A 56,680-nucleotide genomic window follows, 5' to 3' on the forward strand; every position below is an offset into this window, starting at 1 on the left:
TGTCGCGTGGGTGCAAAATGAGCTCAACGAAACACCCCGACAAATCCTCGGCGGCGCAACCCCACGTGAAATACTTAACGAACTATTCAAGCGTGGCGCATCCACCGCTTGATTCCGCCCCACACTGGGAAACCAAAGTGTTATTGAATGTACAGGGAACATCCAGAAACACGCGGTAGCCGTGTTCGTATCGGCTCGAGCCGGTGTCCCCAGTGAATCTAGTAAAACTCTTGTCCTTTTGCACGTCAAAGACCGGAATTTCATCCATTAAATTAACGTGTGTCCCTAAATGGTGGTGAATTTCCTGCAGTCAAGAATGTGACTTCCTTGGCGTGAAATGGGAATATGCCCTGGAGGCTGGGAAAAATCTGGGTATGTGTGAGAAAGGTTACGTAACAATTTACTTTTGCCACTCCAGTCCCAAAAGGGCGTTTTCCACTACTTCTGGTAGCGCGGGGTGAATCCAATATTGGTTGCGGGTGAACTCCCGCATGTCCAACGAGTAGGCCATCGCGGTAATCAATTGCTGGATGAGGGTAGAAGCCTGCGGTCCCATCAAGTGAGCTCCGAGAAGCTGCCCGGTAGCGCGGTCTGCCACTAGCTTGCATATACCGGTTTTATCTTCCATGGCCCAGCCGTAGGCAACATCGCCAAAGTTCTGCACCTTGACGGTGACATCGAAGCCTTCCTCGCGAGCCTGCTTTTCGGTCCGGCCCACCGTTGCGATCTGCGGGTGGGTAAAGACGGCGGCAGGGACATTGTCATGGGGGAGCGGGCGGAGGTCTTCTGGGTGCAGCAGGTTGTGCTGTACGGAGCGCATCTCGGCATTGGCTACGTGCTTGAGCATGTACGGCGAAGAGACGTCGCCAAGCGCCCATACGCCCTCGGCAGTGGTGCGGCCGAACTCATCGGTTTTTACGCGGCCGTCGGCAAGCAGCTCAATGCCTGCCTTATCCACATCCATCTGATCGCCATTGGGGGTGCGCCCAGTGGCAACCAGAATGGCCTCTGACTCAATAGAGGTGCCATCATCTAGCTCCAACCGCACTCCCTTGTCGGTCTTCTCGAGCTGGGTGCCATTGGCAATGCGAACGTCGAAGCGGTCGCGAACAATCTGATTGAAGCGACTAGAAAGATCATCATCAAGGTGGCGCAGCAAAGTCTCGGAGCGATTGACCACGGTGACCTCCGTGCCGAGCCCGTCAAAGACATGGGCAAACTCCATGGCGATATAGCCACCGCCCACCACAATGAGGCTTTGTGGCTGATGGTCCATGCGCATGATGTCTTCATTGGTGTAGTACTTCACGCCAGACTCGGCATAGACCTCTGGAATGACCGGGCGGGAGCCGGCCGCGATGACGATTTGCTCGCCAGTGATGACATGTTCGCCGGTCTGAATAGTCTTCGGGCCAATAAAGCGGGCGTGCTCGTCAAATACGGTGATATTTGGGGTTTCCTCCCCGCGGCGGTACTGCTCGCCGCCCTTGGCAATCTGGTCGATGCGGTTGGTGAAGACGCGGTCCACGATGGAATCCCAATCCACGCTATTGACCTGAGCATCTAGGCCTAGACGGCCGGCCTCGCGCGCGGCCAAGGCGATATCGGCGGCATAGACATACATTTTAGTGGGAATGCAGCCCACGTTGAGGCAGGTACCGCCAAAAGTACCCTTTTCAATGATGGCGATCTTTTGGTCATCCAACTCCGGGCTAGGGATGGAGTTTCCGGAGCCGGTGCCGATGATGATGAGGTCAAAATGTTCCTCGGCCGCGGGCGTATGGTTCTGGTGTGAAGAAGTCACGTTTATTCCTTATATAGGGACTAAATTAATGGACGGGTTTAGCGGAATCTAAGACGGTGGGCAACCACTCATCGCAGGCGTTGAAGGCCTCTTGCAGCGGATCCGGAAGGGATAGAAAAACATCGTGCCTAGCGCCCTTGATGGGGTGCAAGGTGTAGTGGGCGCTTAGTTCCTTTGCCCAGCGGCGCGTTTGGGCAACGTCGATGATGACATCCGCGTGGTTCGCGCTATCGGAATAAGGCCGGCCCAGTTGAGTGCGAGTGGACTGCAGCGTCAAAATTGGTACGCCGGCATCGATACGACCGCTATGGATGGCATCAAAGCCATGGAATACTGCGGCTAGCCAGCCAACATACTTCTTATGGCCAGCCAGTGGCTTAAAGCGGAGGTCAAAATCCCACTCGCCGTAGAAATCTTGGTGGACAGACTCGCCGTAGGCGGTGAAGTTGCCACCGGGCAGGGGAGTCCTGGGGGCGATGCGGCCAAGTGCGTGCAACAGCGGTTTGAGCGGGGTAAGAACCTGGCCGGGCACGCCCATCATGTCGAGCCACGGGCTATTGAGGATGAGCCCCTTCAAGCGCTGGTGGCGTTCGAAGTCGGTTCGGCGCAGATGATCCATCCATAGCGGGGCGATGAGGCCACCGGTGGAGTGAGCGATGAAGATAACCTCATCATTAGGGATGGCATCGAGTGCAGCGGTGAGGTCAGCAAAGTAGAACGCCAAGTCCGATACATAGTGCCATGACTGGCCGGAGCGGCGCGAGCGACCACACTTGCGCAGATCGACAGCATAAAAGTCATAACCTTGGGCGGCAAAGTGCTCGGCTACGTGGGTGTGGAAGAAGTAGTCGGTCATACCGTGTAGCCACACCAAAGCCGGGCGCGATGAGGTGGCGGATGGTTCGCGTGCCGCATCGTCCGCCTGCTGCGGCGCGTAGTGCACCAGCGTGGTGGCCACGTTGCCCTCGCCGTCGGGGTCGACGCCTAAGTCAATGGTGGCAGCTTCATAGTCGGGGCCGAGTTTGTCCGGGCCCCATACCGGGGAGTGTGTAACCATGCCTCGATTCTAGGTGTAATAAAGGATTTATGGTGCTGGTGTTGGGGTGTAGATAGTGGGGGCGGAAATTCCCACATTTTTGCCACTGGTCTGGGGGAGAAACCCCAAATTGGATAAGAAAAGCGTAGAGTAAGGCCTTAATGCGTGACGCACTGCCAGGTTGTCTTAGTGCAACGATGGTGGCGCGGGGCGCTAAGCGCTATAAGTCAAGGCGTAGACCGCGCCGATGGATATCTATTTTCAATTTGAAGAGGTAATAACAGAGTGTCCTCCGCTAAGAAGACAGCACAGGTTGTAGACGAGGTCGACGTAGCACTTATTGGTGCCGGCATCATGAGCGCCACCTTGGGCGCAATGATCCGCGAGCTGGAGCCTAGCTGGACCCAGATGGTCTTTGAGCGTCTCGACGGCCCCGCATTGGAGTCCTCCTCCCCGTGGAATAACGCCGGTACCGGCCACTCCGCACTGTGCGAGCTGAACTACACCCCGGAGAAGAATGGTCGCATTGATATCTCCAAGGCTCTGGGGATTAATGAGAAGTTCCAGAAGTCTCGCCAGTTCTGGTCTCACCAGCTCAACAACGGTATTCTGACCGACCCGAGCGAATTTATTAACCCGGTTCCGCACGTGTCCTTCGCACAGGGCGAAATCCAGGTTGACTACCTTAAGCGTCGCTATGACGTTTTGAGCGAGAAGCACATGTTCCCAGGCATGCAGTTCTCCGCTGATGATTCTGTCTTTGCGGAGAAGCTGCCCCTGATGGCGCAGGGCCGTGATTTCTCCAATAAGGTAGCCATCTCCTGGACCGATGCCGGCACTGACGTTAACTTCGGCGCGCTGACCAAGCAGTTCCTGACCGCGGCTAAGGCCTCCGGCACCGAGATCCGCTACGGACATGAGGTCATCGACATCAAGCGCGATGGCTCTTCCTGGAAGGTCTATTCCAAGAACAAGCACACCGGTGACATCACGGTAGTCAAGGCTAAGTTCGTCTTCGTGGGTGCTGGCGGTTATGCCTTGGATCTGCTGCGCAAGGCCAAGGTGAAGGAAGTTGCCGGTTACGCAGGCTTCCCAGTATCCGGTCTGTGGCTGCGTTCCAAGAACCCGGAGCTTATCGAGCAGCACCAGGCGAAGGTCTACGGTAAGGCTGCTGTGGGCGCCCCGCCAATGTCCGTGCCTCACCTGGATACCCGCGTTATCGACGGCGAGAAGGGCCTGCTATTCGGCCCCTACGGCGGCTGGAGCCCGAAGTTCCTGAAGAAGGGCAGCTACCTGGACCTATTTAAGTCCATTCGCCCGGATAACATCACTTCTTACCTTGGCGTTGCCGTCCAAGAGTTCGGCCTGACCAAGTACTTGGTAGACGAGGTACGCAAGAACTTCTCCGACCGCGTGGAGACCCTGCGCGAGTACGTCCCGGAGGCAAAGGAAGGCGACTGGGAGACCGTCATCGCCGGCCAGCGCGTGCAGGTGATCAAGCCTGCAGGCGCCCCGCAGTTCGGCTCCCTCGAGTTCGGTACCACCCTGGTCAATAACCAGGAGGGCAATATCGCCGGCCTGCTCGGTGCATCCCCGGGCGCATCCATTACCCCTGCCGTCATGTTGGAGCTGCTGGAGCGTTGCTTCGGCGAGCACATGATCGATTGGGCAGATAAGATCCGCGAGATGGTTCCGTCTTATGGCATCAAGCTGCGCAACGATGAAAAGCTCTATGACGAGATGTGGGAGTACACCCAGAAGACCTTGAAGCTAGACCGCTAGAATCAGCTTCTGCCTAGGCAACCCCCTGTACCGCAATGAGACGGTACAGGGGGTTATTCGGTCTGGGCCCGGTGGACAGGAGCTAGGTGCCGCAGTAGGTGAGGTATCCCTCCAGACCATTAGGGTCCGGCGATTCGAATGAGGGGTTGGGCTCCCACGGGTGGGTTACCGCGTGGAGGAGTTCTTGATAGGGGCTCATGTCCCCGCGTTCTGCAGCGTTAAGGGCAGCTTCCACCGCGAGGTTGCGCGGGATAACCCGCGGCATCGCGCTATTAACGCGGGATGGATCGGGCGAGGACGCTAGGTACTCATCCAAAAAGTCTCCCTCGGGCAAAAGCTCACGGGCGGGGGTGGGGTGGCCCGCGGCGGCGTCGGCAAGAGCGCGGTGGGCCAGCGTAATATCTGGGCCGTTGAGCTGCATGGCAGCCGCATAAGAAGAAGCGACTTCTCGAGAGGTATCCAAAGCCTTTGCTAAATCTGCCCTGTGCTGGTCCGCAAAGCGGTCGGTAAAGCCGTTGATGGATTCTTGGGCTAAGTCCATGGCCTTTTTCATGTCCATATCAAATAGCGGCAGGAGGGATTCCGCCAAGCGGGCCAGGTTCCATCCCAGGATGGAAGGTTGATTGCCAAAGGCATAACGGCCTTGCCTATCGATGCTGGAAAACACCGTGTCAGGGGAGTATGCCTCCATAAAGGCACAAGGACCGTAGTCAATGGTTTCGCCGGAGATGGTGGTGTTATCCGTATTCATCACGCCGTGGATAAAGCCCAAGCGCATCCATTGGGACACGGTGCGGATCTGTGTATCCATCACTTGGGTGAAAAATTCCTGGTAGTCCGCGCCAGGGTAGTGGCGAGCTATGGCATAATCGGCCAGCTGGCGGGTGTAATCCGTCTGGGCGGCTAGATGAAAGGTGCCCACGCGAATATGGCTAGCGGCAACGCGCACCACGATGCCGGCCGGTTGCACATGCCCGCGTTGGATGGGCCGGCCGGTGGAGATGACCGCCAGCGCCCGGGTGGTGGGCACACCTAAAGCGTGCATGGCCTCAGAGACGAGGTACTCGCGCAGCATGGAAGACAGCGTTCCGCGGCCATCGGACCCGAGGCGGGAATAAGGAGTTAGTCCGGTTCCCTTGGCGTGCAAGTCCCAGAGCCGGCCGTCCTTTTCTAACTCCCCTAAGAGCATGGCGCGGCCGTCTCCCATCTGCGGATTAAACGCACCGAATTGGAAGCCAGAATACGCCATGGCGTGGCCGCCCGCGCGGCCGGTGAGGAACTCGATGCCTTCGGATGAGCGCAGCCAGTTAGGATCGAGTCCCAAATCCATGGCGAGTTCCTCGTTGAGGATGACTATCTCTGGGTGTGGCTGCTCCTCGCCCTCGGTGGGGCGGACTAGGTGGGGAAGCTTCTGGGCAAAATCGTGGTGGAGCTGCATCTAAACCTCCAGTGTTCCGCGCACGCGAATCTGGGCGCGACCGCCCACCCAGATATCCGTGCCGTCATCGTTGATAATTACTTCGCCTGCGCGGCCTACCTGGCTGCCTTGCGCTGCGATATAACGCGCCGGCACCAAGTTGCGAGAGCGCATAAACTGGGCAGCACCGCCGTTGAAGGAACCCGTAACAGGATCCTCGAATTGGGTGGTAAATGCCCGAACTTCATAAGCAGGTTCTCCTTCCGCGGCTGCGGCATTGAGCCCTACAATGCCGACCTTGGGGCTCTTGGCCCGCGGCTTAACTGCGCGCACCGCGGCGGTATCGCGCAATTGGAGCAAGCGCCAGCCTGGGCCATTGTCCACCCAGCCATGGTCCACAATGTCGGCGCTTTCTAGCCCCAACCCCTCGCAGGCCTCCTCTAGCTCCGCTGGGGTCAGCGGTTCTTCGCGGCGCAGCGGCGGGGTAGCAAAGGAAAAGACTTCCTGTTCTTCGCGTACGGTAACTAGGCCCACACCACATTCTTGGACGATACTTCCCTCCGACTGCGGGTGATTGCCTAGGGCGCGCCATGCAGCGGCGCTGCCCAAGGTGGGATGGCCAGCGAAGTCAAACTCTTCGTACGGGGTGAAAATGCGCACGCGGTAGTCCGCGCGGGCGTCGTTAGGTTCGAGCAAAAAGGTAGTCTCAGAAAAGTTGGTCCAGTTCGCGATTGCTTGCATCTGCTGGGCGCTAAGCCCATCCGCGCCGGCTATCACCGCAAGGGCGTTGCCGTTAAAGGCACCGGTGGCAAAAACATCAACCTCAAAGAACTCGTGCTGCATGCCCGCCAGTCTAGTCAGCCCCAGGGATGAGGACCATGGCACAGCGGCTGCGCTAGCCTAGAAAGCCATGAAGAAGCTATGGCCGGATGCGGTTCGTTCCTGGGTAGGTCCGCCGTGGAGAATTATCATTCCGTTGTTTTTCTGGGTTTCTTCCGTGCGGGTGGCAGAAGGTGTCATTGATAGAACCTCGCTTTTCCAGGAGCTGGTTCTCGTAATTTATGCAGTCGGTATTCCACTAGCACTGTGGCTGCATCCTAAGCTCAAGGAATACGCCATTGGGTTTATTGCGATCACATTAACGGTGTGCATCTTTACCCCGCTGGCTGCCATGGGTAATGCTCACTTCTTCCCAGCGGCATACTGCGTATTTCTTATAGGTGCACATTCGCCCAAGCGGTTACAACGGATCTGGATAGGGTGGATTGCCTTAGGTACCTTGGCGGCCACTGCAGCGTCGCTCTACGGGCGGAGGGTTTTCGGCGGCATCGACTTTGGCCTTGAGGATTCTAATAGCATCGGCCCGCTGCCTGCTTTTGGGTCCGTCATCGTCATGGCGTGGCCGGTCATGGGCTTTTTCTACTTGCTTGGCACCAATGATCGTAAAAAGCGCGAGGACCAGCAGCTGCTGATTGAACGTGCGGAAATGGCTGGCGCGGTAGAGCGCAACCGCATTGCCCGCGAGATGCATGACATTGTGGCGCATAATTTGGCGGGGGTTATTGCCCTTGCCGACGGCGCCCGGTTCGCCGCTGCCAAAAATCCCGCAGCGGCCACAGAAGCTTTGGAGACCATAGCCTCTACCTCCCGTGATTCCCTCAAACAGATGCGCGGTTTGCTCTCCGTCCTGCGTGATGGCGATTCCCGCGCCGATACCAAGGCGCCCGGCGCGAGCGATATTGCCGGTCTCATCTCGGAAGCGCGCCGGACCGGTTTCGATATCACCGTGCACGGGCTGGAGGACCTGCCGACCGAAAGCGACGAACTCTACCAATTCACCGTCTACCGCGTGGTGCAAGAACTTTTGACCAATATGATCAAGCATTCGCGTGATAAAAGGGGAGTACTGCGCTTCCGCTCTACTGGAAACGGCCTAGTATTGAGTGCCGAAAATCCGGCCGCACGCATGCCGGATAATCACAAGCCCGGCTACGGACTTATTGGAATGAGCGAGCGTGTCAAGGCCTATGGCGGCAGCGTTGCTACCCGCACCGAGGATGGACACTTCTTTATTACCGTGGAGGTACCCAATGACTAACCCTGAGCAGCCAACAGGTGCGCCCGCTGGCCCCATCCGTATCGGCCTAGTCGATGATCAGCCCCTCGTGCGCGCCGGGTTCGCCATGCTCCTTGGCTCCCAAGAGGATTTGGACGTTGCCTGGCAGGCCTCCGATGGCGATGAAGTCCTCGACCTCGCCCGCGCGCAACCTGCCGATATTGTGCTTATGGATGTCCAGATGGCCCGCGTCAATGGCATCGCCGCCACAGAAAGGCTGCTGCCGGAATTCCCGGACACCCAGGTCATTATGTTAACCACCTTCGATGACCAGAATTTTGTCCACGGAGCAATTTCCGCTGGGGCCTCTGGATTCCTGCTCAAAGACGTCGAACCGGAGGAACTCCTCGCCGCTATTCGTACCGTACATTCCGGCGAGGCCGTCCTTTCACCGCGCATTACCGCCCAGGTGCTGCAGCAACTGCGCAGCGAACAGTCTGCAGCACAGCCCGATTTACATGCCACCCCTGTTGCGGCAGCAGCTACCGCCCCTCCGGCCGAAGATCTCACGCCACGCGAGCTGGACGTCCTCAAGCTGATGGCACTGGGGTATTCGAATACCGAAATCGCGGAGTGCGAGTTCGTGTCCATGGCCACGGTCAAGACCCACGTGCGCCATATTCTTACTAAGACCAGCTCGCGCGACCGTGTGCATGCCGTGCTGTATGCCCTAACTCATGGCGTGGTCTCGGTGGAGGAGCTGCTGTCTCATCCCTAGGTATGACCCGCTAAATCACTCCCGAGGATGGTTACTTCGTGCTGGTCAGGCGGCACGATGGAAACCATGCTCAAAGTTTCACACCTTTCCAAGAATTTCCGTTCCTTTAAAGCAGTAGATGACCTCTCCTTTGAGGTCCCAGACGGTCAAGTCACCGGCTTCCTCGGACCGAATGGTTCTGGCAAATCCACCACCATGCGCATGTGCGTGGGGTTGGAGAATCCGACTTCCGGCACCGCGACTTTTGATGGCACGCCCTTCCGCGGGCTGTCCAATCCCGCTACCACGGTGGGCACCTTGTTGGACGCCAACTGGTTCCACCCAGGCCGCAGCGCCCGTGCTCACCTGGGCTACATGGCCGCGTTGCAGGGCGTGTCCATGAACCACGTGGATGACACCCTGGACCGCGTCGGCCTTACCCAGGTAGCCACCAAGCGCGTGGGCGGCTATTCGCTAGGCATGAAGCAGCGCCTGGGCCTTGCTTGTGCGCTCATCGGCGAGCCGAAGCACTTGCTTCTTGACGAACCCGTCAACGGCCTCGACCCCGAAGGCGTGCACTGGATGCGTGCCCGCATCCGCGAATTCGCCGAGGCCGGCTGCTCCGTGCTTGTCTCTTCCCACCTTCTTTCGGAAATGCAGCTAACCGCAGATCGGCTCGTGGTCATTGGCAAAGGCAAGCTGCTCGGCGAGGGCACTATGGACGAATTCGTTAACGGAACTGGAGGCGCAAGCCTTGAAGTCATCGTTGACCAGCCCGATGAGCTCCTCCGCTTGCTGCACGGCACCGATGCGGAGACCTCCTTTGACGGTGAGGTCCTGCGGGTGCGCGGCCTAGAAGGCTCTGACATTGGCCGAATCTGCCTGGATAACCGCATCCTCATCTCCAGCTTGGAACGCAAGCAGCCCTCCTTGGAAGAGGCCTACCTCGGCGCGACCGCCGACCACGTGGCCTACCGCTCTGCATAGTTTTTCACCTGCACAATACGCTCCATCTGCAAAGGATAGATTCACATGAACGCTCTGATTTCTGAATCCCGGAAACTATTTTCGCTCCGCTCTACTTGGATATACCTCGCCGTAGTTTCAGCTGGCATGGCTGCCGGCGCTGTCTTGTTGGCTTGGGCGAATGACTTCAATGGTACGGTCGACGGCAAGTTCGAGGCTGTCGATGTGTCCATTTCCGGTTCACTCGCCATTGTCGTGATGGTGTTTGCTGCCGCCATGATGGTAGGCGGCGACCAAAGTAAAGGAACAGTTTCATGGTCATACCTCTCATCAAATCGCCGCGTAGGTATAGTGCTGAGCCAATTTTTCATCATCACCTTTTCGCTACTGCTCGCGGCCACACTGGGCATGGTGGTAGCCACGCTGTTGATTACTGCCTTCGGAGGTGATTTCAATTTTGACAGCTTTATGCATTGGCCGGATAACAATGGGTTCATCCTTGCCTACGTTGAGTGGACTGTCTTTATCCTGTTAGCTACCAGCTTGGCCTACCTTTTGCGCAGTGGTGCATTCGCAGCGATGATTCTCGTGGCAGAGTATTTCGTCATTGAAACCGCCCTCGATGCCGTTAGCGCTCCTTGGGCTAAGGCTATCCTCCGCGTGCTACCTGATGCCAACGCTTGGGGGCTAGTAATGGGCGCCAACCGCAGTGGTGATGAGCAATCTCGAGCTGTCGCCGCTGTCGTTCTAATCGTGATGATCGTGCTCACCGTTGGTGGGTCCTGTGCGGTGGCGCGTCGTCGCTCTGTTGCGAAATAGGTACTAGGCGTTACTACCCTAGTGGGCATGAGTGATGCACTTTTTGCCCGCATTGAGCCCATCCAAACCATGCGGGATGGCACGGTCAAGCAGGTCAACCCGTTCTCCGGGACCGAGGTATGGACCGTGCCAGGCCGCGGCAACCGCCCGCTGTCTGTACCAGTAGCTAACCCGCAGCCACTGCAAGAGGAAGACTTTAGCCATCGCTGCGCCTTTTGCTCTGGGCGCTTGACCGATACCCCGCCGGAAAAGGCACGCATTCTGCCTTCCGGCGGGATTGTGCGTGGATTGCCCTTGCAGGAATACGATCACACAGTGCCGGCCTTTCGGCGCATCCCCAATCTGTTTGAAATCGTCTCTTATGACTATTGGCATGCCAATTACGGCTTTGAGATGGATGCCGAAACCCGCCAGCGCATGGACAACTACCTTAGCGATCCCGCCGGCCGGGAACATGTGCTCAAGATAGTGCGCACGAAGCGCAAAGCAGCGCACTTGCCTGAGACAAGCGAAGAAGAACTGGTGGACCAGGCTGCTGGATTCTTCGCCGGCGGTCACGACGTCATCGTGGCTGGCGGCCATTTTGAGCGCGGCGCACAGGATGATTCGCAGTTGGCATCTTCGGGCACGCTAAGCGCTGAAGAACACCTGCTCTTTATGCAGCTGACTATCGACGCCATGCGGGATCTCTACGAGCGCAACCGCTACGCCCCGTACGTGGTGGCTTTCCAAAACTGGTTGCAGCCAGCCGGTGCTTCCTTCGAGCACCTGCACAAGCAGCTCGTTGCTATTGATGATCGCGGTATGGCTTCTCACCGAGAGGTCCAGATGCTGCGCAGCAATATGAACATGTACAACGAGTGGGCGGTGGATTATGCCGCTAGCCGCAATCTCGTCATAGCGGAAAACGACCATGCTGTCCTCTTCGCCGGCTTCGGACACCGTTATCCCACATTGGAGGTGTACTCCAAGTCCGCAACCTGCGAGCCGTGGCTGCAGTCGGAAGAAGAAATTCGTGCCATGAGCGATCTAGTCCACGCTGCCCACGCCGCAGTAGGCCGCGAGGTGCCCTGCAATGAGGAATGGCACCACAAGCCCGCCGACGTCGATGTTGCCCAACCATGGCGCATTCTTATCAAGTTACGTATTTCTACGCTCGCTGGATTCGAAGGCGGTACCAAGATCTACCTCAACACCATTTCGCCCTGGCACCTGCGCGATAGGGTAGTAGGCCAGCTTTACCCCCTGCGCGAATCCGGACATGTTTCCGGCTCAATACGCGTGGCGACGGAGTGCTCGGTGCAACGCAATAGCCTGCTATATAACCCGCAGTTGCGCTAAACAGACCGCGCTGGGCAAACGGTGGTCGGCTCAGCGCCTGACCAGGAGCGTGAGCTCGCACGAACCCGGCCGCGGTTCTTCAACGGTCATACCTGCGGCGCGCGCGATAGCAGCAACGTCGGCGGCGCTATAGGCATCGGCAGGAGAGAGCGCTAGCTCGCGGGCGAGGAGGCCCTTGTAGTGCTTATTAAAGTGGCTGACTACCTTGCGCGAGCCATCTTCTTGCACGCTTTCTACCCGCACCGTTACCGCGTCTTTCACCCGGCCCAATTGTTGGTACGTACCCGAGCGCAGATCAACAATAAGCTCGTCTACCCCCTCGAGAGCCTGCGTAATCTGCTTGCCCCAGTGCGATTTCATGGTGCGGCCGTTAAGTTTTGTCCCGCCCGAAAGCCGGTAATGGGGGATGGGATCGCTGGCGCGGAGGATGCCAAAAAGGGCGTCGCCAATGGCAAGGCGATCCCATGTGGGGAGGGTGGGAGCGTCTAGGGCATCAAAAAGCACGCCGGTATAACGCAACACGGCCGGCATGGTGGGGGTGGTAAAAAGACCCTGGTTGGACTCGGCTTCACCGCGCAGCTTTTCTGAGAGTTTCAGCACCTTCATTGCCTCATCTACCGAAAGAGACTGCAGCTCAGCTGCAATTTCGCGCCGGGTTTCGTTTAGTCCCGGAAAGGAAAGCTGCGCGAAATCAAGCGCGTGTCCTGTGCCGCCGTGGTCCTTAGTTTCTGAAGGAGGGAGGATAATGAGCATATATACACAGTAGCGGGGTATATTTTTGACCATGATTACCCGCCTTTCTGAACTATTTCTCCGTACCCTTCGTGAGGACCCGGCTGATGCTGAGGTCCCCAGCCACAAGCTGCTCGTGCGCGCCGGCTATGTCCGCCGCGTTGCGCCGGGCGTTTATACCTGGCTGCCGTTGGGCCTGCGCACGCTGCGCAAGATTGAAGACGTAGTCCGTCAGGAAATGGATGCTATTGGCGGTCAGGAAATGCTTTTTCCTGCTTTGTTGCCGCGCGAGCCTTATGAAAAGACCAACCGTTGGGTTGAATACGGCGATAATCTCTTCCGCCTGAAGGACCGCAAGAACGCAGACATGCTACTCGGCCCTACCCACGAGGAGATGTTTGCCAGCGCCGTAAAGGACATGTACTCCTCTTATAAGGATTTTCCGGTTACGCTGTATCAGATTCAGACCAAATATCGCGATGAGGAACGCCCCCGCGCCGGTGTGCTGCGCGGCCGCGAGTTCACCATGAAGGACTCATACTCCTTCGACATGACCGATGAAGGATTGGATGAGTCCTATGGCCGCCACCGGAAGGCGTATCAAAATATTTTCAACCGTCTAGAGATTGATTACGCCATTTGTAAGGCCACCTCTGGCGCGATGGGTGGTTCTGCCTCGGAGGAGTTCCTCGCCGTCTCTGAAGTCGGTGAAGATACCTTCGTGCGCTCTACTGAAGGCGATTATGCTGCCAACGTGGAAGCCGTAGTTACCCCAGCACCTGCGGAGAAGGACATCGAGGGCCAGCCAGAGGCGCAGGAATACGACACCCCGAATGCAGAGAGCATTGATTCACTCGTTTCCTGGGCAAAGCAAGCAGGCATTACTATCGACGGCCGCGAGGCAACGGCCGCAGATACCCTCAAATGCATGATGGTAAAGCTCTTCCACCCAGCTGCTGAGAGCGAAAAGCGCGAGTCCGAGTTGGCCGCCGTGCTCATCCCGGGCGATCGTGATCTGGATGAAAAGCGCCTCGAGGCTGCACTCGAGCCGGTGGAGTTTGAATTGGCCGGGGACAAGGACTTTGCTGACAATGACTTCCTAGTCAAGGGCTATGTTGGACCGCGCGTATTGAACGCCAATGACATTAAAGTCTTGGCCGATCCGCGCGTGGTCAAGGGCACAGCGTGGATTACCGGCGCTGACGCAAGCGAGCGCCACGTGGTTGGTTGCGTGGCTGGCCGCGATTTCACCGTGGATGAGTTCATTGAGGCCGCAGAGGTCAAGGAAGGCGATCTTGCCCCGGATAACCAGGGCACGTTGACCTTGGAGCGCGGCATTGAGCTGGGCCACATTTTCCAGCTGGGCCGCAAATACACCGAGGTCTTCGACGTCCAGATTTTGGATGAAAACGGCAAGCGTGCGGTTCCCACCATGGGATCTTATGGCATCGGCATCACTCGTATGCTGGCTGTGCTAGCCGAGCAGCGCCATGATGACAAGGGCCTTAACTGGCCGGTAGCTGTCGCGCCGTACCAGGTCCATGTGGCAGTGGCTAATAAGGACGCCGCAGCCATGGAGGCCGGCGACACATTGGTGGAAGAGCTGTCCGCCAAGGGGATCGAGGTGCTTTTTGATGACCGCCCGAAGGTCTCCCCAGGCGTGAAGTTCAAGGATGCAGAACTGCTAGGCATGCCATTTGTGGCAGTCCTGGGCCGTGCCTTCAAGGAAGGCAAGATAGAGCTGCGCATCCGCGGCGGAGAGACCCTAGAGGTCCCGGCGGAGGAAATCGTGGACAAGATTCTTGAGCTGGTTCGCGGTTAGAAAAGCGCGCAATGATTCGCGTCGGGGTACCGTGGAAGGCATGAATTTCCAAAAGAATGGACTTTCCACGGTGCTTTCCGCCATGGGCGTATTGCACTTTGTGAAGGCGCAAACTTTCGAATCCATCGTTCCGCCGCAGCTGCCCGGCCCCGCACGGTTTTATAACTTTGCTTCTGGTCTCTGGGAGATAGTCACTGGCGCGTTGCTGCGGCGCCGCGCTACCCGTGGGTTCGGCGGTGCTTCTGCGCTTGCGCTCTTTGCCGCTGTATGGCCAGCCAATATGTACCACGCCTGGATTGAGCGCAAGGCAGGATGGCCGAAAAAGATCTACCACATCATCCGTCAGCCGCTGCAGGTGCTGCTTATGATGTATGCCTGGAATATCGCCAAGCACGAGGCTTAAAAGGAATTGGCATTGCTGTGCGTTAGCCAGGAAGACGCAGCAGAAAAGCCGGCCCCGTCCTCAACCCCGCGGAAACGCCGCAGGGTGGGGAGGGGCCGGTTTTCGCTTTCGTGCCGGAGCCTAGGACTTAGCCGGCAACTGGGCCGCTGCAGTTAGGCCATGCGCCAGCGCCCTGGGTGGCCAGAACGTTTTCGGCCACGGCAATCTGCTGCTCTCGCGTTGCCTGGTCAGCGGTTGCAGCGTACTGGGTGCCGCCATTGGCAGCCCAGGTTTGCGCGTTGAACTGCAGGCCACCCTGGTAACCGTTTCCGGTATTGATATGCCAGTCACCGCCGGACTCGCAGGCAGCAACCTGATCCCAAGCGCTAGCCGGTGCGGCAGTAGCGGCAGGGGCGGCAAGGCCAGCAAGGCCCAGTGCGGCGGCGGATACAGTCAAAATGGTCTTCTTAGAACGCATTGAGAGGAAACTCCTTCTCTTTGTGTCTTTTAGGCTCGCGGTATCTCCTGCAAGCTCATGGTGCACCAACCTACGCACGCTTGTAGAGCAGAAGCAATGCATAGCGTCGTAGAGCTCGCTACATTTTCACTGTCCGGCGTTCAGGGGATTGACAGACAGGCGTCGCGTCTTAGCGCATGCCGTGGGATTCGGCCGCGATGCCGATAAGCCAGGTGATCCAGTCTTGATCTGGTGATTCTTCTTGCGCCGCCTGCGCAGCGGCGGCGGACCATTTCCGGCCGTCCTGTTCGGCGAGGCCGCCTAAAAAGTTCAGCGCAGATGCGGAATCATGGGGGAGTTCTTGGTCGCCGGAAGAATAAGCCGGCTCGGGTTGCGGCACGGTGCCATACCGGCCTAAGGCCTCCTGCAGGGCATCGATGCGGCGGTGGTGGACCTCTAGGCGGTGGTCCACGTTGCCCTCGTGCTCTGCGCCGACGTAGGCCCGGGCGAAATCCAGCGCATAAACCTGCTCATACTCCCAGGCAAGGAGATCGGCAGCACTTTTTTGCTCTGGTTGGGAAAGCTCTGGGATAGCGGGAGCATCGCCTGGCAGCCAAGCATTGAGCGCGATGGCTTGCTCGGTCACTAGGATGCGCGATTCAACGGTGACTTCATCGGCTGCCGCTGTCGTAGCAGAGGCGGCATTTTCCATAACCTCGGAAGAATCCGCGGCGCGGTTAGCTTTAGTGGGGCGCTCTACCTCACACGAGCGTGGGGGATTGCCGGCATCGTCGGTACCGCAGAGGCGCGTAATTTCGGCATAGAGGGCATCCGCCTGGGAACTGCGGATTCCTGCGGCGTGATCGTCGACGCCGTTTAAAGCAAGGGCGTCGGTTGCGGCGGCGTCGGCAAGCGCGAGCAGCCTATTTTCCGGCCGGGGGCCGAAATAGTCGACGACGGAATCAACTGCCTGGCACCCGGTTAAGGCGGGCAGGGTGGCGGTTGTGGCTACGAGGATCAAAGCTATACGTCGGCGGTTCACGCAAAAGACTGTACCCGGTAGCACGTAGGCTAGTGGGCATGGCTTTCCCAGATGCACAACAATTGACCGAACTCTTGCAGCCAAAGCTAGCTGAGCGGGGATTGGATGTAGAAGACATTAAGACCACCAAGGCGGGGAAGAAATCCCAGGTGGTTATCCGTATTGATGGTGATAAGCACCCTAGCTCGGACGTGCTGGAGGAAGTATCTAATGAGATTTCTGCTTTCTTTGACGCCAAGGAAGAAGCAGGGGAGCTCAATTTTGGTGCCGGCTACACCCTGGAGGTTTCCACCCCTGGAGTGGATTTGCCGTTGACCGCTCCACGCCACTGGCGCCGCAATCGGGGGCGCAAGGTTTCCTTCGACCTTGGCGATGGCAAGTCTCAGACAGCTCGCATTGGCGCGCTTAACGACGCCGCCGATGCCGTAATCCTCATCACGGCAAATAAAAAGGACGTGCAGACGCGCGCAGAGCGATTGGAAAACATTGCCCGGGCAGTGGTAGAAATTGAATTTGCGCAGCCGTCCGAACAGGAAATAGCGGCGGTGCACAAGACGTTTGAAGAAGCCGAGAATTAACCGGCAACCGAGAGGAATGACAAGTGAATATTGATCTGCAGGCACTTCGCACCATCGAATCCGAACGCAACGTCCCGGTAAAGGACTTGCTGGAAGCGATTGCGGGTGCCTTGTTGTATTCCTACCTGGATTACCGCGAGTCTAATGCTGGCGGCAAGGTGGAAGGCGCCAAGTCCCGCGTCGATATCGATACCACCACTGGTGCAGTCAGCGTCATCGTCTCGGAGCGCGACCCGGAAACTGGGGAAGTAACCACCGAATACGATGACACCCCAGAGAACTTTGGCCGCGTAGGCGCACAGGCCGTGCGCGAGGCCATCTTGCGCAAGCTGCGCGAGGCGGAGGCAGAGCGCACCTATGATTCCTACTCGGGGCTTACCGGCCGCGTGGTCAGTGGCATCGTCCAGCGCGATGCCCGCGCTAATGCCCGCGGCATCGTCGTGGTCCAGTTGGGCTCTGAGCTGGAATCCCAGGACGGCATTCTACTGCCTGCCGAGCAGATTCCCGGTGAAAAGCTGGAGCACGGTGACCGCATTAAGGCCTACGTTGTCGGCGTGAATCGCAATGGTGCCCAGGTGCAGATCAACCTCTCGCGTACCCACCCTGAATTGGTGCGTGGCCTTTTCGAGCTGGAAGTTCCAGAGGTTGCCGATGAAACCGTAGAAATGATTGCCATCGCCCGCGAGGCGGGTCACCGCTCCAAGGTAGCGGTTGTGGGCCACGCGAAGGGTCTGAACGCGAAGGGCGCTTGCATCGGGCCCCGCGGCCAGCGCGTCAACAACATCATGCGTCAGCTCGGCGGTGAGAAGATTGACATCATTGACTTCAGTGAGGACCCCACGGTCTATGTAGGCAATGCGCTAGCCCCCTCAAAGGTGGTAAAGGTCACCGTCGTGGACAACGAGGCGCAGGTCGCCCGTGTGGTAGTGCCGGATTACCAGCTCTCCCTGGCCATTGGTAAAGAGGGGCAAAATGCCCGACTAGCTGCTCGTTTGACCGGTTGGAAGATTGATATTCACTCGGACGCTGACGCTAATTAAGGATCTGCGCGGTTGTAGCGTAGTCTAGTAAATGGCCCAGTTGCAGAATGGGGCATAGTGGCGACGCGAAAAGTAAGGAGTTGAATGTCTGAGAGGCTAAGACTCCGGACCTGCATTGCTACTCGCCGCCGCCTGCCAGATACGGACTTGCTACGAGTGGTTATCGACCGAGATGATCCGCATGGCCGCCGTCTGGTAGCAGATCCCCACCGCCGGCTTCCCGGTCGTGGGGCGTGGATTAGCCCCACCCTTTCTGCACTCGAGCTGGCGGAGCGCAAACGTGCTTTCAAGCGCGCGCTTCGCACGTCCGCACCCGTGGACACAGGTCAGGTACGTCAATACTTGGAAGCACAGAGCGGACAAGTAGCTAAGGCGGAAGACACCGCGTTAGATTCGTACAAACCAGAGTTACAAAGGAAGACCGAACACTGATGAGCGCACAACGATGAAGCATCAGCGATGAACGTCCAACAAACTTAACTAGGGGTCAGGCCAGTTTCCGTGGCCTTGGCTCCTAGTCGATACCAAGAGGAGACAAGTGCCCGGAAAGCTACGTGTTCACGAGCTAGCAAAGCAGCTCGGAGTAACCAGCAAGGAACTGCTCGCCACCCTGAAAGAACAGGGTGAGTTTGTAAAGACTGCTTCTTCCACCATCGAACCGCCGGTGGTTAAGAAGATGCGAGCTCATTATGAAGCACAGTCCGGTGGCGATGAGTCCGCCGAGAAGAAGCAAGACAAAAAGCCTGCCAAGGGCGCTGCTAAGAGCACTGCCAAGGCAAGTGCTCCTAAGCCAGGGGCGCAGTCCGCTGCGGCCAAGCCCGGGGCAAAGGCTGCCGCACCGAAGCCGGGCGCACAGGCTCCGAAGCCGGGGGCCAAGCCTGCCGCACCAAAGCCAGGTCAGGGCGCTCCTAAGCCCGGCGCACAGCCGGCTGCACCGAAGCCCGGGGCAAAGGCTGCCGCACCGAAGCCGGGCGCACAGGCTCCGAAGCCGGGGGCCAAGCCTGCCGCACCAAAACCCGGCCAGGGCGCGCCTAAGCCCGGCCAGGCTGGTGGCAAGAAGACGGGCGAGCGCCCGACCCCAGGCAATTCCATGCCTCGCCCGATGCCGAAGCCAGGCGGTACCCGCCGCGTAGCCAATAACCCGTTCTCCACGGGCGGCGGCGATAGCCGGCCGGGCCCACGTCCAGGCGGCTCTAAGGGCCCGCGTGGCGGCAATAAGCCAGATAACCGCGGCAAGCGCGGCGGTCAAAACGAGGGCGGAAATAACCGCCAGGGCGGCAATAGCCAGGGTGGCGGCGGTCGTCGTCCATCCCCAGCGATGATGCCTTCCCATCCGAATCCTGCATCGATGCCGTCTAAGGCACCGAGCGGTGGTGGACGCGGTGGCCGTGGCCGTGGTGGTCACGGAGGACCAGGCGGCGGTCGGCCAGGTGGCGGCCGTCCAGGCGGTTTCCGTGGCGGCGGACGCGGCGGACGTCGCGGTGGCACCGCAGGTGCATTCGGCCGTCCAGGTGGCGCTCCACGCAAGGGCAAGAAGTCTAAGCGTCAGAAGCGCCATGAGTACGAAGAGCAGCAGAAGCATGTCGTAGGCGGCGTGCGCTTGCCAGATGGCAAGGGCAAGACCGTCCGCCTGCGTCGTGGCGCTTCCCTTTCGGACTTCGCTGAGAAGATCGGTGCGGATCCAGCAGCACTGGTGCAGGCGCTGTTTAACCTCGGCGAAATGGTGACGGCGACCGCTTCGGTATCGGAAGATACGCTGCAGCTGCTCGGCTCTGAGATTAACTACAACGTCGAGGTCGTCTCCCCTGAGGATGAGGACCGCGAGCTCCTCGAGTCCTTCGACCTGCAGTTCGGTGAGGACGAAGGCGGCGAGGAAGCGCTGGAGAATCGTCCTCCAGTCGTCTCCGTCATGGGTCACGTTGACCACGGTAAGACCCGCCTGCTGGACGCCATCCGCAAGACCAACGAGGGCGCCCGCGAGGAAGGCGGCATCACCCAGGGTATTGGTGCATACCAGACCACGGTAGACGTGGACGGCGAACGCACCATTACCTTCCTGGATACCCCGGGTCACGAGGCCTTTACCGCCATGCGTGCTCGTGGTGCTAAGTCCACCGACTTGGCTATCCTCGTGGTTGCTGCCGATGACGGCGTCATGCCACAGACCGTGGAGGCCATCAACCACGCCAAGGCTGCGGATATTCCGGTAGTCGTGGCAGTCAACAAGGTGGATAAGCCGGAAGCGCAGCCGGACAAGATCCGTGGCCAGCTCACCGAATACGGCTTGGTTCCGGAGGAATACGGTGGCGACACCATGTTCGTGGACATCTCCGCGAAGCAGGGTAAGAACATCGATCAGCTGCTCGAGTCCGTCATCCTGACCGCGGATGCGGCCTTGGAGCTGACCGCTAACCCAGATATGGACGCACAGGGTGTGGCAATTGAGGCACACCTCGACCGCGGCCGTGGTCCGGTTGCTACCGTCATTGTCCAGCGCGGTACCTTGCACGTGGGCGATTCCATCGTCGTGGGCGATGCACACGGCCGTGTGCGCCGCATGCTCGATGAATTCGGCGGCGACGTCGAAGAGGCCGGTCCATCCCGCCCGGTTCAGGTCCAAGGCCTGTCTGGTGTGCCTGGCGCTGGCGATAACCTGCTCGTGGTGGAAGACGACCGCGTTGCCCGCCAGATTGCCAATCAGCGTGACGCCCGCAAGCGCTCTGCCCTGCAGGCCAAGCAGCGCAAGCGCGTCTCCTTGGAGGATCTGGACAAGGTATTGCAGGAGACTTCGACCCTCAACCTCATCCTCAAGGGCGACAATGCCGGTTCCGTCGAGGCACTGGAAGACGCCTTGCTGGATATCAAGACCGAGGACGAAGTCGAGCTCAACATCATCGACCGTGGTGTGGGCGCTGTGACCGAGACCAACGTCTCCCTGGCTGCGGCTTCCGACGCCGTTATCATTGCCTTCAACACTCGTGCGGAAGGCAAGGCGACGGAGATGGCCACCCAAGAGGGCGTGGATATTCGTTACTACACGATCATCTACAAGGCCATCGAAGAGGTCGAGGCTGCGCTTAAGGGCATGCTCAAGCCGATTTACGAGGAACGCGACACCGGTGCGGCCGAGATCCGTGCCCTGTTTAAGTCCTCCGCAGTGGGTACCATCGCCGGCTGCATGGTCACCGAGGGCAAGGTTGTCCGCAACGGCAAGGTTCGCTTGCTGCGCGATAACAACGTCATCACTGCCGACGCCAAGATTGAGTCCCTGCGTCACGAGAAGGACGACGCAACCGAGATCAAGGCCGGCTATGAGTGCGGTATGGTGCTCTCTTACCCGGATATCCAGGTAGGCGACATCATCCAGGCCTACGAAGAGGTCGAGGTTCCGCGCGACTAAATGACGCCGCCGCAAGGCCCACTTCTACACTCACCGTCTCTCCACTGAATGTGCTTCCAGCACACAGGTGGGGAGGATTGGGGAGAGTGGAAGTGGGCCTTTTGCTTTAGCAGCTTGTTTATAGCGATGATTTTGCATGACCCACTTCGTACCTGTGCAAGCGGTACGGGTTTTCATTGTCCGGTATTGCGCACTAAACTGGTGGTTTCTATACCGGTTGGCGGTAATTTTAAAGATGGATTCTTTTTGAGCTGGGAGGTTCACATGGTTGATCACGCACGCGCAGCGCGTATGGCCAAGCGCATTCAGGAAATCGTGGCAAGCGCCATCGAACGCCAGATTAAGGATCGCCGCCTTGAGCTGGTGACCATCACGGATACTCGAGTCACAGGCGACCTGCACGATGCCACCGTTTTTTATACCGTGCGCGGAAAAGACATTGACTCCGAGCCGGATTTCCAGCAAGCAGAAGAAGCTCTCAAGCGCGCTAAGGGGCAGCTGCGCAAGATTGTAGGAGATCAACTCTCCGTGCGCTTTACCCCGACGCTGACCTTCGAGGTCGATACCGTCCCAGAAGCTTCAGCTCATATGGAAGAACTATTAGCTCGTGCCCGTGCCCGCGACGAGGAGTTGGCGAAGCTGAAGGAAAACGCCCAGCCCGCAGGGGACGCAAACCCATATAAGACCTCCGATGAAGACGAGGCTTAAGTGACTAAAAAGCAATACCAGCCGGCAGTTGCTGCCCTGCAGGATGCCCACAGCATCTGCATTGTCACGCATCTGCGGCCGGACGCCGATGCCATCGGTTCTGCTGCGGCGTTGCTGCTCGCGTTGCGGCAACAGGGCAAAGACGTGTGCGCCGTCGTGGGCCAAGATCGGGAAATCTCCCGGAACTTATACACCATTCCCGGTGCCGAGGACGTCACCGTCAGCCGCGAACTGCCCGACGGCTACGACCTTTATGTCACCGTTGATTGTGGTTCCTTGGACCGGACGGGATTTTTTGCAGACCACATTGAGCAGCTAGCCCAGCAAGGCCGGGTTCTGTGCATTGACCACCATTCTTCTAATCCAGGATTCGGTGCCATCAATGTGGTGGATACCGAATGTGAATCCACCACCGTGGTCTTGCTGAGCATCCTGGATTCTCTAGAAATTCAAGTTGACCGTCATATCGCGCACTGCCTTTATGCTGGTTTGATGACTGATACCGGCAGCTTCCGCTGGGGTAGGCCGGCAATGCACGATATTGCCACCCGTCTTATGCATTATGATCTCGATACCAAGCAGATCGCCGCTGACCTCTTGGATTCCATCACACCGGACGATCTACAGATGATTGGTAGGGTACTGGCTGGTCTGCGTATTGAGGAAGCAGGGGAGCACACCCTAGGCATCCTTGTCGCGCGAAGGGATGATATCCACGGCCACTCAGATTCGGCCGTGGAGTCACTGGTGGAATTCGTCCGTGCGCTAGAAGGAACCACCATGGGCGTGGTGTTTAAAGAGCAGGCTCCGGAGGTATGGGCGGTATCCTTGCGTTCCTCTCGGATTGATTGCTCCTCCGTTGCGCTTAACTTTGGCGGCGGCGGGCATGTTCCAGCCGCAGGGTATACCGCTCACGGAGCTCCAGAAGAAATCATTAAGGAATTGGTGGCCGCTATTCAATGAGTACAGGGCAGACGGATGGATTGAACACCCAGGATCGCTCCACCGCCGGCACAGTAACCGCACGCGAGGTCTTTGGCCTCGCGTTTCCTGCGCTTGGCGTGCTAGCGGCGATGCCACTCTATCTTCTATTGGATACCGCGGTGGTCGGCCGCCTTGGCGCGCAAGAGCTAGCTTCTCTGGCCGCAGCGACCACGATTCACTCCGTGGTGACTACGCAGTTGACATTTTTGTCCTACGGCACGACCGCTCGCTCTGCTCGCCTCTTTGGCTCCGGAAAACGCGAAGCTGCGGTTGCTGAGGGCGTGCAAGCTACTTATGTGGCCTTGGGAGTAGGCGGGCTTCTCGCGGTTATCATGTGGATTTTCGGCGGCGCATTTGCTCGTGCTCTAACTGGTGATCCCGCCACGGCTGCTGGAACGGCGTTGTGGCTGCGCATCGCGGCACTCGCCATTCCCGTTACATTGGTGGAAATGGCTGGCAACGGGTGGATGCGCGGAATCCAAGATACAAAGAAACCGCTGTATTTCACCTTGGCTGGCATGATTCCCGGCGCGATTGCAGTGCCCATCTTTGTCCATTTCTGGGGGCTGGCCGGCTCCGCTATAGCCACGGTACTGGGCATGAGCATTATTGCTGCGCTATTTGTCCGCGAATTACACAAGGAACATACCGGCTCTTGGCACATTCAATGGCATGTAATACGGGAGCAGTTGATTTTGGGCCGCGATCTTATTCTGCGCTCGGCTAGCTTCCAGGTGGCCTTCCTCACCGCCACGGCCGTAGTCTCCCGGGTGGGTACCGCTTCTCTGGCCGGTCACCAGATCATGATGCAGTTGTGGAACTTTATGTCCCTCATCTTGGATTCTTTGGCCATTGCCGCACAATCTTTGACGGGAGCGGCCCTAGGCGCTGGCTCTGCTAAGCATGCACGCGGTGTAGGCAGCAAGGTCGTGTTGTACTCTACGATTTTTTCGGGACTGCTGGCCGCTGTTTTCGCTGCCGGCGCGGGAATTATTCCACGCATCTTTACCTCCGCTCCGGAGGTACTCGATGCCATTGGCCAGCCGTGGTGGATCTTGGTAGCCATGGTCATTGGCGGTGGCGTAGTCTTCGCGCTCGATGGTGTCCTGCTGGGCGCCGGCGATGCTGCGTTCTTGCGCACTTTGACCATTTCTTCGGTCTTGGTGGGATTTTTGCCAGGCGTCATCTTGGCGCATTTTATGGGCACAGGGTTGACTGGCGTGTGGTGCGGCCTTGCTGCATTCATTGCTTTCCGTATGGTGGGCGTGGTCTACCGGTTCCGATCCATGAAATGGGCCGTAGTACAAGAGAACTAGCTGCGCTAAAGTGGGCGTATTGATATTCGCGGGTGATGCACGTTTCCGTGCAGTGCGCAGTTGTTTGGAAGGCAGGTAGAACCTATGCCAACAGTGTGGGCGGTTTCTGACCTGCATGGTGCCGTCAATGCCAATAGTGAGCGCATTGCCCAGCTCACGCCGGCGGATCCCGCGGATTGGCTTATCGTGGCCGGAGACGTAGCAGAGCGTACCGAGCTCATCATTCGTATTCTGCGCCAGCTCAAAGACCGCTATGCCAGAGTCATCTGGGTGCCAGGCAATCATGAACTTTTCTCGCGCTCACAAGAGCAGTATCAAGGCCGAGACAAATACACGCACCTGGTAGATAGGTGTAGGGAAATCGGAGTTATCACTCCCGAAGACCCATATCCGGTATTCCACGGGACTACTATCGTGCCGCTTTTTACGTTGTATGACTATAGCTTCCGTCCACATGGTCTTAGCGTGGACCAAGCTATTGCAGCGGCACGTGCAAAGCAACTGATGATGACGGATGAGTTCGCCATTGCCCCCTTTGTAGACATCCGGGCGTGGTGCTGGGATAGATTGGCCTATTCCATTAAACGTCTCTCCCGCGTGAATGGTACTACGGTCCTGGTTAACCATTGGCCGTTGGTGCAAGAGCCGACGATGCTGTTGCGCTTTCCCGAGATTGCCTTATGGTGCGGAACGCGGCATACACGGTCGTGGCCGCGCCGCTATAGCGCCGAATCCGTAATCTATGGACACTTGCACATGCCCTCCCGCATCAATGTGGACGGCGTGGACCACATAGAGACATCGTTGGGGTATCCCCGAGAGTGGCAGGGCCGCGAGACCGCCCAGGCGTGGCCCTATCCGGTACTGCGTTTCCTTGAGGAGGAGGGGACACCGTGATGTATCCAGAGCTATTTCCTGAAAGTGCGCGCTATTGCTATGTGCGCACGGATTCGAGTTACGCGGATTTGGCGAACTTTGAAGACCTTGCGGCTGAAGAGAAGTCACTCGTTTCTCAGGCGGTTGACGCGCGCAAGGCCGAGTTCGGCGATGCTAGGTGGTGCGCGCACCGAGCCTTGCAGGAATTGGGTGCTAACCCGGCGACGCCGATTTTGCGCGGCGAGCGGGGCATGCCGCTATGGCCAGAAGGCTTTATCGGATCGATGACGCATACTGAGGGAATGCGAGCCGCGGTGGTTGCTCCAACCTCCGCCCTAAAATCTGTGGGCTTGGACGCAGAACCCGCCGAGCCGCTGCCGGATCATGTTCTTGCCATGATTGCCCGAGCCGGGGAGATGCCGCAGCTCTTGCGGCTAAGTAAGGCGGGGATTAACTGCCCAGACCGATTGCTCTTTTGCGCCAAGGAAGCCACGTATAAATCGTGGTTTCCCATGACGTTCCGCTGGCTCGACTTTGACCAAGCAGAAATTGATCTGCGCGAGGATGGCACGCTCATTTCCTATATTTTGGCCCGGCCCACTCCGGTGCCGTTTATCACTGGGCGCTGGGTGATTCGAGATGGCTACGTCATCGTGTCCACATCGGTTCCGGCCCTAGACTTTAGCCATTAAAGGGTAGAGGGCCGTGCCACAAATACTGTGGCTAGGCGCTTGTCCTTTTCCTTGATGAGCGCGACTGCCTGGCCGTTGGGGGCCACGGCGGCGTGCACGCCTTTAAGCCCGCGGGGTTCGAGCCATTTGCCCATAGCTAGAGCCGCCGCCTCATCCTCGGTGACGGATAGAACCGGGAAGCAGCGAGCCAAGGCTTCGTCCAAGCTCAAGGAAAGGCGCGGGGAATCGGCAAGGTCGTCGAGCGAGAGGGCGTCGGCAAGCGTAAAAGGGCCCACCTTTGTGCGACGCAAAGCAGTAAGGTGCCCGCCTACCTGAAGGGCCTCGCCCAAATCACGGGCCAGGGAGCGGATATAGGTGCCAGAGGAGCAATCTACCGTGACATCTAAGTCGATATAGTCGCCCTCGCGGCGCTGTGCGAGAACGTCGAATGCATCCACCGTTACCGGACGCGCGGGAATGTCTACCTCGTGGCCCTCGCGTACGAGCTCATGAGCGCGGCGGCCATTAATCTTAATGGCTGATACGGCCGCGGGCTTTTGCATGATATCGCCAGTGAGCTTGGTAATTTCAGCGTCAATTGCAGGGCGGTCAACGCCTGCAGCGCTAGCGCCCCAGGAGTATTCCCCCTCGGCGTCATCGGTGGTGGTGGCGGCGCCGAGCCGGATAGTGGCGTCGTAGGACTTAGTGGAGGCAACCATGTGGGCCAAGAATTTGGTGCCCCGCTCCAGGCCAAGGACAAGCACGCCGGTGGCCATGGGATCCAGGGTGCCGGCATGGCCCACCTTTTTGGTGTGAAAATACCTGCGTAGGCGGCCGACAACATCGTGGGAGGTCATACCGGCGGGTTTGTCTACGATGACGAGTCCGGAGTTTGCGAGCGCATCAGTCATAGCCTCTAAGTCTATGCTCTACGATGGTCTGCGTGGATATTTGGTATGGAATCGATGACATCCCTGCGGAATTAGGCCCAACGTCAGTAACAATCGGCGTTTTTGACGGCCTACACCGCGGCCATCAGCAGCTTATCTCCGCCTGTGTGGAGCACGCTCGCGCCAATGGCGAGCGCCCTGTCATGGTGACCTTTGACCCGCACCCGGTGTCGGTATTCTTGCCGGAGCGTGCCCCACTGGCAGTACTCAGTTTTGAGCGCCGGCTGGAATTGGCCGAAGAGCTAGGCATTGATGCCGTGCTTGTCATCGACTTCACCAAAGACCTAGCCGGCGTGGAGCCGCGGCCCTACGTGGAAGAACTGTTGGTGGGAAAGCTCAATGCGCAGCACATAGTGGTGGGGGAGAACTTTACCTTTGGCGCGGGTGCCACCGGAACCGCCCGGGCCATGCAAGATTTTGGTGCCGAGTTTGGCTTTAGCGTGGATATCGTCCCGTTGCTGGATGATGCGGGCGTGCGTATTTGTTCTACCCATATTCGCGAGTGTCTTGCGAACGGGGACATTGAATCCGCTAATTGGGCGCTCGGCCGCCATTTCACCGTGACTGGGCCCGTGGTACGCGGCGCGGGTCGGGGAGGAAAGGAACTGGGATTTCCTACGGCCAATCAGTACTTCCCGGATACGGTGGCCATCCCGGCCGATGGTGTTTATGCAGGGTGGTTTATTGTCCACTCTGACGCTTCCATAGACGGCGACATGCGCCCTGGCGTGGCCTACGCGGCTGCTATTTCCGTGGGCACCAACCCCACTTTTGGTGACGAGGAGCGCTCCATCGAGTCCTTCGTGCTCGACCGCGATGCAGATCTGTATGGATATGAGGCCACGGTGCATTTCGTCGGTCACCTTCGCGATATGGTGAAATTTAATTCCGTGGATGAGCTGCTAGAGGCCATGGCCAATGACGTAGCCAAGGCGCGCCAGGTGCTCGCCGCCGATGCTAAGGCACAAGGCTGGACTGCCAAAGACTATTTCCTACGGGAGAAATAAATGAAGGCCATTCTCGATCTCGATACCGGCATTGATGATGCCTTGGCGCTGGCGTATGCCATAGCCCATCCAGACTTGGAACTAATCGGTGTGACCTGTACGTACGGCAACGTGACTGTGCCCTTGGCCGTGCGCAATACACTTGCCCTCCTGGAGCTGCTGGGCAAAGGCGATATTCCGGTTTTTGCCGGCCCCAGCCCGGATGGCTTTCGGCCGAGCGATATTTCCTCCTTTATCCATGGCCGCAACGGCGTAGGCGAGGTCCTCCTGCCGCCGGCAACCGGGCAGGTCCAGTCTCAACCCGCGGCAGAATTCCTCATCCAAGCAGTCCACGAGCATGGCGCTGATTTGGTCATCATTCCTACCGGCCCCTCCACCACGATTGCTGCTGCAATGCGCCAAGACCCCAGTTTTGCCGCGAACGCGCACCTAGTGATGATGGGCGGGGCGCTCACAGTACCTGGAAATGTCACCCCGTGGTCTGAGGCTAATATTTCCCAGGATCCGGAGGCTACCGATTACCTATTCCGCCATGCCGGCGATATCACCATGGTGGGCCTGGATGTCACTTTGCGCACGTTGTTGACTGCGGAGGAATCCGCTCGTTGGCGCGCTTCGGGTACCCGTGCCGGCCGCATCTTCGCGGATATGGTCGATTATTATATTGGTGCTTATGCCACTACGTCGCCGTATTTGGGCGGTTGCGGCCTGCACGATCCACTGGCCGTGGCGGTGGCGGCAGATGCCTCGCTTGTCGACGTCCTTTCGATAAACCTCAAAACCGATACCACCGGCCCTACCCGCGGTCGGACAATCGCAGACGAAACCCGGCTTTCGACACCGGCAACCGCGAAAGTAGCTGTAGGTGTAGATAGCGAGCGCTTTGTGCGGGAGTTTGTAGAACTACTGGAAGCCCTCTTTAGCGAGCTCTAGCAGGCCAGACTTAAGGGGCAGGTGGTTTTGATTTTCTGTGTCCGGACGCTGTAAGGTATTTCTTTGGCTTAGCGACTGCGGTTCACAGCAGTTGCGGCACGTACAAGTCCCGCGCACCGCGCAGGCTTATGCGTCACGATAATGTGGACTGAAATAAAGGAGAAATACTCATGGCTTTGACCACTGAGAAGAAGGCTGAAATCCTCAAAGAGTACGGCCTGCACGAAACCGATACCGGTTCCCCCGAGGCACAGGTTGCCCTGCTGACCTCCCGCATCAATACCTTGACCGAGCACCTGAAGTTCCACAAGCACGATCACCACTCCCGTCGTGGTCTGCTGCTGATGGTTGGTCGCCGTCGTGGCCTGCTGAAGTACCTGGCTGAGAACAATGTCGATCGCTACCGTGATCTGATCTCTCGCCTGGGCCTGCGTCGTTAATTTCGGCTCAGCTTTGGCCCTCTCGCCCCGCCCTTAGGCGGGGCTTTTGTGGTTTTTCTGTTAGAATTTGACGGCGTTGTCGTAGACAAAATTGACCAGGCGGCACCGACGATCGCCTAAACCACTCAAGGAGACATTTTTTAATGAGCGTTCAGAACTCCGTCGAGTTCAACATTGACGAGGACTTTGGCATTACCGAAGCCATTGCCACGCTAGACAATGGTGACTTTGGCACCCGCACGTTGCGCTTTGAAACTGGCCAGCTAGCCCGCCAGGCAGACGGCTCCGTGACCACCTACTTGGACAATGACACCATGTTGTTGGCCACTACCACCGCTTCTAACCAGCCGCGCGAGGGATTCGACTTCTTCCCCTTGACCGTTGACGTAGAAGAACGCATGTACGCCGCTGGCAAGATTCCGGGCTCCTTCTTCCGCCGAGAGGGACGCCCTTCTTCTGAGGCAATCCTGGCCTGCCGTCTCATCGACCGCCCGCTGCGCCCGACCTTTGTCAAGGGCCTGCGCAATGAGGTCCAGGTTGTCGTCACCGTCATGTCCCAGGATCCGGAAGAGTACTACGACGTCGTTGCCATCAACGGTGCTTCCGCCGCTACCCAGCTGTCTGGCTTGCCCGTCTCTGGTGCTGTAGGCGGCGTCCGCATGGCTCTTATCGCCGACGATAAGCACCCGGAAGGCCAGTGGGTGGCTTTCCCGAACCACGAGCAGCACGAGCGCGCGCTCTTTGAGATGGTTGTTGCCGGCCGCATGGTAAAGAAGGGCCGCAAGGACGACGTGGCCATCATGATGGTCGAGGCCGGTGCTGGCACCAACGTTGCAGAGCGCATTGCTGAAGGCGCCCCTGCGCCGCAGGAAGCAACCGTCGCTGCAGGCCTGGAAGCAGCCAAGCCATTCATTAAGACCCTGTGTGAGGCCCAGAACGGTCTGGCGGAGCGTACCGCCAAGGAAACTCAGGAATTCCCGCTCTTCCCAGCCTATAGTGATGATGTCTTCGAAGCTGTGGAAAGCGCTGCTACCAAGAAGCTAGAGAAACTGCTGACTATTCCGGGCAAGCAGGAACGCGACGATGCTACCAATGAATACATGGAGCAGGTCGAAGAAAAGCTCTTGGACCAGTTTGAAGACTTGGATGAGGACAATGCCTCGAAGCAGATCCGTGGCGCGTATAACGCCCTGATGAAGCAGATCGTGCGCCAGAAGATCCTCTCTGAGGGCTTCCGCATTGATGGCCGCGGCGTTACCGATATCCGTGACCTTTCCGTTGAGGTGGATTTGGTGCCACGCGCTCACGGTTCGTCCTTATTTGAGCGCGGAGAAACTCAGATTTTGGGTGTTACGACGCTAGACATGCTCAAGATGGAGCAGCAGATCGATTCTCTGACCCCAGTGGAATCCAAGCGCTATATGCACCACTACAATTTCCCGCCATACTCCACCGGTGAAACCGGCCGCGTAGGTTCCCCGAAGCGCCGCGAGATTGGTCACGGTGCACTAGCCGAGCGAGCCCTGCTTCCGGTCATCCCCTCCCGCGAGGACTTCCCATACGCCATCCGTCAGGTCTCTGAGGCCTTGGGCTCCAACGGCTCTACCTCCATGGGTTCCGTATGCGCCTCCACCTTGTCCCTCTACAACGCCGGTGTTCCGCTCAAGGCACCCGTAGCCGGCATCGCAATGGGCTTGGTTTCCGGTGAGGTCAACGGTAAGGAGAAGTTTGTCGCCCTGACCGATATCCTCGGTGCCGAGGACGCCTTTGGCGATATGGACTTCAAGGTCGCAGGTACTTCCGAGTACATCACCGCCCTGCAGCTAGACACCAAGCTGGATGGTATCCCGTCTAAGGTCTTGGCTCAGGCATTGGAGCAGGCTCGTGATGCCCGCTCTACCATCCTGGAAACCATGGCTGAGGTCATCGATACGCCGGATGAGATGTCTGGCCTCGCCCCGAAGATCACCTCTGTGAAGATCCCGGTCAATAAAATTGGTGAGCTCATTGGACCAAAGGGCAAGACCATCAACCAGATCACCGAGGAGACCGGCGCAGATGTCTCCATCGAAGATGACGGAACCGTCTATGTTTCCGCTGCTACCGGTGAAGCCGCAGATGCTGCCATCGAAAAGGTCAATTCCATTGCTAACCCGCAGCTGCCGAAGGTAGGAGAGCGCTTCCTAGGCACCGTGGTAAAGACCGTTCCGTTCGGCGCATTCGTTTCCCTGACCCCGGGTCGCGACGGTCTGATTCACATTTCCAACCTGGGTGGCGATGAGCGCATCGAAAAGGTGGAAGACGTCATCAACGTTGGCGATAAGGTTCAGGTAGAAATCGCTGACATCGATAACCGCGGCAAGATTTCCCTGGTTCCGGTTGAGGATTAATCCTCAAGCCTAAAGAAGGCCCTGAGCTCCAGTTCACCCACTGGAAGTCAGGGCCTTTCTTGATTTTTGCGTACCCCGAGCGGTGATGTCAGAACTTTAATTCTGGAAATCAATCACCACGCGCGATGGCTCTTGCAGAAAAGTCACCGAGTAGGGAGTCTTTTTCTTAAGGCCGATAATGAGCTGGGTTTGTGCCTCAAATGTGGTGGCGTAGTTGATTTCGCTCACCACCCCGGCACCCGGAGTAGTGCCTGGGGACATGTATTTTTCCTTGAGCTCAGGGGTTGAAGGCCATGGCGTTCCCTCAATGCCTAGGTTTAGAAAGGTAGTGCCCTGAACCTCAACTGGCTTGCCGGATGCCTGTTGGGCAGGGGCATCGGTATAGGAGGTAAACCACCCCGGTTCACCTTCGCCCTCCAAGTCGATAACAACGCGCGTAAACCCATCATGAGCTCCCACTCGCACACCCGTGGGGATGAGGTTTCCAAGTCCTTCCGGCATATGTTGTTGGTCCTCGAGCGAGGCTGTGCCCATGCCCGCAAACGCAACTGGGGACGCGACTTGTGGGATTGATTGCTGGCCAGCATCCGCCGGTGAGGTGCTTTGCGGGGCGGAAGTAGTAGGTGGGGTGGTGCTGGCTGCGGCCTCAGCCGTGTCGACAGTTGACTGAACCTCGCTAAGTGCCGGTGAGCTTTGCTCCGTGGAGTCCTCTGCGGAACAAGCGGCAAGCGCTAATGCGCATCCTGCGCTGGTGGCTAGGGCGAGAGTGCGAGAGAAAATTGAACGAGACAAGTTCATCACTTCCTTGGTGCTTACCGTGCTATAAACCCCATCCTACTGAGGCTGATGGGGCAGGGGTTAGAAAGTGATGCAATTGTTAAACGTCCTAAGAGGCACGTTGCGGAAGCGGGAAGTAGGCCTACTTCTTTAACTGTACGAGCTGAATAAGGTTTCCCACGGTGTCATCAAAAGCGGCAATGATGGAGGGGCCAACATCGGTGGGCTCCATGGTAAAGTGCACGCCCTTGTTGCTGAGCTCCTTGTATTCGCTTTCAATGTCCGTGGAGAGGAATTGGGTTACCGGAATTCCATCGGCCTTTAGCGCCGCGGCATAGTCTTTTGCTGCGGGGTGGCCTTTCGGCTCGAGAAGTAGCTCGGTGTCTCCCTCGCCATCAGCATTGGTGACGGTAAGCCAGCGGAAATCGCCGTGGGTAACGTCATCCTTAACGCGGAATCCTAGCGTGTTGACATAGAAATCGTGAGCGCGTGCAACGTCATCTACGGGAACGGAAGCGATATATATCTGCATGCAGGCCATCCTAGTGATGAAGCTCGGGCACCGTTTAGGAGAACATATGCTTTGAAGCAGGCGAGGAATTGCGCAGCTATCATGCGCGTTAGGATGGGGAGAAAAGTATTAACGATGTGGCTGAAATAAGGAGAACACACCATGGCTATCAAGGTTGGCGTACTAGGTGCTCACGGGCGCGTGGGTCAAGCAATCGTCGAAGGTGTAAACGCAGAAGATGATCTAGAGCTGGTGGCAGAAATCGACCGCGGTGATGATTTGCAGCAGCTTGTCGACGCCCACGCGGAGGTCATCGTGGACTTTACTCAGCCGGACTCCGTCATGGGAAATCTGGAATTCTGCATTGCCCAAGGCATTCACTGTGTGGTGGGGACCACTGGCTTTGATAAGGAACGCTTGGCGCAGGTAGAGGAGTGGACTAAGCAAGACGGTGCTGGCAATGTCCTGATTGCGCCGAATTTTGCCATCTCCGCTGTGCTCACCATGGTGTTGGCAAAGCAGGCCGCTAAGTTCTTTGAAACTGCAGAGGTCATTGAATTCCACCACCCGACAAAGCTGGATGCGCCGTCCGGTACCGCCATCCATACCGCTGAAGGGATTGCAGCCGCTCGCAAGGAGGCAGGCCTAGGCGAGATGCCGGATGCCACGGAAAAGCAACTGGACGGTGCACGCGGAGCCAATGTCGACGGCATCCCGGTACACGCGGTACGCACTCGCGGCATGGTCGCACACGAAGAGGTTATTTTCGGTGCCCAAGGTCAGTCTCTGACTATTCGCCAAGATTCTTATGACCGTGCGTCCTTTACCCCGGGCGTACTGGTGGGCGTGCGCCAGATTGCGCAACACCCAGGTTTGGTCGTCGGCCTAGATAAGTACTTGGGGCTTTAAGCTATGGCTAAAGCAAGTGAGCTAGACATTCAGCTCATTGCCGCAACGCAATTTCACGCCCCGCGCACTGTGGACTGGACCGCGGATGATTCGGCCTCAGATGGGGAAGCTCTAGTCGAGTTTGCTGGAAGAGCGTGCTACGAGTCTTTTGACAAACCAAATCCCCGCACGGCAACGAATGAAGCCTATCTGCACCACATCATGGAGGTAGGTCATACCGCATTGCTTGAGCATGCCACAGCAACGATGTACATCACGGGGCTGTCGCGTTCGGCGAGCCATGAGCTTGTACGCCACCGGCACTTTTCCTTCTCGCAGCTTTCCCAGCGCTTTGTCCACCCAGATGAAACTGAAGTGGTTTTGCCTAAATTGGTGGCCGAAGACGAGCAGCTTAGCCGGTTGGTCATGCAGGCTGTAGATGAAACTCGCTTTGTCTATGACGAGCTGCTTAGCGCGCTCGAAGAGAAACTGGATGAGCCTAATGCACTCCTGCGTAAAAAGCAGGCTCGCCAGGCGGCCCGTGCCGTGCTTCCCAACGCAACAGAAACCCGCATCGTTGTCACCGGCAATTATCGCGCGTGGCGGCATTTTATCGGTGCACGTGCCGCGGAACAGGCCGATGAAGAGCTGCGCCACGTCGCGGTAGAGTGCTTGAAGTTGCTGCAGAGCAAGGCGCCGGTGCTCTTTAATGACTTCAATATCACCACGTTGGCTGATGGCACCCAGATGGCGGCAAGCCCCTACGCCTAACACGCGCGAGACCCCGATGCGGCTAATTGTTAGCCAAAAGGGTAATCTTGACGCCTATGAGCACAGGTATGACAGCAAAGACTGGCGTCGACACCTTTGGACGCATCGGCGTCGCCATGGTTACCCCGTTTGACCGTGACGGTGCGCTGGACGTTGCAGCAGGTCGTCGCCTAGCGGCTCATCTCGTAGACAATGGCGTTGATTCGCTCATCCTAGGTGGAACCACGGGCGAATCACCGACCACGTCGGTTGAAGAGAAGCTGGAGCTGCTCAAAGCCGTAAAGGAAGAAGTCGGAGACCGCGCAAAGCTATGCGCCGGTGCCGGAACGAATGACACCGCAGCTTCCATCAAGTTGGCCAAGGCCACCGCGGATGCGGGGGCAGATAGCCTATTGGTGGTGACTCCGTACTACTCGAAGCCCTCCCAAAAGGGGGTTTATGAGCACTTCGCCGCAGTCGCGCAAGCCACGGATCTACCAATCTGTGTCTATGACATTCCTGGCCGCTCGGGCATCCCAGTGGCGCCGGATACCCTCCGCCGCCTTGCGGATTTGCCGAATATCCAAGCCGTGAAGGACGCCAAGGGCGACCTTCCTGCGGCCGCAGAACTGATCCAAGAAACCGGTCTGGCCTGGTATTCCGGTGATGATCCGATTAACCTGCCGTGGCTTTCCCTCGGCGCTTCTGGTTTCATCTCCGTCATCGGCCATGTTGTGCCGCGTGCCTTGGCAGAACTTTATGAAGCTTTCGACGCGAGCGATATGGCCCGCGCCCGAGAAATCAATACCACAACGCTCCTTCCGCTTACCCGGGCACAAGCACGGTTGGGCGGAGCGACGTTTGCAAAGGAAGCCCTGCGCCTGCAGGGCATCGAAGTTGGCGATACCCGTCTTCCTATTACCGCTGCGAGCGAGGAGGAACGCGAGGTACTTCGCCGTGATCTGGAACAATCTGGAGCCCTTTAAGAATGAATGAACCCCGTAACCGTTCCCGCAAGGTGACCCGCAAGGCGGGCCCAGCGGCGGAAAACGAAACCGCCTCCAACGAGGCGGCTTCGCCAGTTTTCCAAGCCCCAGCTACTGATGCTGGCAATTCCGCACAGGATAAGCCGGCTAAGGGCGATAAGGACAACTCTGGCAAAAAGAATTCTTCCGATAACCACCATGATAGCGGCGGTAACAACCGCCGCTCCCGTTCCCGTGGTAGCCGCGGCCGTGGCCGTGGTGGTAACGGCAACGGCAATAACCATGGTGGAAATAATAACCATGGCGGCAACAACAAAAATGGCAACGGTAAGGGCCGCGGCCGCAATAACCGTGGTCGCCGCAACGTGCCCAAGTCGATGCAGGGTGCGGATCTAACCAAGCGTTTGCCAGAGCCACCAAAGCAGCCGAAGGATGCACTCCGCATTTATGCTTTGGGCGGAATCTCGGAGATCGGTCGCAATATGACCGTCTTCGAGTACGGTGATGACCTCCTCATCATTGACTGTGGTGTGCTCTTCCCGTCTTCCGGTGAGCCGGGCGTGGATCTTATCCTGCCTGACTTTGGCCCCATCGAGAAGAAGATCCACAAGGTCAAGGCCCTCGTCGTTACTCACGCGCACGAGGATCACATCGGAGCTATTCCGTGGCTGCTGAAGCTGCGCCCGGATATCCCTATTGTTGCTTCCCGCTTTACCATCGCGCTCATTGCCGCGAAGTGTAAGGAACATCGTCAGAAGCCGAAGTTCGTCGAGGTTAATGAAAAATCCGACGTGACTTATGGACCATTCCGGGTTCGCTTCTGGGCAGTTAACCACTCCGTACCGGACGCCTTGGGCATCATGTTGGGAACCCCAGCGGGCAATATCATCCATACCGGTGATATCAAGCTGGATCAGACCCCACTGGATAATCGTCCAACCGATCTGCCAGCCCTGTCTCGTTACGGTGATGAGGGCGTTGACCTCATGTTGTGTGATTCCACCAATGCCACCGTGCCTGGTGTATCTGCATCTGAGGGTGATATCCCCGCCAATTTTAAGCGTCTCGTTGCCGGCGCGAAGCAGCGCGTTATCTTGGCTTCCTTCGCATCCAACGTCTACCGCGTGCAGGCTGCTATCGACGCTGCCGTGGCAAATGGCCGCAAGGTGGCTTTCAACGGCCGTTCGATGATGCGCAACATGGAAATCGCGGAAAAGATGGGCTTTTTGAAGGTCCCTCGCGGCACCATTATCCCCATTGATGAGGCTGCCAAGATGGCTCCGCACAAGACCATGCTCATCACCACCGGTACGCAGGGTGAGCCAATGGCCGCTCTATCGCGCATGGCTCGTCGCGAGCACCGCCAAATTACCGTACGTGATGGCGATACCATCATCTTCTCCTCCTCGCTTATCCCGGGCAATGAGGAAGCGGTCTACGGCGTGATTAATATGCTGTCTCAGATTGGCGCTAATGTCATTACTAACCAAGACGTCAAGGTGCACGCCTCGGGCCACGGTTATGCCGGTGAGCTGCTATTCCTGTACAACGCAGCGCGCCCGCGCAACGCTATGCCGGTGCACGGCGAGTGGCGCCACCTACGTGCCAATAAGGAACTGGCCATTTCCACCGGTGTGGACCGCGATCGTACGGTGCTGGCGCAAAACGGCGTCGTCGTGGATTTGCGCAAGGGCCGCGCCGAGGTCGTAGGCCAGATGCAGGTGGGCAACCTCTACGTCGATGGTGTGTCCATGGGCGATGTGGATGCCGATACCTTGGCCGACCGCACCAACCTGGGAACTGGTGGCGTGGTATCTATCACGTGCGTGATTGATAACCGCACCTCGCGCCTATTGGAGCACCCAACGGTATCTACCACAGGCTTTTCCGATGATGACCGCGGCATCGTGCCGGAGGTCGCAGAAATGGTAGAAAACACCATGAATGATCTCGCCGCCGAGGGCGAGAACGATACCTACCGCATGGTGCAGAAACTGCGCCGCAAGGTATCTAAACTTATGGATTCGAAGTACAAGCGCGAGCCGGTCATTCTGCCGACCATCGTGCCGACCAACTCCGGCCCATTGGTTACCGATGATGAAGACGTAGATGCTTCTCGTGAGTCCCTGTAAATAGCAGGGTTCTTCGTATAAAGGCAGACGCAGCCCCAGCATGCCAGCTAGCTCGGTATGCTGGGGCCTATGTCGTTTTGTTCTGCTGAGCGCGCCAAAATGGTCGCGCTATTTCATAAGCTTGGTCCTGATGCCCCTACTTTGTGCGAGGGTTGGACTACCCGTGACCTAGCCGTACATCTGTGGGTGCGGGAAAATCGCCCCGATGCAGCCGCTGGAATTTTTGTCAAGGCATTGTCCGGCCACCTTGAAAAGGAATCGCGCAAGGTTTCCGAACGCGACTTTGATGAGCTCGTTGATGACTGGGGGAGGGGACCGGCTACCTATAACCCCGTTCGTTTCGTGGATGCACAGCAAAACTTTGTAGAGCATTTTGTTCACCACGAGGACATTCGCCGGGCTAATGGCATGGGTCCGCGAGATTTCTCGGCACGAATCAAACAGCAGATGCATAGCTACCTGAAGCTCTTAGCTAAGGTGGCCCTGCGAAACTCGACTCGCCCGGTCATTATGCAGCCCGAAGGATTACCGCGCATTGTCGCCGCGGATAAGCACGGCGTAGCAGATAAGGGAGATGCCGTAGTCCGAGTATCGGGGGAGGTAGGCGAACTGATTCTGTGGTCCTTCGGACGTGACGCTGCCGAAGTCGCGCTCGAGGGAGATGCCAAAGCCGCCGTACGGTCAACTCTCTAGCCTTGAATTAGTACTATTATCGCAATCGTCGTGCGCCGTTGGGGGTGTGACTTTAGATTATGACCCTAGGCCTCGGGGGAAACGCGTGTGGCTAATGTGATTTATGGGGTGTCACGGTTAAGGTAGAGGCATGTCTGTCAAAAATGCCTCTTCGCGCGGGACGCGCCGAAAGACGAATCGTTCACGGCCATCTGGCCGCAGCCGGTCCGGTGCTGGCATGCCGGAAACCTTGGCTATGACGTCCTCGCATCGGCGTGCTGCAGCGACCTCACAGGAGCGCACTGGTAGTGCGTTCCGGGCCGTCGGCAAGGGCTTGGGCGCAGTGTTTGGTGCCACGGCGCGCGGCATGGGAAACATGGCGCGAGGTGTAAGCCATGGAATGGCCGGGCTGAAGCCGAGCGAAGACGTATATGACACCGAGGAGTACGAGACGACAAGGGAGCCGGAAGAAATTTCTGCACGCGGGGAGAATAAAAAGAAAAGCAAGGTTACTCGTGCCAATGATGAAGCAGCGGAAGAACACCCTTCGACCATGGAATTGGGTGAGTCGGAGTCGCGCGGCATTCAGGTGAAAAATCCCGATGCGGTGGCACTCGTGCTCATCGGTATTGCCATCGTGCTCGCGGCTACGGTCTGGTTCGGTGTCGCTGGCCAAGTAGGTGCCTGGGTGGGCAATATCGTGCGCTATGTCATTGGTGCGGGCGCATGGGTGCTGCCAGTGGCCTTAGTGGCTTTGGCCATTGCCTTGATGATGGATATCTCCGGCCCGGCGGGGCATTTTAAGCCGCGCATTGTGGGCGGAATTAGCGTCATTGTATTGGCCATGCTCAGCTTGATCCATATCTTTGCTGGCACCCCTGAACTTGGCTTTACCCCGGAAAGTGCCGGTGGCGCGGGCGGAGTAATCGGCTATGCCATTGGTGGCCTGTTGGAGACTGCCTTTACCTCCTTCGTTGCAGTGCCGTTGCTTTTCCTCGTCATTATCTACGGCGCCCTTTTGGTCACCGGAATCACCATCCGCGAGGCTTATGAGTTGGTGGCTGATGCCATCGCTGCAGCTTTCTCTCGCTTTGGCGGTGCGGATGAAGATTATTACGAAGACGAAGGCGATGACCTCTATGGACACGTCACCGGCGATATCGATGATATTGCGGAAGGGCGTGAGCGCAGCACCCGCCCGGCCCGACCTGCAGCCAAGCGCCGAACCTCTGAACGCGGTGGAAGCCTGCGCGCTTTCCGAGGCCGCACTGAAGGCCCCTCTCCGCGTGGTTCCTCTTATCCCACAGAGTCCCCCGCTGCGGCGGAGGAGGACGAAGCAACCCGTACCTTTAGCGCGCCAACGCGTGGCGGCTTTCAGTCCGTGTCCACTCCGGCGGAGAAGCCAGTTTCGCGCGATATTGAGGATACCGATGAGATTCCAGTCGTAGAAGGTCCTGCTGCGTCTTCGCCGGCCCAGCCAGACTCCGTAGACTCGGAGCCGACCCGCGTTCTGGGCACCGCTGGCCAGCGCTCCGCATTTGACTCTGCTCGCTCTGCTTCAGCAGCGGGTACCGCCGCCGGTTCCGCTGTGGGATCGGCTGCGGGGGCAGCCGCTGGCGCTGCGGGAGCTGCAGGGGCGGCACGTGGCGCAGCTAAGGCTGCAGGTGCCGGTGCTGCCGGAGCCGCTGGAGCCGCGGTAGCAGGTGCTGCCGCAGGTGCCGCTGGGTCCGCTGCACAAGGAGGCGCGGATGCAGTATCGTCCGCGCACGAGAAGGCTCGCCAGCTCTTCCGTGAACGTTCTGGACGCGATGCAACGACCGGCGCGCAGGTGGATAGCTCTCAACCGACGGCCGAACCAGGAGCGGGAACGGGTAGTGCCGGTGCGCCCGCGCCAGCTGAGGCGCCCGCCGCCGCGCCCGCCGCACAGTTTGGCAACGAGAATTACGCGGTTCCTTCTACGGATTTGTTGACTCCGGGAACCCCAGCCAAGGAGCGCACCGAGATTAATGACCGCATTATCGAGGCCATTACTGATGTCTTTGAAGAGTTCAAGGTGGATGCGCAAGTCACCGGTTTCAGCCGTGGTCCAACAGTGACCCGTTATGAAATCGAGCTGGGGCCAGGCGTCAAGGTATCCAAGATTACGAATTTGCAGTCCAATCTCGCCTACGCCGTAGCCACGGACAACCTGCGCTTGCTGACGCCTATCCCCGGCAAGTCAGCTGTTGGCATTGAAGTTCCCAACCCAGACCGCGAGATGGTACACCTGCGTGAGGTGCTTGATGCGCCCAGCATGACTAGCTCTCCTGACCCGATGCTTATTGGATTGGGCAAGGATATCGAAGGCGAATACACCTCGTTCTCGGTACAAAAGATGCCGCACTTGCTGGTCGCCGGTGCTACCGGTTCCGGTAAGTCCGCTTTCGTCAACTCCATGTTGGTCTCGCTGCTAACCCGAGCCACCCCTGAGCAGGTTCGCCTCATCCTGGTGGACCCGAAGATGGTGGAACTTACCCCGTACGAGGGCATTCCGCACTTGATCACGCCCATCATTACCCAGCCGAAGAAGGCCGCAGCAGCCCTGCAGTGGCTGGTGGAGGAGATGGAGCAGCGCTACATGGATATGAAGGCTGCTCGCGTGCGCAAGATTGAGGACTATAACCGCAAGGTGGTCTCCGGCGAATACCAAGCACCGGCAGGCTCCGAGCGCGAGGTACGCCCGTACCCGTACATCGTCTGTGTCGTCGACGAGCTGGCGGACCTGATGATGACTGCGCCAAAGGAGATTGAGGACTCCATCGTCCGCATCACTCAGAAGGCGCGTGCCGCCGGAATTCACCTGGTCCTGGCAACCCAGCGCCCGTCCGTTGACGTGGTGACCGGTCTGATTAAGACCAACGTGCCTTCACGCTTGGCCTTCGCGACGTCCTCACTGACGGACTCTCGCGTTATCTTGGACCAGGGTGGCGCGGAAAAGCTCATTGGTATGGGCGATGGCCTCTTCATTCCGCAGGGTAAGCGTCCTGTGCGTATGCAGGGCGCATTCGTCTCAGATGATGAGGTTATGGCGGTTGTCGATGCCGCCAAGTCGCAGGCCGCGCCGAACTACACCGAGGGCGTGACTGAAGAGAAGCAATCCGAGGCCAAGCAGGAAATCGATGAGGAAATTGGCAAGGACATGGACGACCTCCTCGAAGCCGTCGAGCTGGTGGTCACCGCCCAGTTGGGCTCGACCTCGATGCTGCAGCGCAAGCTGCGCATCGGTTTTGCCAAGGCCGGTCGTCTGATGGACCTGATGGAATCTCGTGGCGTCGTCGGACCGTCCGAGGGCTCCAAGGCCCGCGAGGTCCTAGTGAAGCCGGAAGAGCTCGATACCATCATTTGGATGATCAAGGGCGCCGACCCTGCCGAGGCGCCAAAGGAAATTCAGGAGGAGATGCAACAGCAAGAGGAGGACGAAGCTGCCGCTACTTCCGACGCCTCCTCCGCAGGCTCCGATTCCTCCCCGCAGGGCGATGCTGGCGACACTCGTACCGTCCAGGCAACGTATAACCCTTCGACAGGTGCCTTCTAAGATCGTGTAAAGTTGGACGGGTCTTGGAGGGGAGTACCCCATCCTTCGGCACCGATCGTCAGCACGGAAGCGTTATGCTCCCGGTCGTGCCGGCCCGGCTGCAGCTATCTAGCCGGGCGGGGGAGACCTCCGGTCACTTTGTTGTATCTTCGACCGGAGGGATGTACCAATGCATGTGCCATTGTGGATCTGGGCGATTTCCATCGTCGTCATTCTTGGATTCTTTGTTTTTGATTTCTACTCCCACGTGCGCACCCCGCACGAGCCGACGCTGAAGGAATCCGGGTTCTGGACCCTATTCTATGTCGGTATTGCTTTACTTTTTGGTGCCGGCGTATGGGCCATATGGGACCACGAGCACGGCATCCAATACCTCACGGGTTACGTGACAGAGAAGGCGCTATCCGTAGATAACCTCTTTGTTTTCGCGCTTATCATGGGCGCCTTCAAGATCCCGCGCAAGTACCAGCAAAAGGTATTGCTCATCGGCATCGTTATTGCCTTGGCATGCCGCCTGGTGTTTATCCTTTTGGGTGCTGCGGTCATCGCGGCATGGTCCGATATCTTCTACCTGTTCGCGATATTTCTTATCTACACAGCAATCAAGCTCATCGTCGACGAGATTCGGGACGCCCCCGAAACCGATCCCAATGATATGGGCATCATCAAGCTGATCCGCAAGGTAGTCCACGTCACCCCGCGCTACCACGGCGATAAGCTTACGCACCGCGTGGAAGATTCTTCGGGCAAGCGTAAATTCGCGTTCACCCCGCTTTTTATTGCGTTGGTGTCCATCGGCCTTATCGACGTGATGTTTGCCTTCGACTCCATTCCGGCCATTTACGGTATTACCTCGGAAGCGTTCTTGGTCTTTACCACGAATGCTTTCTCCCTCATGGGCTTGCGCCAGATGTACTTCCTGCTGGATGGCCTACTGGACCGCTTGGTGTACCTGCCCTATGGTTTGGGCATCATTTTGGGCTTCATCGGTGTAAAGCTCATGTTCCATGCGCTGCATGAGAATAACTTGCCGTTTGTCAACGGCGGCGAGAACGTGGAGTCGATCCCAGAATTTTCCACCATCACCTCACTTATCGTGATCGTGGGCGTCCTGGTTATTACGGTTATCGCCTCGATTATTAAAAACAAACGCGATGAGAACCAAGGCGGAGTACCGGTATCGCACAATCACTTCGACTGGGACGAGGAGGGCAATAAGATCGTCCGGAACAAGAAGGGCGAATTCGTGGGCAAGGCCGAAGACCTGCCCAAGGAAGAGCTACCACACTAGAAGCGGGCGTTTACGGGATTCCATTCGCGGAAGCTGCGGCCGGTGATGCAGCCGGCTTGGTAGAAGGGGTCTTTGTCCATGAGGGCGATGGCGTCGGCGACCACGGCGTCGTCGGCAAGCCCCGCAATGATGAGCGCGCCGCCCTTGGAATCCGTCAAGGGGCCGGTGGCAATGATGGTGCCCTCCTCAAAAAGTTGCGCGGTAAACTCGCGGTGCGCGGGGCGAGCCTTAGCAATCTCAGGATTATTGGGGTTGTAGTCGTAGCTAACAGCAAAATACTTCATGCTTGGCATTTTAAAATGCAGGGGCATCCAAGCGCAGGTGCTTGGTGCTAACAGGTAGTATGTATAACGTGAATCAACCCGGAACACAGTCAGCGCAATCCTCGGATGTGAATCCGCAGGCGTCCAATTGGAACCTGCCAAATATTCTCACCAGCCTGCGCATTCTTTTCATTCCGGTTTTCGCATGGCTGGTCATTGCCGGCCATGAATGGTGGGCTTTTGGCCTATTCACGGCCTTAATGCTCACAGATAAGCTCGACGGGGACATCGCACGTGCCCGTGGCCTTATCACCAATTTTGGCAAGATTGCTGATCCCATCGCGGACAAAGCGCTTATGACTACCGCACTGGTATGCCTCAACATCATCGGGGTGCTGCCAGTGTGGATTTCCGTGGTCATTCTCATCCGTGAGTTCGGTATCACCATCTGGCGTATGGTGTTGTTGCGCCGCGGCAAGGTGGTACCTGCTTCGAAGGGCGGCAAACTGAAGACTGTATTGCAATCCTTGGCAGTCGGGCTGTATCTGTGGCCGTTGCCGGAGTGGATGAACGTTCCTACCTTCCTAGTGATGCTGTTGGCTGCAGTGGTGACCTTAGTTACCGGCGTCCAGTACCTCATTGACGGCAAGAAGCAGAATAGCTAGGTAGTTCATGAGCACCATGGCAACCCGCCTCGTGTCCGAGCTCACCGAGCGCGGCGAGACTTTGTCCTTTTGTGAGTCACTTACTGCTGGGTTGGCCAGCGCCACGGTCGCTTCTGTCCCTGGAGCTTCGGCTGTATTGCGCGGAGGGCTTATAACATATGCCACCGAGGTGAAATCCCACTTTTTGCACCAACCGGTAGCCGATATCGAAGCTGCCGGAGTGGTTTCTGGGGAGACCGCCCTTGCAATGGCCCGCGCAGCGGTGGCAGAAACCGCTGCGGACTGGGGAATAGGCCTTACCGGAGTGGCAGGACCAGACCTACAAGAAGGCAAGCCGGCGGGCACCGTATATATCGGCATCTATTCTCCTGGTAGAGTCGCTTTCTCCCAGCTGCTATCCGGTTTGGGCAAGGAGCGCAACGAAATTAGAGAGGCCACGGTCGCAGCCGCCTTTCGTCTACTGTGCGCAACTGTGGAAGAAAATCCGGCACTGCGGGAACAATAGCGAGACAAGGAGCGTTGACCATAGTGATGAACACTTCTACTGCAGTCCTCGAACACTCGGTAAACGGCGCTACTGCACCAGCGGCGCCCGCCACTGCTCGTACTCCTGAGCCGCTTTTGCGTGAGGCTCTTGGGTTGACGCTGCGCGCCTTCCGCGCGGACAAGGGAGTGACCCTGCGCGAATTGGCCGGGGTGGCCCGCGTGTCGCCGGGTTACCTTTCAGAGCTCGAACGCGGTCGCAAGGAGGTCTCCTCTGAGCTCCTTGCGTCTGTGTGCCACGCGCTAGATTGCTCGGTCTCTGACGTATTGATTGAAGCAGCCGGTTACATGGCCCTGCCCTCTATGGATGAGGAGCTAGCCCATACGGCACCTGCCGCATCAGAGCTCTAGCACACAGCGGTCTATGTCAACAGCCGGCCTATTCTCTCGCGAGGAGGGTCGGCTGTGGTGGTTAAGGGGGCGTCGGCAAGCGCCCGCGACCGCGGGGAGTGCAAGCGGTGGAAACAGCGCTTCGCTAGTATAAACAGCAGAACATTACGCACATTTTTAACCTAGAAAGGTTGAAGCACACCATGGCGAACCCATTTGTTAAGGGCTGGAAGTACCTGATGGCACTCTTCGATAATAAGATCGAGGAAAACGCCGATCCGAAGGTGCAGATCGAGCAGGCTATTGAGGATGCTCAGCGCCAGCACCAGGAGCTGTCTCAGCAGGCGGCCGCCGTGATTGGTAACCAGCGTCAGCTGGAAATGCAGCTTAACCGCCGCTTGGCAGAGGTAGAAAAGCTGCAGGGCAATGCTCGCCAGGCTCTGGAATTGGCTGATCAGGCCCGTGCTAAGGGCGATGAAAATAAGGCCGTGGAGTACGAGAACGCGGCAGAGGCCTTCGCCGCCCAGCTGGTTACGGCTGAGGAGTCCGTGGAGGATACCAAGAAGCTGCACGACCAGGCACTACAGCAGGCAGAAAAGGCCAAGAATGCGGTTCAGCGTAATAACGCCGCGCTGCGCGAAAAGGTCAATGAGCGCTCCAAGCTGCTTTCCCAGCTGGAGCAGGCAAAAATGCAGGAAAAGGTCTCTGAGTCTTTGAACTCCATGAACGAGCTAACTGCCAATGGCAATACGCCGTCTCTGGATGCTGTGCGCGATAAGATTGAGCGCCGTTACTCCAAGGCGCTAGGCCAGGCCGAGCTTGCTGAGAACTCCGTGGAAAACCGCATGGCCGAGGTTCAGCAGGCGGGCATACAGATGGCCGGTCATTCCCGCTTGGAGCAGATTCGCAGTGAAATGAACTCCTCTAAGTCCGTGGAAGCCAATAAGGCTCAGGCCATTGAGGGCAATAAAGCTTCTGGCTCTGCTGCCGACAGCGCTGCCCAGCCAGGCAGTGCCAACAACGATGCTGTACAGGCCCGTCTGCGTGAGTTGCGTGGGGAGTAAAACCCTCGACTGTCTTTTAAAAAGTTATCGCCTCCCTTGGCCATCATTTGGTGGTGCAAGGGAGGCGATAACTTACGCTGCTAGTCACCGACGCCGCGGGCCTGCAACGCTTCCCCCATCGCGCGCGCTCGCCGGATGGAGCGAATAATAACGGGGGTGCCAAACGCCAGCGGGGACATCCCGGCACCGCGCGCTTTGCGGGCATCTAGGACTTCATAGACGGTTTCAAACATCAGCGGGATGAGCCGAATAGTCAGTGACATAGCCAAGCTGATGTTTTCTACCGGTATTCCTAGTCGCTTTAGGGGCTGCAGCGACTCTTCCAGCGACTCCATGATTTCATCTACCGTGGAGGTCAGCGTGAGCAAGATGGCAGCCATCATAGCGGCGAAGACATTGAGGAACATCACCGCCGCATAGTCGAAGTCCTTTGCCCACCATTGAAAGCCTGCCAACGGGACTAGGAAAAAGAGAGGCGGCCAGATTTGACTCCACGCAATGCCCAGTGGGATCCGAGCGCAAGCATAAAGGATGACAACGAAGATGACCCCGCCTGCTGCCCACGGAATGGACTTGAAAAAGATGCTGGTAACAAGGATAAAGACTAAGAGGAATGCGATCTTCCAACTGGGTTTGATGCGATGAACAAAACTGGTGCCATCAACATAGACGGAAAGTGGGAGATTCGTGCGTCGTTGCATGACAATTCTCCCTACAGCGGCCGCTGGGCCATGAGGTCTTGGTAAAAATCTATGACCTCCGCCGGTCGGCCATCCGCGGCGATGCGGTGGTCATCGATGCAAATGACCCGATTAAAATCGCGCAGAAATTCCAGATCGTGCGTCACCACAATTAGTTGCTGTTCCAATCGCGCGAATTCTCTTTTGATTCGATCGCGGTTACGCAGATCCAGCAGGGTAGTGGGCTCATCAGCGATGATGAGAATCGGGTCGATGACCATGACCGCTGCCAGCGCGAGGAGCTGCTTTTGTCCGCCGGAGAGCGTATGCGGTGAGCGCTCAGCAAATTCGGCGAGTCCGAAGCGCTCGAGGGCAGCATCCACGCGGGCGAGGCGCTCGTGTTTGGGCAGCTTAAAACGGCGGAGCGAAAAGGCGACGTCATCGCGCACATTGGGCATGACAATCTGGTTTTCGGCATCCGAAAAGACAAAGCCCACCTTTTCGCGCACCTTTTTGCCCTGCTTGGCGACGTCCATCTGGTCCACCGTCACCGTACCGGCACTAGGCTCGCCCAACCCATTAATGAGCCTGGTCAAGGTGGATTTTCCGCCACCATTCTGGCCGATGATGCCAATGCGTTGTTCGGTGAGGGTGAGGTTAATGTCCTCGAGCACCACGGTGTCATCAAAAGCTACCGAAACCGAGGAAAATTCGATCGTGGGCACTAGGCGGCCTTTCGTCCCATCAGATCGGGGAAGGCCGAGTGAACACCGAGAGCGATGATGACGGCAACGACAAGCTTTCCGGCATCGACAGGGATGAAGGGCAATTGGGCTGCGAAGGCTGGCCCAATTTCCAAGCCAGAGCGGATCATGAGACCAAAGGCGCCGCAGATGTATTGGACGGCAAGGCCGACAATGGCAGCAATGGCAAGTATGACCGCCATGCCACCCTTGTTCTTAGGGGAGCGGTAGGCAATTGCACCTGCAACCGCTGGCGAGAGAACATAGCCGATGATGTAGCCCGCGGTTGGGCCTGCCAAGGCACGCAGCGTGGTACCGCCACCTGCTAAAACTGGGAGGGCAAGGCCCAGGAACAAAAAGAGGAGTCCCACGTAACCGCCGCGCTTGCTACCCAAAATAAGGCCGGCGAGGATCAGCGCTGCGTTTTGCAACACGATGGGCACGCCGGCCGAACCGATGGGAATGGACACGAAGGCAAGGACGATGACGAGAGCGGTAAACACGGCAACATAGGCAATGGTCGTTGCCAGAGAGTTCTTTTTCATGTTCAAGAGGTTAGCACTGCATGAAAACTGCAGACAATTGAGGGTTTTGAACGGTGTTCATCTGAGGCTGATTATTGTGAGGTGGGGCCATTGCGGCGGGCTCCCAATCGACACTTTCTGGACCGCTGGCGCCCGTGCTTTAGTGCTGAGTAGGATGGCGCGCATGCGATTGACTGAGTATCACCAGCTCATTGTGGACGAATTTGGCGAGTCTAAGGGAAAGTGGATTAGTCACTCCCATGTCTTGCCCGACCTCGGGGCAACGCCCGATGAGCTTATCGAACGCGGCGTCGATCCGCGTCGCGTCTGGCTGAGCCTGTGCGATGACTTTGATGTACCGAAGGAGCGCAGGTTGGGGGTCGATTACCCTACTTTATAGCGCCGTCGAATTTGGCGGACTGGCGTGTTCACTTTCAAAATTCGAACAGATGTATGTAATATGGCGGAGGTGTCGATGCAGTCGTCTACAGTGGGATGGCGTTGACGGAGGGAACCGTTTGAGTTCCACGGCAGTCTAATAATGCGCTAGTACATCGTCGTTAAAGATAAGGATGAAAGTTAATGGCAACCAAAAAGAAGTCTTCTTCTGCCGCCTCTAAGGGAGATGACCGCCAAAAGGCCCTCGATGCCGCAATGGCCATGATTGAGAAGGATTACGGCAAAGGCGCTGTGATGCGCCTGGGTGATGACAACCGCCCACCGATTAAGGCCATTTCTTCCGGTAATGCCGCAATCGATGTTGCTCTGGGTATTGGTGGTTTCCCGCGCGGGCGCATCGTAGAAATTTATGGCCCGGAGTCTTCTGGTAAGACCACTGTTGCGCTGCACGCCATTGCATCTGCACAAAAGGACGGCGGCATTGCCGCGTTTATTGACGCCGAGCACGCGCTCGACCCGCAGTATGCTCGCCTGCTTGGCGTGGATACCGATAACCTTTTGGTTTCCCAGCCAGATACCGGCGAACAGGCCTTGGAGATCGCCGATATGCTGGTACGCTCTGGCGCAATTGACATCATTGTCGTTGACTCCGTTGCTGCACTTACCCCGAAGGCGGAAATTGAAGGTGAAATGGGCGATAGCCACGTCGGCCTCCAGGCCCGCCTGATGTCGCAGGCGCTGCGCAAGATGACCGGTGCCCTGTACAACTCCGGTACCACCGCTATCTTCATTAACCAGCTGCGCGAAAAGATTGGCGTGATGTTCGGCTCGCCAGAGACCACCACCGGTGGTAAGGCGCTCAAGTTCTACTCTTCCGTGCGCTGCGATATCCGCCGCATCCAGACCTTAAAAGATGGCCAGGATGCCATCGGTAACCGCACCAAGCTCAAGGTAGTAAAAAACAAGGTCTCGCCACCATTTAAGATTGCCGAGTTCGACATCATGTATGGCGAAGGCATCTCTCGCGAGTCGTCCATCATCGACCTTGGCGTCGAAAACGGCTTCATCCGCAAGTCCGGGTCCTGGTTTACCTACGAAGGCGACCAGCTGGGCCAGGGTAAGGAGAAGGCGCGTAATTTCCTGAAGGATAATCCGGACCTTGCCAATGAAATCGAGCAGAAGATTTTCCAGAAGCTTGGCATCGGCGAGGCTGCGGCCGAGGGTGAAGAGGCTGCCGCGATGGATGTTCCTGGCGCCGATGACCCATTGACCGATGAGTCCGTTGATCTCGTTCCAAACGTCGATTTTGACGACGACTAGAATCGTCTAACCCGCACCCGCACACCGCGTACCATTTGAATCTGCATCATGAATCAGCCCGCCCCCGAAAAGCTCGCCCAACTCCGTCAGGCCCTCGAGGCCTATGAGAATGGAGCAGCTGGGGGCGGGCTTTTTGATCGAGAGGCAGAGGAAGCCAAGGCCAAGGTCCGCTCTCGGGCGCTGGGCCTTTTGGATCAGCGTTCTAGGTCCCGGAAAGAGCTCTATGATCGTCTGGTAAAGGCCGAGTTTGAGCCAGATGTCGTTGAGGACGTGCTAGATGATTTAGCCCACGCGGGGCTGGTGAATGACGCAGCCTTTGCACACGAGTGGGTGCGCCAACGGCATAAGCGGCGCGGCAAGTCCAGCTCGGTTCTCAACAGGGAATTGCGGGAAAAGGGCGTGAGCGAGGCCGACCGTGCTGAGGCCCTCGAGCAAATTGACCCTGCCGATGAACAAGCCATGGCGCAGGCCCTTGCGGAAAAGAAGGCTCGCTCCATTAAGACTGTCCCGCCGGATCGCAAGGAGCGCGACAAGGCCCTACGCCGCATCGTGGGTGTGCTGGCACGCCGCGGCTTCAATGAAGGAATGTCATTGCAGATCGCAATCGCAGCGCTTGACGCGCGGTGCGCGGAACTGCGCGCAGAGGACTGATACGGCCAAGGAAGGGTAGCGCCGGAATGGCCAAGTCCGGCAGTTATGAGATGCCTAACTACATGGCTAAACTATGCCGACGTGGAGCAGACAATCGCAGATACCCGTACTTATGAAGTCCGAACCTTCGGCTGCCAGATGAATGTGCATGATTCCGAGCGCATCTCTGGCCTTTTGGAGGAGGCAGGCTACTCGGCCGCCGGCGAAGGTGTAGAGCCAGACCTTATCGTCTTTAATACCTGCGCCGTGCGTGAGAATGCCGATAAGCGGCTCTATGGCACCTTGGGCGCTTTGAAGAAAACCAAGGAAAACCACCCAGGCATGCAGATTGCCGTGGGCGGTTGCCTGGCGCAAAAGGACAAGGACACTGTCCTTGATAATGCACCGTGGGTCGATGCCGTCTTTGGCACCCACAACATGGCGGCTCTTCCGACCCTGCTAGAGCGCGCTCGCCACAACGATGAAGCCCAAGTGGAGATTGTCGATTCCCTCGAGGCGTTTCCGTCCGTCTTGCCGGCCAAGCGTGAGTCTGCCTATGCCGGCTGGGTTTCTGTTTCAGTAGGCTGCAATAACACCTGTACCTTCTGCATCGTTCCTTCCCTGCGCGGTAAAGAAGAGGACCGTCGGCCGGGCGACATTTTGGCCGAAGTCCAAGCGCTGGTGGATCAGGGCGTATCTGAGGTCACCTTGCTGGGACAAAACGTTAATGCCTATGGCGTTAATTTCGCCGATCCGGAGATGCCGCGCGACCGCTTCGCTTTCTCTAAGCTGCTGCGCGAGGTAGGCAAGATCGAAGGCCTTGAGCGCCTGCGGTTTACCTCCCCGCACCCGGCGGAATTTACTTCTGATGTTATCGACGCCATGGCGGAGACCCCGTCCGTGTGCCCGCAGTTGCACATGCCGCTGCAGTCTGGCTCCGACAAGGTTCTTAAGGACATGCGCCGTTCCTACCGCACGAAGAAATTCCTGCGGATTTTGGATGAGGTACGGGAGAAGATTCCGCACGCCGCGATTACCACGGATATCATCGTGGGTTTCCCAGGCGAGACCGAGGAAGACTTCCAAGACACGATGGAACTGGTGCGCCGCGCCCGCTTTGCCTCTGCCTTTACCTTCCAGTATTCGCCGCGCCCAGGCACCCCGGCCGCGGATATGGAGGACCAGATTCCTAAGGACGTCGTCCAAGATCGCTTCGAGCGCCTCGTTGCTTTGCAAGATAGCATCCAGGCCGAGGAGAACAAGAAGCTCATCGGCACAGACGTTGAACTTTTGGTCCAGGCAGAGGGCGGCCGCAAGAACGATGAGACCCACCGCATGACTGGTCGCGCTCGTGATGGGCGCTTAGTGCACTTCACCCCGGTTGATTCTGACGGTGCGGACATCTCCACCGCGATTCGCCCGGGCGATGTGGTCCATACTCAGGTCACCGGTGCGGGTTCTTTCTTCTTGCTTGCCGACGCCGCCGTTACCTCCCACACCCGCACCAAGGCCGGCGACATGTCGGCCGCCGGTGAGACCCCGACGACGGCGCCCATCGGCGTGGGTCTGGGATTGCCGTCTATTGGAAAGCCAGCGGCCGCTGAATCCGGCGATTCTTGCGGTTGCTAAGAGGGGAGTAGGCTAGGGACCCATGACTGAGGAAAAGCCCACCACCGCCGCCCAGAAAGCAGCTACCGCGGAGCGCCGCGCAGCACAAACAATGGACCTCGGCGGCCACAAAGTCACACTGTGCATCGCGGTGGTGGCTTATATCCTCTACCTGGTTTTGCCCTACGCCGGCCCCTCACACGGTTGGGAAGCGTTGACCTTCGGTACCACGTCCAGCGGAGTCAGAATATCCCTCATGGAAACCGTCTCCGCGTGGCTCGCTCTCCTTGGATTGGGCGTTCTCACCCCGGTGACACTGTTTACCCGCCGAGCTACGCCTGGACTTGTCGCTTGGATGCTGGTGACTGTGTCCTTCTTTGCCAACCTGTGGGGTTTCTGGTTCCGCGGGTCTACCGCTGACGGGGCATCGCTGGGAATGTGGGTAGGAATGCTGGCTACCTTCCTAGCATTTTTGGCCTATTGCTTAGTGGCGTTGCGCCGCAGCCCAGAGCAAAAGGCTGCCGAGGCTCAAGTGCGTGCCACCGCCGGACAGCTCGATGAGGTGGGCGAATTCCAACCTGCTATTAACGCGGCGCCGCGGCAGGTGCCAATTGTGGATAATCGCCGCAAGCAAGCTGCTGAGCGTCACCGCGCCCAACACGGCGAGTAAAAAGCGCGCCGCCGCGCCTTTATCTGTGACGCCTGCGGCTCTAGTCTCGCAATCGCAACTCCCATGCACAAGAGCGGGAAAGCTCTCGGGCACCCAATCTACGGTAAATGGCATTCATCGCTTCGTCTTTGTCCGCCACGGAGCCGTAGCAACGACGTACTTGTGGCCAATGGCGTGCAACGGCGTGAAGCGCTGTGAGCTTGGCTAATTGCGCGAGTCCGCGGCGCCGGTGCGGACGATCGGTGACGGTCAAAGTCCACTCGGCTACCTCAGGATTCGCATCCTCGTGCCTGGCTACTTCTGCCAGCGCGAGGATTTTCCCCTCTTCGCTGGTGAGTGCGATAAGTAACGTATGTCCGCGGCGAGAACGCAGCCGGCTGTGGGCTTCGCGCAACCGCGTGCGAGTCCAGACGATGGGCTCCACCGTCAAATCCCCGGTCTCCGCGTCTTGGGAGGCTAGGGTAAGCAGCCGCATGACCTCGTCGAGGTAGCTTTCTGGGATGTCGTAATCAGCCCACGCTTGCGAGGTGATTCCCGCTGGAAGGAGTGCCGCCACGGGGCTTTCGGGGATGTCCATCACGAGTTGGTGTTCCGCATGCCGGTGCTTAAACCCCAGCTGGCGGTAGACGCTTCCCATGACATCGTAGTCTGGGTCCGTCCCCGGTGGATGCAGAAGACCGACGTGCGCAATGGTGCGGCCGAGCTTCCGGGCAAGCTCCAGCGCCTTTATGCCCATCCACTCGGCTACTTTCTGCCCTTCCTCCTCGAGTTCTTGCCCAGGGAGAGGCAGATCGCACAGCACGGATTCGATCTCGGCGGTTTCGCGCTCTTCTAAAAGCGGCAGGCTGAGGTGGATGAATCCGAGGTAGTCCAGCTCTGGGCTGGGCTCCACCGCAGGTATTAGCGGCAGCCCAAGCTCAGAGACCTCGCCCAGAGTGGAGTCGCCGTCCACTACGGCAAAGAGATGGGTCTGTGATTCGCTAGAACCCTGCAGGCGCTGGACCACGCGGCCCGGTGACGTCGATGCCGCGGCATCGCCGCTTGCTTCTTGGGCCGCCAAGTTGGCCCAAAAGACGAAGCTGCGAATGCAATCCGCTGGTTCGCTGGGCCGTGCGTCAACGGGAGATGCGTGCGGCGGCCGCGGTGGACGCGCAATGTGGACGAGGTGCACTACTTATCGTTGACGGCGTTAGCGGCGGCGTCGGCAAAAGCCTGCCATTGCTCGGCCTGAGCGCGCAGATCAGCGGCTTTCTTTGCATTGCCCTTGGCTTCAGCCGCCTCGGCCTGAGACTTAAACTCATCGACTTTCGCCTGGAATTGTGCCACACGTGCCTGCGCCTCTGGGTCGGTGCGGCGCCATTCAGATTTCTCCGCATCGGTTACGCGCTGCTCCAGCGCCGCGATCTTGGACTCGTATTCGCGCACCTGCTTGCGGGGAACGAAGCCGATCTCTTCCCACTTTTCCTGCAACTCGCGCAGCTTGGCCTTGGCTCCCTCGATTCCCTTAGCAGGATCGATTTGACCGTCGTATTCCGCAATCAAGGCGTCTTTGGCCTTGGCATTTTCTGCGAACTCGCGGTCGCGCTCGTCATTGACGGCATTGCGAGCATTGAAGAACTTGTCTTGGGCGGCGCGGAAGCGGGCCCAGAGTTTATCGTCCACCTCGCGTGGAGCGCGGCCGGCGGCCTTCCATTCGGTCATCAAATCGCGGTAGAAGCGGGCGGTGGGACCCCAATCGGTAGAATCCTGGATGGCCTCGGCTCGCTCGACGAGCTCCTCTTTCTTTTTGCGGGCAACCGCACGGGCGCGGTCCAGCTCAGCAAAGTGGGAGCCGCGGCGGCGGTTGAAGGAATCGCGGGCGCGAGAGTAGCGCTTCCACAGGGCATCATCGGTCTTACGGTCGATACCTTTAATCTGCTTCCACTCCTCCAAGATGGCGCGGATGCGGTCGCCAGCGGCCTTCCAGTCGGTGGTGTTTTCAGCAATTTCTTCTGCTTCAGCCGCCAGCTTTTCCTTGGCAGCGATTGCTTCTTCGCGGCGACGCTCCTTATCGGCCTGCGCCTGCTCGCCGGCTTCTACCGAGTGTTCAATCACCGCGCTAAGGCGCCGATCCAAGGCAGCGATGTCTCCGATGACCGAAGCAGTAGCTAGGGTTTCGCGCAACTGCGCTGCGGTCTTTTTAATGCCGACGGCCTCATCAGGATTGGCGCGTAGGCGTGCCTCGAGCAGCTCGATTTCGGTAGATAGATCGTCATAACGCGCGCCGTAGTGCTTAAGGCCCTCCTCGGGGGTACCGGCTTTCCACTCGCCGATCTTGCGTTCGCCCTCTGGAGCAGAAACGAAGACGGAACCATCTGCGTCGACCCGGCCCCACTTGGCCGGGTCATTGTTGCGTGGGGCCTGAACGGGAACAGGCTTTGCGGTGGGGCGAGGGCCCTTCTTGGGCATGGAACCTGGGGTAGGGATGGGAGACATGACAAGCCCTCCTATGCATAGATCGCCGCGCGTCACGGCTGCCGGATAAAATCATTGGATACATTACCGCGAATATCTCGCGCGCGCCCAGATTCTATTTAATTACCTCCACTTGGGTAGATAGTATGGAGAAATAATGTTCAATCTCATGGTAATGCCAGCCTCACCAGCGCTGGCCGTGGAGCTTTCCGCTCATGACGCTGCCTCTCGTGCACTGCTCGCCGCTGCTCGCTCCCTTGCGGTGGAGGCTGCCGCGGCCGGTATCACAGCCGTGGATATCGTTGGCAGCCAAGACCAGCGCTGGTATACCGCCCATACCGGCAGTTTACAGGCCTGGGGAGCAGCCACGGACCTGGGCGGCGGCAATTTTTTGCCCGAGATAATGGCGCGCTACGTACTACACAGCGTGCCGCAGCTTAGCGTCCGCGGTAGTCGGGAGGCTATCGGCCAGCCGGATCCAGCGGCGCTGACCATCGTCGTGGCAGATGGCAGTGCAGGCCTAACCGAGCGCGCCCCTTTGGCGCTTGTTCCAGACGCCCAGGCAGCGCACGAGTGGTGCGAGGAGGTGCTAATGGGGGCGTCGGCAAGCAGGGCAGGTGAGTGGCTTTGCCAGCGCGGCGTCATAGAACCCGCACTGTGGGAGGAATTGGCGGGCCTGCGGCCAAGGAAAGCACAGCTTTTGGCCACCGATGCCACCTTGGGCGTTGGCCGCTATGTCGCAGGATGGGAGGTCTAATGCACCCGATTGCAGTCTTTGGTCCCACCGCCTCCGGAAAATCTGCCTTAGGTCTGGCGCTTGCGCATGAACTAGACGGAGAGGTGGTCAACGTCGATTCCATGCAGCTATATCGCGGCATGGATATTGGCACCGCCAAGCTCACCCCGGCTGAGCGCGAGGGGATCCCGCACCATCAGCTCGATGTGTGGGAGGTGACCGAGACCGCTTCCGTGGCGCGCTACCAGCGCGATGCTATCGCGGACGTGGAAGTCATCATGGCCCGCGGCAAAACGCCCATTCTGGTCGGTGGTTCCATGCTCTATGCCCAAGCGCTTGTCGACGACTGGCAGTTCCCACCCACCGACCCTGCCGTGCGCGCCAAGTACGAGGCACGACGCAGGGAAATCGGCACGGACGCGTTGCATGAGGAGCTGGCGCAGGTGGATCCGGCCGCAGCCGCCATTATCGAGGATAAGGACCCGCGCCGTACCGTCCGCGCGCTCGAGGTCATTGAACTAACCGGCAAGCCCTATAAAGCCAGCCAACCGCCGAAGGATGCCCCGCCGCGGTGGGGAACCCGCCTCTTGGGGCTGCGCACCACCGCGGACTGGTTGAATCCGCGCATTGAACTGCGCACCCGCCAAATGTTTGAGCGTGGGCTTATCGAGGAAGTCGAGCGTCTCCAAGCACAGGGCTTGGTGGCTGATTCCACCGCTGGCCGCGCTATCGGCTATGCCCAGGTATTTCAAGCCCAGCGCGGC

At 58.2% G+C, this 56,680-nt stretch carries 55 protein-coding genes (1 of these 55 cut by a window edge); 39 read left to right on the forward strand and 16 right to left on the reverse strand.

Annotated elements, in window-relative coordinates:
- Nucleotides 1-400: 400 nt before the first annotated feature.
- Together mtr and RAE07_RS03360 are read right to left on the reverse strand one after the other, a co-directional pair.
- Nucleotides 401-1,804 (reverse strand): mycothione reductase, encoded by a 1,404-nt coding sequence (gene mtr, locus RAE07_RS03355; protein ID WP_317001345.1) that lies wholly within the window; start codon nt 1,802-1,804, stop codon nt 401-403.
- A gap of 25 nt (nt 1,805-1,829) precedes the next feature.
- Complete coding sequence (locus RAE07_RS03360; RefSeq protein ID WP_317001346.1) at nt 1,830-2,861, reverse strand: alpha/beta hydrolase; 1,032 nt, start codon at nt 2,859-2,861, stop codon at nt 1,830-1,832.
- A gap of 264 nt (nt 2,862-3,125) precedes the next feature.
- Here RAE07_RS03360 and mqo point away from each other — a divergent pair, with 264 nt between their 5' ends.
- Nucleotides 3,126-4,622 (forward strand): malate dehydrogenase (quinone), encoded by a 1,497-nt coding sequence (gene mqo / locus RAE07_RS03365; RefSeq protein WP_317001347.1) that lies wholly within the window; start codon nt 3,126-3,128, stop codon nt 4,620-4,622.
- Between the two features lie 82 nt (nt 4,623-4,704).
- Here mqo and RAE07_RS03370 read toward each other — a convergent pair whose 3' ends face one another.
- Together RAE07_RS03370 and RAE07_RS03375 are read right to left on the reverse strand one after the other, a co-directional pair.
- Entirely contained in the window at nt 4,705-6,060 is a 1,356-nt protein-coding gene (locus tag RAE07_RS03370; protein ID WP_317001348.1) for a protein adenylyltransferase SelO, read from the reverse strand.
- Nucleotides 6,061-6,882: a PhzF family protein gene (locus tag RAE07_RS03375; RefSeq protein ID WP_259824664.1), complete on the reverse strand. Its 822-nt coding sequence runs from the start codon at nt 6,880-6,882 to the stop codon at nt 6,061-6,063.
- A 67-nt stretch (nt 6,883-6,949) separates the two neighbouring features.
- Here RAE07_RS03375 and RAE07_RS03380 point away from each other — a divergent pair, with 67 nt between their 5' ends.
- From RAE07_RS03380 to RAE07_RS03400, 5 genes are all read left to right on the forward strand, one after another.
- Nucleotides 6,950-8,137: a sensor histidine kinase gene (locus RAE07_RS03380; protein ID WP_259824663.1), complete on the forward strand. Its 1,188-nt coding sequence runs from the start codon at nt 6,950-6,952 to the stop codon at nt 8,135-8,137.
- Nucleotides 8,130-8,873 carry a response regulator gene (locus tag RAE07_RS03385; protein ID WP_023021322.1) on the forward strand — a complete coding sequence of 248 codons (744 nt, stop codon included), beginning with the start codon at nt 8,130-8,132 and terminating at the stop codon, nt 8,871-8,873. Before RAE07_RS03380 ends, RAE07_RS03385 begins: the two co-directional genes overlap by 8 nt.
- A 66-nt stretch (nt 8,874-8,939) precedes the next feature.
- Nucleotides 8,940-9,839 (forward strand): ABC transporter ATP-binding protein, encoded by a 900-nt coding sequence (locus RAE07_RS03390; RefSeq protein WP_259824661.1) that lies wholly within the window; start codon nt 8,940-8,942, stop codon nt 9,837-9,839.
- 45 nt (nt 9,840-9,884) lie between these two features.
- Nucleotides 9,885-10,637: an ABC transporter permease gene (locus tag RAE07_RS03395; RefSeq protein WP_023021324.1), complete on the forward strand. Its 753-nt coding sequence runs from the start codon at nt 9,885-9,887 to the stop codon at nt 10,635-10,637.
- A gap of 27 nt (nt 10,638-10,664) precedes the next feature.
- The gene (locus RAE07_RS03400) at nt 10,665-11,978 is read left to right on the forward strand and encodes a DUF4921 family protein (protein WP_317001350.1); all 1,314 of its coding nucleotides are present in this window, start codon (nt 10,665-10,667) and stop codon (nt 11,976-11,978) included.
- A gap of 30 nt (nt 11,979-12,008) precedes the next feature.
- Here RAE07_RS03400 and yaaA read toward each other — a convergent pair whose 3' ends face one another.
- Entirely contained in the window at nt 12,009-12,731 is a 723-nt protein-coding gene (yaaA, locus tag RAE07_RS03405) for a peroxide stress protein YaaA (RefSeq protein WP_259824659.1), read from the reverse strand.
- Between the two features lie 31 nt (nt 12,732-12,762).
- Between yaaA and RAE07_RS03410 the strand changes: the two genes are divergently transcribed.
- On the forward strand, nt 12,763-14,532 hold the full coding sequence (locus RAE07_RS03410; protein ID WP_259824658.1) for a proline--tRNA ligase: 1,770 nt from the start codon (nt 12,763-12,765) through the stop codon (nt 14,530-14,532).
- A gap of 40 nt (nt 14,533-14,572) precedes the next feature.
- Nucleotides 14,573-14,935, forward strand: coding sequence for a DoxX family protein (locus tag RAE07_RS03415; RefSeq protein WP_034655866.1), 363 nt, complete (start codon nt 14,573-14,575; stop codon nt 14,933-14,935).
- Between the two features lie 127 nt (nt 14,936-15,062).
- Here RAE07_RS03415 and RAE07_RS03420 read toward each other — a convergent pair whose 3' ends face one another.
- Entirely contained in the window at nt 15,063-15,392 is a 330-nt protein-coding gene (locus RAE07_RS03420) for a transglycosylase family protein (RefSeq protein ID WP_023021329.1), read from the reverse strand.
- 169 nt (nt 15,393-15,561) lie between these two features.
- Nucleotides 15,562-16,413: a DUF4439 domain-containing protein gene (locus tag RAE07_RS03425; RefSeq protein ID WP_317001351.1), complete on the reverse strand. Its 852-nt coding sequence runs from the start codon at nt 16,411-16,413 to the stop codon at nt 15,562-15,564.
- Nucleotides 16,414-16,451: 38 nt separating this feature from the next.
- Here RAE07_RS03425 and rimP point away from each other — a divergent pair, with 38 nt between their 5' ends.
- The 9 genes from rimP to RAE07_RS03470 all read left to right on the forward strand — a co-directional run bounded on the left by rimP (nt 16,452) and on the right by RAE07_RS03470 (nt 26,007).
- Entirely contained in the window at nt 16,452-16,991 is a 540-nt protein-coding gene (gene rimP, locus RAE07_RS03430) for a ribosome maturation factor RimP (RefSeq protein ID WP_317001352.1), read from the forward strand.
- Nucleotides 16,992-17,014: 23 nt separating this feature from the next.
- The gene (gene nusA / locus RAE07_RS03435; protein ID WP_023021332.1) at nt 17,015-18,031 is read left to right on the forward strand and encodes a transcription termination factor NusA; all 1,017 of its coding nucleotides are present in this window, start codon (nt 17,015-17,017) and stop codon (nt 18,029-18,031) included.
- 84 nt (nt 18,032-18,115) lie between these two features.
- Nucleotides 18,116-18,463, forward strand: coding sequence for a YlxR family protein (locus tag RAE07_RS03440; protein WP_239204209.1), 348 nt, complete (start codon nt 18,116-18,118; stop codon nt 18,461-18,463).
- 106 nt (nt 18,464-18,569) lie between these two features.
- The gene (infB, locus tag RAE07_RS03445) at nt 18,570-21,431 is read left to right on the forward strand and encodes a translation initiation factor IF-2 (protein ID WP_317001355.1); all 2,862 of its coding nucleotides are present in this window, start codon (nt 18,570-18,572) and stop codon (nt 21,429-21,431) included.
- Nucleotides 21,432-21,695: 264 nt separating this feature from the next.
- A complete protein-coding gene (gene rbfA, locus RAE07_RS03450; protein ID WP_023021335.1) occupies nt 21,696-22,139 on the forward strand; it encodes a 30S ribosome-binding factor RbfA in 444 nt (147 codons plus the stop codon).
- Nucleotides 22,140-23,102, forward strand: a complete 963-nt coding sequence (locus tag RAE07_RS03455; RefSeq protein ID WP_317001356.1) for a DHH family phosphoesterase — start codon at nt 22,140-22,142, stop codon at nt 23,100-23,102.
- A complete protein-coding gene (locus tag RAE07_RS03460) occupies nt 23,099-24,439 on the forward strand; it encodes an MATE family efflux transporter (RefSeq protein WP_317001357.1) in 1,341 nt (446 codons plus the stop codon). The genes RAE07_RS03455 and RAE07_RS03460 overlap by 4 nt, the downstream gene beginning before the upstream one ends.
- 84 nt (nt 24,440-24,523) lie before the next feature.
- On the forward strand, nt 24,524-25,336 hold the full coding sequence (locus tag RAE07_RS03465; RefSeq protein ID WP_317001359.1) for a metallophosphoesterase family protein: 813 nt from the start codon (nt 24,524-24,526) through the stop codon (nt 25,334-25,336).
- Nucleotides 25,333-26,007, forward strand: coding sequence for a 4'-phosphopantetheinyl transferase family protein (locus RAE07_RS03470; protein ID WP_248098740.1), 675 nt, complete (start codon nt 25,333-25,335; stop codon nt 26,005-26,007). The genes RAE07_RS03465 and RAE07_RS03470 overlap by 4 nt, the downstream gene beginning before the upstream one ends.
- Here the strand turns inward: RAE07_RS03470 and truB are convergent.
- Nucleotides 26,004-26,897 carry a tRNA pseudouridine(55) synthase TruB gene (gene truB / locus RAE07_RS03475; protein ID WP_317001360.1) on the reverse strand — a complete coding sequence of 298 codons (894 nt, stop codon included), beginning with the start codon at nt 26,895-26,897 and terminating at the stop codon, nt 26,004-26,006. The genes RAE07_RS03470 and truB overlap by 4 nt on opposite strands.
- Before the next feature lie 23 nt (nt 26,898-26,920).
- Between truB and RAE07_RS03480 the strand changes: the two genes are divergently transcribed.
- From RAE07_RS03480 to RAE07_RS03495, 4 genes are all read left to right on the forward strand, one after another.
- A complete protein-coding gene (locus tag RAE07_RS03480) occupies nt 26,921-27,943 on the forward strand; it encodes a bifunctional riboflavin kinase/FAD synthetase (protein WP_023021341.1) in 1,023 nt (340 codons plus the stop codon).
- Nucleotides 27,944-28,876 carry a nucleoside hydrolase gene (locus RAE07_RS03485; RefSeq protein WP_317001361.1) on the forward strand — a complete coding sequence of 311 codons (933 nt, stop codon included), beginning with the start codon at nt 27,944-27,946 and terminating at the stop codon, nt 28,874-28,876.
- A 170-nt stretch (nt 28,877-29,046) separates the two neighbouring features.
- Complete coding sequence (gene rpsO / locus RAE07_RS03490) at nt 29,047-29,316, forward strand: 30S ribosomal protein S15 (RefSeq protein ID WP_005278802.1); 270 nt, start codon at nt 29,047-29,049, stop codon at nt 29,314-29,316.
- A 143-nt stretch (nt 29,317-29,459) separates the two neighbouring features.
- Nucleotides 29,460-31,706, forward strand: a complete 2,247-nt coding sequence (locus RAE07_RS03495; RefSeq protein ID WP_317001362.1) for a polyribonucleotide nucleotidyltransferase — start codon at nt 29,460-29,462, stop codon at nt 31,704-31,706.
- A gap of 96 nt (nt 31,707-31,802) precedes the next feature.
- On the opposite strand, the gene RAE07_RS03500 is transcribed toward RAE07_RS03495, so the two are convergent.
- Together RAE07_RS03500 and RAE07_RS03505 are read right to left on the reverse strand one after the other, a co-directional pair.
- Nucleotides 31,803-32,498, reverse strand: coding sequence for an AMIN-like domain-containing (lipo)protein (locus tag RAE07_RS03500; RefSeq protein ID WP_524535617.1), 696 nt, complete (start codon nt 32,496-32,498; stop codon nt 31,803-31,805).
- 127 nt (nt 32,499-32,625) lie between these two features.
- On the reverse strand, nt 32,626-33,015 hold the full coding sequence (locus RAE07_RS03505) for a VOC family protein (RefSeq protein WP_301731972.1): 390 nt from the start codon (nt 33,013-33,015) through the stop codon (nt 32,626-32,628).
- A 141-nt stretch (nt 33,016-33,156) separates the two neighbouring features.
- Here RAE07_RS03505 and dapB point away from each other — a divergent pair, with 141 nt between their 5' ends.
- From dapB to RAE07_RS03540, 7 genes are all read left to right on the forward strand, one after another.
- Nucleotides 33,157-33,903: a 4-hydroxy-tetrahydrodipicolinate reductase gene (dapB, locus tag RAE07_RS03510; protein ID WP_049361192.1), complete on the forward strand. Its 747-nt coding sequence runs from the start codon at nt 33,157-33,159 to the stop codon at nt 33,901-33,903.
- 3 nt (nt 33,904-33,906) lie between these two features.
- On the forward strand, nt 33,907-34,653 hold the full coding sequence (gene thyX, locus RAE07_RS03515) for an FAD-dependent thymidylate synthase (RefSeq protein WP_049361193.1): 747 nt from the start codon (nt 33,907-33,909) through the stop codon (nt 34,651-34,653).
- 56 nt (nt 34,654-34,709) lie between these two features.
- Nucleotides 34,710-35,618 (forward strand): 4-hydroxy-tetrahydrodipicolinate synthase, encoded by a 909-nt coding sequence (dapA, locus tag RAE07_RS03520; protein WP_034655398.1) that lies wholly within the window; start codon nt 34,710-34,712, stop codon nt 35,616-35,618.
- Between the two features lie 2 nt (nt 35,619-35,620).
- On the forward strand, nt 35,621-37,750 hold the full coding sequence (locus tag RAE07_RS03525; protein ID WP_317001364.1) for a ribonuclease J: 2,130 nt from the start codon (nt 35,621-35,623) through the stop codon (nt 37,748-37,750).
- Nucleotides 37,751-37,807: 57 nt separating this feature from the next.
- Nucleotides 37,808-38,443 (forward strand): TIGR03085 family metal-binding protein, encoded by a 636-nt coding sequence (locus tag RAE07_RS03530; RefSeq protein WP_034655396.1) that lies wholly within the window; start codon nt 37,808-37,810, stop codon nt 38,441-38,443.
- Between the two features lie 217 nt (nt 38,444-38,660).
- Complete coding sequence (locus RAE07_RS03535) at nt 38,661-41,996, forward strand: FtsK/SpoIIIE family DNA translocase (RefSeq protein ID WP_375545476.1); 3,336 nt, start codon at nt 38,661-38,663, stop codon at nt 41,994-41,996.
- A 169-nt stretch (nt 41,997-42,165) separates the two neighbouring features.
- The gene (locus RAE07_RS03540; RefSeq protein WP_023027867.1) at nt 42,166-43,287 is read left to right on the forward strand and encodes a TerC family protein; all 1,122 of its coding nucleotides are present in this window, start codon (nt 42,166-42,168) and stop codon (nt 43,285-43,287) included.
- Here the strand turns inward: RAE07_RS03540 and RAE07_RS03545 are convergent.
- Nucleotides 43,284-43,571: a YciI family protein gene (locus RAE07_RS03545; protein ID WP_023021353.1), complete on the reverse strand. Its 288-nt coding sequence runs from the start codon at nt 43,569-43,571 to the stop codon at nt 43,284-43,286. The genes RAE07_RS03540 and RAE07_RS03545 overlap by 4 nt on opposite strands.
- Nucleotides 43,572-43,630: 59 nt before the next feature.
- On the opposite strand from RAE07_RS03545, the gene pgsA reads away from it, so the two are divergent.
- The 4 genes from pgsA (at nt 43,631) to RAE07_RS03565 (ending at nt 46,152) form a co-directional block, all read left to right on the forward strand.
- The gene (pgsA, locus tag RAE07_RS03550) at nt 43,631-44,215 is read left to right on the forward strand and encodes a CDP-diacylglycerol--glycerol-3-phosphate 3-phosphatidyltransferase (RefSeq protein WP_317001365.1); all 585 of its coding nucleotides are present in this window, start codon (nt 43,631-43,633) and stop codon (nt 44,213-44,215) included.
- A gap of 7 nt (nt 44,216-44,222) precedes the next feature.
- Nucleotides 44,223-44,720, forward strand: coding sequence for a CinA family protein (locus RAE07_RS03555; protein WP_200288942.1), 498 nt, complete (start codon nt 44,223-44,225; stop codon nt 44,718-44,720).
- 26 nt (nt 44,721-44,746) lie between these two features.
- Entirely contained in the window at nt 44,747-45,109 is a 363-nt protein-coding gene (locus RAE07_RS03560) for a helix-turn-helix domain-containing protein (RefSeq protein ID WP_023021356.1), read from the forward strand.
- 182 nt (nt 45,110-45,291) lie between these two features.
- On the forward strand, nt 45,292-46,152 hold the full coding sequence (locus RAE07_RS03565; protein ID WP_200288943.1) for a PspA/IM30 family protein: 861 nt from the start codon (nt 45,292-45,294) through the stop codon (nt 46,150-46,152).
- 80 nt (nt 46,153-46,232) lie between these two features.
- On the opposite strand, the gene RAE07_RS03570 is transcribed toward RAE07_RS03565, so the two are convergent.
- Genes RAE07_RS03570 through RAE07_RS03580 form a run of 3 tightly spaced genes read right to left on the reverse strand, consistent with a single transcriptional unit; the run spans nt 46,233 to nt 48,120 of the window.
- A complete protein-coding gene (locus RAE07_RS03570) occupies nt 46,233-46,853 on the reverse strand; it encodes an energy-coupling factor transporter transmembrane component T family protein (RefSeq protein ID WP_259824654.1) in 621 nt (206 codons plus the stop codon).
- Nucleotides 46,854-46,864: 11 nt separating this feature from the next.
- Nucleotides 46,865-47,557: an energy-coupling factor ABC transporter ATP-binding protein gene (locus RAE07_RS03575; RefSeq protein WP_023021359.1), complete on the reverse strand. Its 693-nt coding sequence runs from the start codon at nt 47,555-47,557 to the stop codon at nt 46,865-46,867.
- Nucleotides 47,557-48,120, reverse strand: a complete 564-nt coding sequence (locus RAE07_RS03580; protein ID WP_023021360.1) for a biotin transporter BioY — start codon at nt 48,118-48,120, stop codon at nt 47,557-47,559. Before RAE07_RS03580 ends, RAE07_RS03575 begins: the two co-directional genes overlap by 1 nt.
- Nucleotides 48,121-48,283: 163 nt before the next feature.
- On the opposite strand from RAE07_RS03580, the gene RAE07_RS03585 reads away from it, so the two are divergent.
- The 5 genes from RAE07_RS03585 to RAE07_RS03605 all read left to right on the forward strand — a co-directional run bounded on the left by RAE07_RS03585 (nt 48,284) and on the right by RAE07_RS03605 (nt 52,726).
- Nucleotides 48,284-48,499, forward strand: coding sequence for a DUF3046 domain-containing protein (locus RAE07_RS03585; protein ID WP_005325117.1), 216 nt, complete (start codon nt 48,284-48,286; stop codon nt 48,497-48,499).
- Between the two features lie 182 nt (nt 48,500-48,681).
- On the forward strand, nt 48,682-49,818 hold the full coding sequence (recA, locus tag RAE07_RS03590; RefSeq protein WP_317001366.1) for a recombinase RecA: 1,137 nt from the start codon (nt 48,682-48,684) through the stop codon (nt 49,816-49,818).
- A 48-nt stretch (nt 49,819-49,866) separates the two neighbouring features.
- Nucleotides 49,867-50,469: a recombination regulator RecX gene (gene recX, locus RAE07_RS03595; protein ID WP_023021362.1), complete on the forward strand. Its 603-nt coding sequence runs from the start codon at nt 49,867-49,869 to the stop codon at nt 50,467-50,469.
- Between the two features lie 45 nt (nt 50,470-50,514).
- Entirely contained in the window at nt 50,515-52,077 is a 1,563-nt protein-coding gene (gene miaB / locus RAE07_RS03600) for a tRNA (N6-isopentenyl adenosine(37)-C2)-methylthiotransferase MiaB (protein WP_023021363.1), read from the forward strand.
- A gap of 22 nt (nt 52,078-52,099) precedes the next feature.
- Nucleotides 52,100-52,726 carry an Rv2732c family membrane protein gene (locus tag RAE07_RS03605; RefSeq protein WP_317001368.1) on the forward strand — a complete coding sequence of 209 codons (627 nt, stop codon included), beginning with the start codon at nt 52,100-52,102 and terminating at the stop codon, nt 52,724-52,726.
- Between the two features lie 40 nt (nt 52,727-52,766).
- Here the strand turns inward: RAE07_RS03605 and RAE07_RS03610 are convergent, their stop codons facing one another.
- The gene (locus tag RAE07_RS03610) at nt 52,767-53,897 is read right to left on the reverse strand and encodes a GNAT family N-acetyltransferase (protein WP_317001369.1); all 1,131 of its coding nucleotides are present in this window, start codon (nt 53,895-53,897) and stop codon (nt 52,767-52,769) included.
- On the reverse strand, nt 53,897-55,201 hold the full coding sequence (locus RAE07_RS03615; RefSeq protein WP_317001370.1) for a DUF349 domain-containing protein: 1,305 nt from the start codon (nt 55,199-55,201) through the stop codon (nt 53,897-53,899). Before RAE07_RS03615 ends, RAE07_RS03610 begins: the two co-directional genes overlap by 1 nt.
- A gap of 136 nt (nt 55,202-55,337) precedes the next feature.
- Here RAE07_RS03615 and RAE07_RS03620 point away from each other — a divergent pair, with 136 nt between their 5' ends.
- Complete coding sequence (locus tag RAE07_RS03620; protein WP_317001371.1) at nt 55,338-55,937, forward strand: hypothetical protein; 600 nt, start codon at nt 55,338-55,340, stop codon at nt 55,935-55,937.
- On the forward strand, nt 55,937-56,680 hold the 5' portion of the coding sequence (miaA, locus tag RAE07_RS03625) for a tRNA (adenosine(37)-N6)-dimethylallyltransferase MiaA (RefSeq protein WP_316328208.1). Its footprint extends 153 nt past the window's final position; the window shows 744 of its 897 coding nt (coding positions 1-744); its start codon is at nt 55,937-55,939; the stop codon falls past the right edge of the window. The genes RAE07_RS03620 and miaA overlap by 1 nt, the downstream gene beginning before the upstream one ends.

The organism is Corynebacterium nasorum, assembly GCF_032821635.1.
Lineage (GTDB): Bacteria > Actinomycetota > Actinomycetes > Mycobacteriales > Mycobacteriaceae > Corynebacterium > Corynebacterium kefirresidentii.

Coding starts and splice junctions, on each gene's coding strand:
- RAE07_RS03360 (WP_317001346.1), bottom strand. CDS start 2,861: ATGGTTACACACTCCCCGGTATGGGGCCCGGACAAACTCGGCCCCGAC.
- RAE07_RS03370 (WP_317001348.1), bottom strand. CDS start 6,060: ATGCAGCTCCACCACGATTTTGCCCAGAAGCTTCCCCACCTAGTCCGC.
- RAE07_RS03375 (WP_259824664.1), bottom strand. CDS start 6,882: ATGCAGCACGAGTTCTTTGAGGTTGATGTTTTTGCCACCGGTGCCTTT.
- RAE07_RS03380 (WP_259824663.1), top strand. CDS start 6,950: ATGAAGAAGCTATGGCCGGATGCGGTTCGTTCCTGGGTAGGTCCGCCG.
- RAE07_RS03385 (WP_023021322.1), top strand. CDS start 8,130: ATGACTAACCCTGAGCAGCCAACAGGTGCGCCCGCTGGCCCCATCCGT.
- RAE07_RS03390 (WP_259824661.1), top strand. CDS start 8,940: ATGCTCAAAGTTTCACACCTTTCCAAGAATTTCCGTTCCTTTAAAGCA.
- RAE07_RS03395 (WP_023021324.1), top strand. CDS start 9,885: ATGAACGCTCTGATTTCTGAATCCCGGAAACTATTTTCGCTCCGCTCT.
- RAE07_RS03400 (WP_317001350.1), top strand. CDS start 10,665: ATGAGTGATGCACTTTTTGCCCGCATTGAGCCCATCCAAACCATGCGG.
- yaaA (WP_259824659.1), bottom strand. CDS start 12,731: ATGCTCATTATCCTCCCTCCTTCAGAAACTAAGGACCACGGCGGCACA.
- RAE07_RS03410 (WP_259824658.1), top strand. CDS start 12,763: ATGATTACCCGCCTTTCTGAACTATTTCTCCGTACCCTTCGTGAGGAC.
- RAE07_RS03415 (WP_034655866.1), top strand. CDS start 14,573: ATGAATTTCCAAAAGAATGGACTTTCCACGGTGCTTTCCGCCATGGGC.
- RAE07_RS03420 (WP_023021329.1), bottom strand. CDS start 15,392: ATGCGTTCTAAGAAGACCATTTTGACTGTATCCGCCGCCGCACTGGGC.
- rimP (WP_317001352.1), top strand. CDS start 16,452: ATGGCTTTCCCAGATGCACAACAATTGACCGAACTCTTGCAGCCAAAG.
- RAE07_RS03440 (WP_239204209.1), top strand. CDS start 18,116: ATGTCTGAGAGGCTAAGACTCCGGACCTGCATTGCTACTCGCCGCCGC.
- rbfA (WP_023021335.1), top strand. CDS start 21,696: ATGGTTGATCACGCACGCGCAGCGCGTATGGCCAAGCGCATTCAGGAA.
- RAE07_RS03460 (WP_317001357.1), top strand. CDS start 23,099: ATGAGTACAGGGCAGACGGATGGATTGAACACCCAGGATCGCTCCACC.
- RAE07_RS03465 (WP_317001359.1), top strand. CDS start 24,524: ATGCCAACAGTGTGGGCGGTTTCTGACCTGCATGGTGCCGTCAATGCC.
- truB (WP_317001360.1), bottom strand. CDS start 26,897: ATGACTGATGCGCTCGCAAACTCCGGACTCGTCATCGTAGACAAACCC.
- RAE07_RS03480 (WP_023021341.1), top strand. CDS start 26,921: ATGGTCTGCGTGGATATTTGGTATGGAATCGATGACATCCCTGCGGAA.
- RAE07_RS03485 (WP_317001361.1), top strand. CDS start 27,944: ATGAAGGCCATTCTCGATCTCGATACCGGCATTGATGATGCCTTGGCG.
- rpsO (WP_005278802.1), top strand. CDS start 29,047: ATGGCTTTGACCACTGAGAAGAAGGCTGAAATCCTCAAAGAGTACGGC.
- RAE07_RS03495 (WP_317001362.1), top strand. CDS start 29,460: ATGAGCGTTCAGAACTCCGTCGAGTTCAACATTGACGAGGACTTTGGC.
- RAE07_RS03505 (WP_301731972.1), bottom strand. CDS start 33,015: ATGCAGATATATATCGCTTCCGTTCCCGTAGATGACGTTGCACGCGCT.
- dapB (WP_049361192.1), top strand. CDS start 33,157: ATGGCTATCAAGGTTGGCGTACTAGGTGCTCACGGGCGCGTGGGTCAA.
- thyX (WP_049361193.1), top strand. CDS start 33,907: ATGGCTAAAGCAAGTGAGCTAGACATTCAGCTCATTGCCGCAACGCAA.
- dapA (WP_034655398.1), top strand. CDS start 34,710: ATGAGCACAGGTATGACAGCAAAGACTGGCGTCGACACCTTTGGACGC.
- RAE07_RS03525 (WP_317001364.1), top strand. CDS start 35,621: ATGAATGAACCCCGTAACCGTTCCCGCAAGGTGACCCGCAAGGCGGGC.
- RAE07_RS03530 (WP_034655396.1), top strand. CDS start 37,808: ATGCTGGGGCCTATGTCGTTTTGTTCTGCTGAGCGCGCCAAAATGGTC.
- RAE07_RS03535 (WP_375545476.1), top strand. CDS start 38,661: ATGCCGGAAACCTTGGCTATGACGTCCTCGCATCGGCGTGCTGCAGCG.
- RAE07_RS03540 (WP_023027867.1), top strand. CDS start 42,166: ATGCATGTGCCATTGTGGATCTGGGCGATTTCCATCGTCGTCATTCTT.
- RAE07_RS03545 (WP_023021353.1), bottom strand. CDS start 43,571: ATGAAGTATTTTGCTGTTAGCTACGACTACAACCCCAATAATCCTGAG.
- pgsA (WP_317001365.1), top strand. CDS start 43,631: ATGTATAACGTGAATCAACCCGGAACACAGTCAGCGCAATCCTCGGAT.
- RAE07_RS03555 (WP_200288942.1), top strand. CDS start 44,223: ATGAGCACCATGGCAACCCGCCTCGTGTCCGAGCTCACCGAGCGCGGC.
- RAE07_RS03560 (WP_023021356.1), top strand. CDS start 44,747: ATGAACACTTCTACTGCAGTCCTCGAACACTCGGTAAACGGCGCTACT.
- RAE07_RS03565 (WP_200288943.1), top strand. CDS start 45,292: ATGGCGAACCCATTTGTTAAGGGCTGGAAGTACCTGATGGCACTCTTC.
- RAE07_RS03570 (WP_259824654.1), bottom strand. CDS start 46,853: ATGCAACGACGCACGAATCTCCCACTTTCCGTCTATGTTGATGGCACC.
- RAE07_RS03580 (WP_023021360.1), bottom strand. CDS start 48,120: ATGAAAAAGAACTCTCTGGCAACGACCATTGCCTATGTTGCCGTGTTT.
- RAE07_RS03585 (WP_005325117.1), top strand. CDS start 48,284: ATGCGATTGACTGAGTATCACCAGCTCATTGTGGACGAATTTGGCGAG.
- recA (WP_317001366.1), top strand. CDS start 48,682: ATGGCAACCAAAAAGAAGTCTTCTTCTGCCGCCTCTAAGGGAGATGAC.
- recX (WP_023021362.1), top strand. CDS start 49,867: ATGAATCAGCCCGCCCCCGAAAAGCTCGCCCAACTCCGTCAGGCCCTC.
- miaB (WP_023021363.1), top strand. CDS start 50,515: ATGAGATGCCTAACTACATGGCTAAACTATGCCGACGTGGAGCAGACA.
- RAE07_RS03605 (WP_317001368.1), top strand. CDS start 52,100: ATGACTGAGGAAAAGCCCACCACCGCCGCCCAGAAAGCAGCTACCGCG.
- RAE07_RS03615 (WP_317001370.1), bottom strand. CDS start 55,201: ATGTCTCCCATCCCTACCCCAGGTTCCATGCCCAAGAAGGGCCCTCGC.
- RAE07_RS03620 (WP_317001371.1), top strand. CDS start 55,338: ATGTTCAATCTCATGGTAATGCCAGCCTCACCAGCGCTGGCCGTGGAG.